We start from the raw sequence: 43,237 nt of genomic DNA, 5'->3' as shown, positions 1-43,237 counted from the left end.
CGGCGTTATGTTGTTGAAAAGGCGGCAGCCAAATGAACCTGCTGCCGCCCTGAATAAATTTTGCTCTATTCCCACCCTGAACGGAGTTTACACAGAATTTGGGATTGCCCCAAGCGGGTAAAGATGCTCCTTTTCCTGTGCCAGCATGGCGCCGACTTCCGCTTCCTTGCCGCGGATCTGGTGGGACAAATATTCCCTGCATTTTTCCTGCAACAGAGCATTTAGTTCTTCCATGGACTCCACTTTGGGAACCGGGACGCAGGTATTTCGTCTGCTGTAACCCACCAGGCCTTCCACCAGGCCCTTCTCATTTCCGGATGCGGGATTGCAGAAAATGGCTTCAAATCCATAGTGAGCCGCCAAAGCGGCATACCCGGCCTGTTTCCGAGCATGAGCGCCAAAGCCATCCTTAACGGCAACCTTGCCATTATCAAAGATAACTCGCTTTGGGACGCCACCAAAGTAAAAGTACTGGAATACCTGGACCAAGGCATCCAAAAAGCTTTCCTCATTCTGCCTGCGGTAAGCCAGAACCAACGGGGCACCGCTGTAACAAAGCCGGGCGCAGAATAAGTTCACTACTGTCTTTACACCAGACAGATATACCGTTGCTTCGCCCCAGTCAATCTGCATCGCATCCCCCGGAGGGAAGGACAGCGGAACAAATGCCTCTTGGTGTTTTTCCCGAAGTTGGCTCACCAGCCGGCGGACGGTAGTCTCCCCGCCGGTGAATCCCAGTTCACACACCAGCCGGTCATAGATACGTTTTGCAGTATGGTGCTGTTTCCTGGGGCTGTGGGTATCTTCTTCCAGGCAGTGCCGGATGAAAGCCACCACATCCTCAGTCAGAACGGAGGCTGCCCGGCTGTAGTTTTTTCGCTCCCATGGAACGCTGTCACCGTTCCAGTACTTCTTGACGGTATTCCGGGAGATCTGCAGAGATGCAGCGATCTGCCGCTGACTCATGCCCTGCAGCCGCATCTTGCGAATTTGTTTGTAAATTTCCACTGTGATAACCACCTTTATGCGCCCCCTATATAGTCTGCGACCATTATAGAGGACATCCTTGGGTGGCTCAATTTTTCATGAGCGAAAACCAGCCAAGTGGCTCACTTTCATATTAGCGTTTACAAAGGGAACGGTCACCACAATGGTTCCCACCAGAAAAGAGAGCACATACAGAATGCTTGCTTTGCCGGATGGAAGCGAACACAGATTTTTTGACAAGACGACCAGAACGATACAGCCAATCAGGGCGGATAGATTGGACAGGCTGCCTAGGGCATCCCCAATTTGGAGCAGCGTCATTCGCACGCTCATTCGTGTTTCCAGCATGGGCCTTGAGGACTCTATGAGCTGAAATTGTCCGTCCACCATTGGAAGCAGTCGATTCATACCAAGCAGTATGCACGAACGGAGGAATATCAGCAGCAGCGGCAGAATCATTGTCAGGATGGCTGCCCGATGGAACCTGCGCAGTTCTTTCTGCTTTGCACTATTCCCGTATAGAATTTCAAGGATGTCTGTGTGATATAGTTGGGCAAGTTGTTCGATCATGGCGATATCAGGCTGTCGTCTGCCTGATTCATAGCCGGAGATTGCCTGTCTGGTCAGACCGATCTTATCTGCGACTTCCTCCTGGGTCAGACCTGCGATCTGGCGCAGTCTTTTGAGGTTGTGGTTGATTGACATGGAATCGCCTCCCGTATCCAGCGTTGTTTCTGACTGCAATATACAACAAACCGCCAATGAAAGTAAAGACGCGTTTTGTTGCGGCGGGAGTTTCTAACGTTTTCCGCTGTTTGGGTGTGTGCCGTACCATACACAGAAGTCCCCGCGGAAGGCAATGCTTCCCGCGGGGACTTCTGTGTGTGATGAATGCGGCGGCGTCATTCAAGGTGTGGCCGTGTCCATCGTTTGGATGGGAAAGGTAACACTCCAATTCCCTTGGATGCACCCGGAAGAAGTCACAAATTCCCCATACAATTCATAACTGCCCAGCTGTTCTACGGGAATGTCGGAAAAGACGAAATCCGTATAAGAACCCGTATGCGCTTCGTCAAAGAACGACAGGGAGCCGCAGGACTCCACCCGTTCCCCGGTACGCTTGTTCACCAGACTGATAAATCCGTGACGATCGGTTTTGAGAATATCCTCAAAATAAATCTGCACATGGAGAGCTCTGTCAAGATACCCGACGCCCGTCAGCGTAACGCCGTCGGCAGGGGAGGCCAGGGGGTTACCGGGTTGTAGCGCCGGGAGACGCTGCGGCATACCATCCGCTTCCCAGTCCGTAGCAAGGCCACCGTCCAATCCGCGCAGCTCCACCAGTTGTGCGGTGCTGTTGAGAGCAACGGTACCCAAATCCAAAATGGTTCCCGCATGGTCTTCTTTGCGGCCCAAAAACTGCCGGACAGAAAAGGTGAGCTTTTCCCCCGTGATTTTGCGCTGATTCCACTGTTCCACCGTAATAAGAAAGGTTGCGGTTTTCGTATCCGCGTCATAGCCAGCCAATACACAGTGGGAAGAACAGTCAAATGGCGTGTGGATGGAATAGCTGTCAAACAGGTCCGCCGACGCACTCAACCGGTCGCCCTCCAAATCCTGCATGGCGATATAAATCTCAGCGGTGTCCGTATGGAGGTAGGACGCCACCACCTCCATACGAATTCCATGGTCCTCACAGGACATTTGAACCGGTTTGAAAAACTGTGCTGTAGACGGGGAAATCTCATAAAGCACATTGTAAAAAGTGGGAATTGTGGCGGCCATGGCCGGTATGACCAGAAAGAACGTCAGGCACAGGCACGCGGCCAACGCGCCCCACTTCATCCGGTGGCGGGACTTGGAACCGGTATGGGATTTTGCGTCGAGGATGGCTGCATCACTGACCGCTCCAATGGCATTGAAAATCTGATGGCTGGTGATCAAAGGGTTCCCTCCTGTTCTAAATAAGTTCGCAGCGCTTTGCGGGTCCGATGCAGCATCACTTTCACGCTGCTTTGAGATAGTCCAAACTGTTTGGAAATGGCAGCAATGGAATCGAGATACCAATACCGGCAGAGAAATACCCGCCGCCGGGTCAAGGGCAAAGACAGAACAAAACGGTTGATTGCGGCTTCCAGTTCTGCATCTGTCACCTCCTGCTCCACGGTCTTACCGGATGGGATACAATCGGCCAATTCCGACAACGCCAGGGGCAGTTCGCCGCCGCCGCGTTTTTCCGCGCTGCGGGCCCGCCATTTGTCAATGGAAATCCGACGTGTGATTTTTCCCAGAAACGTGGCCAGAATGGCCGGACGGTGCGGCGGCATACTGTTCCAGGCATCCAGGTAGGTATCGTTGACGCTTTCTTCCGCGTCCTCGGCGTTGGTGAGAATGGCATGGGCAATGGAATAACAATAGGTTCCATACTTTTTAGCGGTTTCCGCGACGGCTGTTTCGGATCTGGCCCAATAGAGATCGACAATACAGGCGTCCTCCATCCAATTCCTCCTCTCTCCGTTTGTCAGGGGTCCTCGTCTATCTACTCGCAATCCATGGAAAAAGGTTACATCACAATCCCATAAAAAGAGAAAAAACACCGGGGGACGATTGGAATATCGTCCCCCGGCGCATTCAAACGGAATCAAACAAAAACTGCGTTACCCCGATGTACACACGGCCAACAGCTGGTGATACAGGTTCAAAAAATCCTGTTCCACCTGGGTAAAGGGCCGCGTATTGAGGTCCGGGTCGGCGGCCAAGGGCGTCGGAACGATATCGGACCGGCCCAGCAGCCGGGGCAGTTCCGTATACAGCAGATCATCATCAATGGTCTTGATCTGGGCCCGGTCCGTCTCCGACAGGGGAGCGGGCAGCAGTACCCGTTCGATACAGCCTTGGAGCCGGGCTTCGTCCTGTCGGTAGGATTCCATGGCGGCCTTCAGGGGCCGGGGAATATCGCACAGATAGGCTTCGCTGGCATCGTGCAGCAGACACCCCAGCTGTACCAATGGCGTATACGCCCGGGCCGCCGCCTCCCTGGCACAGTTGAGGCTGTGCTGCCCCACGGAATAGAAGTGCGTGACATGGCCGTTGCCCCGACACAGCAGCGACAAGGCGTGGGCGATGTCCAGCAGGGACACACCCATGGGGTCCGGGTCCCGGGGCGCAAATTCTACGCCGGTATAGGTGGTGATGGTCTCCATTTGCATCCGCTCCTTTACGTTTCAGGCAGTACCGCGCAATGTTGACAAGTAGACCGGCCGGAGCCATAGGCACAATTGTGTGGTACTGCTGTTATCGTACCATTCTTTTCCCTTGCTGTAAAACACTATTTTTATTTAATTTGATATTGATGTAATGCAAGAAATATGTGGTAATTCCGACTTTTTTCTGCCAAAAATCTAAAATTGCTTGACGGCAGCCTGTTGCATGGGGTAGAATGGTCTCCCACTGATGTACATATGTTCTTTAACTAATTGCTGTAGCATATCAGTGGGGAAGAAAATAACAGAAGGGAACGACTGAATTTGGACAACAAACCGTTTAAGCCCTACGTTCCCGCCGAGAAGATCATGCCGGAATTTACCGTGGTGTCCATTGTCCTGGGCGCTCTGCTGGCTATTATTTTCGGCGGTGCCAACGCCTATCTGGGCTTGCGCGTGGGTATGACCGTCTCTGCCTCCATCCCGGCGGCTGTCATCTCCATGGGCATCATCCGCGGCATTTTGCGCCGCAACTCCATTCTGGAAAACAACATGGTCCAGACCATCGGCTCTGCCGGTGAATCCGTGGCCGCCGGCGCCATTTTCACTTTGCCGGCCCTCTTCATGTGGGCCAAGGACGGTCTCTGTGACGCGCCCTCCCTGGTGACCATCGGCCTCATCGCCCTCTGCGGCGGTGCATTGGGCGTCTTTATGATGATTCCGCTGCGTTCGGCTCTCATTGTCAAGGAGCACGGCGTCCTGGCATACCCCGAGGGACAGGCCTGCGCCGAGGTCCTTATGGCCGGTGAGGAGGGCGGCGCCAAAGCCTCCACCGTGTTCAGCGGTTTGGGCATTGCAGCTTTCTACAAGTTTGTAGCCGATGGACTCAAGGTGTTCCCCAGTGAGATCACCTACGATATCCCCGGCTTCAAAGGCTCCGGCATCGGCATCGATGTGCTGCCCGCCCTGGCCGGTGTGGGCTATATCTGCGGTGCACAGGTGTCCAGCTATCTGTTTGCCGGCGGCGTCCTGGGCTGGTTTGTTCTCATGCCCCTGATGGTTCTCTTTGGCGGCGACGCCATTCTATACCCCGCCACCAAGACCGTCAATGAGCTGATCGCGGCCCCCGGCGGCGTGTCCAACCTGTGGGGCAGCTTCCTCCGGTACATCGGTGCGGGCGCCGTGGCCTGCGGCGGCGTCTTGAGCCTGATCAAGTCTCTGCCTCTGATCGTCCGGACCTTCAAGGAAGCCTTGGGTGACTACGGTAAGGGCCGGACCAAGAGCGCGCTGCGGACCGAGCAGGACCTGCCCATGACGGTGGTGCTGATTGCCGTGGTGGTCATTGCCTTGATTCTGTGGCTGGTGCCCGCCATCCCCCTGAACTTCGGCTCCGCCCTCATTGTCATCCTCTTCGGTTTCTTCTTTGCCACTGTGTCCTCCCGGATGGTGGGCCTGATCGGCTCTTCCAACAATCCCGTATCCGGAATGGCCATCGCGACACTGCTGATCTCCACGCTGCTGCTGAAAGCCACGGGAACGGCGGGAATGGACGGCATGATTGCCGCCATTGTTATCGGCGGTATCATCTGTGTTATTGCTGCCATCGCCGGCGATACCTCCCAGGACCTGAAAACCGGCTTCCTGGTGGGTTCCACCCCCCGCAACCAGCAGATTGGCGAGCTCATCGGCGTACTGGTGTCCGCCCTGGCCATCGGCGCGATTCTGTATCTGCTGAGCAAGGCCTGGGGCGGCTACGGTACCGAAGCATTGCCCGCACCCCAGGCGGTCCTCATGAAGATGATCGTCGAGGGCGTCATGGGCGGCGATTTGCCCTGGAATCTGGTTTTCACCGGCGTGTTCATTGCCATTGTGGTGGAGGTCCTCCACATTCCGGTGCTGCCCTTCGCCATCGGCCTGTATCTGCCCATCTACCTGTCCGTGCCCATGATGCTGGGCGGCCTGCTCCGCTGGTATCTGGAGAAGCGCAAGTACGCTTCCGAAAAGGAGAAGAACGACTGCGTTCAGTCCGGCGTCCTCTATTCCTCCGGTCTCATTGCTGGTGAGGGCATTGTGGGTATCCTGCTGGCCGTCCTGGCCGTCATCCCCATGGGTGCCGGCACCGTCGGCGACGCTCTGGACATCAGCGGCATACTGGACATTGGCAACATCGGCGGCCTGATTGTTTTTGCCCTGCTGCTGTTCACGCTGTACCGCTTCGCCCTGCGCGGCAGAAAAAAGTAAATTTTAACGATTGCAACTGACCGGGCCGGGCTGTATACTAAAGGTATATGGTCCGGCCTTTGGCCTGGAAGGAGGTCTTCATGGCAAAAAAAACGAAGAATTATCTTGATTTTGTGCCGGTTTATAACCCGGAGTTTGAATGGACTGCCGACAGAGACGGTCTGGTGACGGTCCACATGGTCCATAAGGGCTTTTATGCCGCCATCGCCCAGAAATTCTTCCACACGCCCCGGATCAGCCACATCCATCTGGACCGCTACGGCAGCTATCTGTGGCAGCAGATCGACGGAAAAAAGGACGTGGGCCAGCTGGCCGACGCCATGCGGGACCACTTCGGCGACGAGGCCGAGCCGCTCTATGACCGGCTGGTCCAGTATATGCAGACGCTGCGCAATAACCGCTTCATCCTTTTTCCGGGAAAGGACCGGGTGAAGTGATGGGTAAGGGGGAAATCCTCCTGGGCATTGCCGCCTTTGCGGTGGTGACGGCCATCCTCTATGGATGGGGACTGCGCCGGTCCATGACCCAGGCCGACGATTTGCGGCGGATTTTGCTGAGCCGCGGCGCGGGCCGGGTGCGGCGGTATCTGAAACAGCATGACACGGTGGCGTTGCAGGACATGACCCGTCTGGTGACGGGTCTGCGGGGCGGTCAGCCCTGGTCCCGCCACCGGATCACCGTCAGCGACCCGGCGGCGTTTGCCCGGGAGTTGGCGGACTATATGACGGAGCAGCGGCTGCTGGACAAGACGCCCGACGGCCGTTACCGCCTGCGGCATTGAGCCGCGGAAAGGAGATACAAAACCATGAGAGTATTGGAACATCTGGAGCCGAAGCGGGTTTTTGCGCTGTTTGAGGATATGTGCGCCATTCCCCACGGTTCTTTTCATACGAAGGCCATCAGCGACTGGTGTGTGGCCTTTGCCAAGGAGCGGGGACTGGAATATCACCAGGACAGCGCCAATAATGTGATTATTATCAAGCCGGCAACCCCCGGCTATGAGAATGCTCCGGCCATGATTATCCAGGGCCACCTGGATATGGTTTGTGAGAAGGATGCCGACTGCCGGAAGGATCTGGTCACCGAGGGTCTGGACTTGGCGGTGGACGGCGATTGGGTCTACGCCAAGGGTACTACCCTGGGCGGCGACGACGGCATCGCCGTGGCCATGGCCATGGCCATTCTTGACGACAACACCTTGCAGCACCCCCGTATCGAGGCGGTGTTTACCACCGACGAGGAGGTGGGGATGCTGGGGGCCATGGAGCTGGACGTTTCGCCTCTCCAGGGCCGGATGCTGCTGAATATCGACTCTGAGGTGGAGGGCGTGTTTACCGTCAGCTGTGCCGGCGGCTGCCGCGCCCATTGCACTCTGCCGGTGACCCGGGAAGGGTTCCACGGTGCAGGACTCCATGTAAGTGTCGAAGGGCTCCAGGGTGGTCACTCCGGTGTGGAAATCCACAAGGGCCGGGCCAATGCCAATGTCATTCTGGGCCGGGTCCTGCGGGCTGCGGCCGCAGTATCGGACCTGCGCATTGTGTCGGTGCGGGGCGGCGTCAAGGATAACGTCATTCCCGCCAATGCCGTGGCCCATGTCATCGTCTCCGATGAGGCAGCGGTCCGGACTGCCTGGACGGAGCTGGAGCGGGACCTGCAAAATGAGTTCCGGGTCACGGATGGGAAACTGCGTCTGACAGTGACATCCGCCGATACGGCCCCGGCTATGGACAAGGCTTCCACGACCCGTGTGATGACGCTGCTGACCTGCACGCCCAACGGTGTCCAGGTCATGAGCGCCGATATTGACGGACTGGTGCAGACGTCGCTGAATCTGGGCGTTTTGTCCACCGAGGGCGACAGCGTCCTGGCCTCCTACAGCATCCGCAGCAGCGTGGAATCCCAGAAGCGTATGATGCAGGACAAGATTCTCTGCCTGGTGGAGCAGTTGGGCGGTACGGTGGAGTTCAGCGGTGACTATCCCGGCTGGGCCTACTTGGAGCATTCCCCCCTGCGGGAGAAGATGGTGGAACTGTTCCGGGAGCAGTATGGACGGGAACCGGAGATCGAAGCCATTCACGCCGGTTTGGAGTGCGGTCTGTTCTCCGGCAAGATGCCGGGCCTGGACTGCGTCTCCATCGGTCCGGACCTGAAGGACATCCACTCTTCCCGGGAGCGCATGAGCATCGCATCGGTCCAGCGGGTGTACGCCTTTGTGACCGAACTGCTGCGGCGCAGCAAGTGAGGGCCGGTCATGGGTGAAATCGTAGCCTTTCCCGGCGGCGAGCCGGAGGAGCTGGACTTCGCAGACATGGACGAGGACCAGCTGCGGGCGTGTCTCGAGGAATTGCGGGACCGTTTGGCGGACTTGGACCGGCAGGAACCGGCGGACATGAACAGCGAAGCCTATGAGACCTGGGCCGAGGAGCATGAGGACCTGGAAGATATGATGGATGAGGTCCTGGAGCTATTGGATTGAATTAAAATGGGGGATGCTGCAAATACAGCATCCCCTGGTCAAAACGCCCAACTCCCCATGGGGAGTTGGGCGTTTTGTATCGCTCGCGGGCCGGTAATGGAATGTGAACGAGGCGCAAGGCCGCCTCTTTTACACGGTTTCCTGCTGCGTGATCAGGCCATTGCAGGCTTTTCCATGGGTTTTAAAACCTTGCGGTTGACGCGCTGGAGGAACAGAAGACAGCAAAGGACCGTGGCGATTTCTGCAATGGGGAAAGCCCACCATACCAGATTGACATTGCCGCTAAGGGACAGCAGATACGCAGCCGGCAGCAGGACAATGATCTGCCGGATAAAGGACACCAACAGACTGTAGATACCAAAGCCCAGGGCCTGGAATACCGACGAAATCACAATACAGAAGCCGGCGAAAATAAAGCTCAGACTGAGGGTTTTCAGAGCCGGCACGCCGATAAACAGCATATTCTCCTCGGCTTCAAAGAGCAGCAGCATTTGGGAAGGGAAGAGCTGCATGACAGCCAGGCCGATGAGCATCATGACTACGGCGGTGAGGACGGCCAGCTTCATGGTGCGAACCATGCGGTCCCTGTGCCGGGCGCCGTAGTTGTAGGCGATGATGGGCACCATGCCGTTGTTCAGGCCGAACACCGGCATAAAGACGATGCTTTGCAGCTTGAAATACACACCGAAGACCGCTGCCGCCGTGGAGACGAAGGACATGAGGATACGGTTCATACCAAAGATCATCGCGGAGCCGATGGCCTGCATAATGACCGACGGCACGCCGATGGCCAGAATCAGCTTGAGAATGGACCAGCGGGGGCGGAAGCCTCGGAAGGAGAAGGTCAGCTCCTTGTTGCGCCGCAGGTTGAAAATCAGGGCTAGGACACAGGCGATAAACTGGCCGAAGACTGTGGCGGCGGCGGCGCCGGCGATGCCCATTTTCGGGAAGCCCAGGTAGCCGAAAATCAGGATGGGGTCAAAGATGATATTGATGACGGCGCCGACACCCTGGGAGATCATTGTATCCAGGGTACGGCCTGTGGCTTGCAGCAGCCGTTCAAAGGTGATCTCAAAGAACTGGAAGCAGCATAGAATCAGACAGATGGATACATAGGTAGTACCGCCTTCAAAAATCTCGGGAATGTTCGTCTGGCTGGCCATAAAGGCCCGGGAACCGAAAATGCCTACCAAAGTAAAGACGATGACCACCAGCGTAATCAGGAAAATGCCGTTGAGCGCCACATATCCCGCTTTCTTGCGGTCGCCCTCGCCCAGACTGCGGGAGACCACCGAGTTGATGCCCACGCCCAGGCCGGTGCTGAAGGCGATCATCAATGTCTGCATGGGGTAGGCCAGGGAGACGGCCGTCAGGGCGTTCTCACTGATTTTGGCTACATAGATGCTGTCCACGACATTATACAATGCCTGGATAATCATGGCGATAATCATGGGCAGGGCCATGTTGAACAGCAGCTTGCCCACAGGCATGGTGCCCAGCTTTTCACTGTTGGAGCTGGGTGATTGGTTGCTACGTTGTTGTTCCAATGTTCTTCTCAAACCTCGATTCTCTTTCATGTTGGGAGTGCCATGGTCATTGTATCGGAAAATGTCGAGACGGTCAAGGGTAAAAGAACCAGGACGGCAAAAGCCAATCATACAATTATAATATAATGAAGAGCAACTGACTTCCGGAAGCGGAATCGCAGCCGGAGGCCATAAAAAAGGTGTGCCGCTTGGGGCGGCACACCGGGAGTAGTTTGGAAAGGCTTATTCGGAGAACAACAGCTGGGCATAGGTGGGGAAGGGCCAACGCTGGGCCGGGATCAGCGTCTCCAGCAGATCGGCGTCCCGCCGCAGAGCATCCATGTGGGAAAGAACCGTGTCGTGATAGTACGCTGCCTGTTCGGTAATGTCTTCCGGCAGCTGGCCCAGACTGGTCTCCAGCAGGGCGGTTCCACTGTACAGACCTTCGGCCAGAGCCGTCAGCCGCCGGATGGTTTCCGCCTCCACGGCGCAGCTGAGACCGGGGACCGCTGCTTCCTTGGACACCACCGCGTCCGTCAGCTCGTGGATGTAGGAAAGGGCTGTGGGCAGGATTTGCCGCCGGACCATATCCAACGCCGTCTGAGCTTCGATGTGGATTTTCTTGCAGTAGGCTTCAAAGTGGATTTCGTTGCGGGCGCGGATTTCCGTTTCCGTAAAGACACCGTGGCCGGTGAACAGGGCAATGTTCTCAGGCTTCAGATATACACCGAAGGCTTCCGGCGCGCTGCGCAGGTTGGACAGGCCCCGGCGTTCCGCTTCCACAATCCAGGCGTCCTCGTAGCCGTTGCCGTTAAAGAGGATGCGGCTGTGCTCTTTCAGGGTCCGCACCACCAGGGCGTGGAGGGCGGCGGTGAAGTCCGCGGCCTGCTCCAGCTCGTCGGCAAACTTCCGCAGCTCCTCGGCCATGATGGTGTTCAGAGCGATGTTGGGACCGGCGATGGACTGGGAGGAACCGGGCATGCGGAACTCAAACTTGTTGCCGGTGAAGGCCACAGGGGAGGTGCGGTTCCGGTCGGTGGTATCCTGGGGAATATGGGGCAGCGTGTCTACGCCAATGGACAGGGTGCGCTTTTCGGCCTCGGTGTAGCTGGTGCCGTGGATCAGGGAATCCACAATGGCCATGAGCTCATCGCCCAGGAACACGGAGATGATGGCCGGAGGTGCTTCGTTGGCGCCCAGACGGTGATCGTTGCCTGCGGAGGCTACGGAGCACCGCAGCATCTCCTGGTACTCATCGACACCCTGAATGAAAGCGGCCAGGAACAGCAGGAACTGGGCGTTCTGGCTGGGGGTTGCGCCGGGGACAAACAGGTTCTTGCCCGTGTCGGTGGCCAGGGACCAGTTGTCGTGCTTGCCGGAACCGTTGACACCGGCGAAGGGCTTCTCATGGAGCAGGCACACAAAGCCGTGGCGGTCGGCCACCCGGCGCATGGTCTCCATGGTCAGCTGGTTGTGGTCGGAGGCTGTGTTGGCGTCGGAGAAGATGGGGGCCATCTCATGCTGGGAGGGGGCTACCTCGTTGTGCTTTGTCTTGGACAGCACGCCCAGCTTCCAAAGCTCTTCGTCCAGGTCCTGCATGTAGGCGGCAACCCGGGGCGTGATGGCGCCGAAGTAGTGATCCTCCAGCTCCTGGCCCTTGGGGGGCTTGGCGCCGAACAGGGTGCGACCGCAGAACCGCAGGTCGGGACGCTGGGCAAAGAGGGATTTGTCGATGAGGAAATACTCCTGTTCAGGGCCGACGCTGGCGGTGACCCGCTTGGACTCCGTATCACCGAACAGCCGCAGAATGCGGATGGCCTGCTTGCTGACGGCATCCATGGACCGCAGCAGGGGCGTCTTTTTATCCAACGCCTCGCCGGAGTAGGAGCAGAATACCGTGGGGATGTACAGGGAACCTTCCTTGATAAAGGCAAAGGAGCTGGGGTCCCAGGCCGTGTAGCCCCGGGCCTCGAAGGTAGCCCGCAGGCCGCCGGAGGGGAAGGAGGAGGCGTCGGGCTCGCCGCGGACCAGTTCCTTGCCGGAGAAATCCATAATGACGCGGCCGCCTTCAATGGGGCTGATGAAGCTGTCGTGCTTCTCGGCGGTGACGCCAGTCATGGGTTGGAACCAGTGGGTGAAGTGGGTGGCGCCCCGGTCCGTGGCCCATTCCTTCATGGCCTCAGCGATTTCATTGGCCACAGTCAGGGGCAGGGTCGTACCGTCCTGCAGGCACTGTTTCCAGGCTTGGAAAGTGCTTTTGGACATGTACTGCTGCATGGCGGCCTCGTTGAAGACCATGGAGCCGAACAGTTCGGGGACCTTTGCTGCGCTTGTTTTCATAACACACACTTCTTTCTCAATATGAATATGGATTCCAGCCCGGCGGGAACCGCTCCCGCCGGTGCCGGTGGATAAACGGATGGAAATGGATATCTTAGAAACCGCTGGCGCCGTAGTTGGCCAGAACCCGGGCCGAGGGGTCGGAGACGTTGCAGCCCTTCCAGCTCTTGTTGGGCATCCAGAAGTCGGCAATCATATGGGCCTGACCGGGGTAGTACTTTTCAAAAATTTCCCGGTACAGCAGACTTTCTTTCGTAAAGGGAGTGGCGAAGGAGTAGCGGCGGCGCTTGCGCTCGTATTCCTCGGCAGTGTATTTGGTTTCGGCGTAGTCCTTGAGGTCCTCCACCATGGAATGGCCCACGGCGTCGGAGAAGGCGGCCTTTTCCCGGTAGAGAATATCGTGGGGCAGCCAGTCGCCCTCAAAGGCGTGGCGCAGCAGATATTTGCCTTTTCCGTAGGTGTTGAGTTTTTTGGCCGGGTCAATGGCCATGACGTATTTGACAAAATCCAGATCACCGAAGGGAACCCGGGCTTCCATGGAGTTGACGCTGATGCACCGGTCGGCCCGGAGCACGTCGTACATGTGCAGCTCAGAAATCCGCTTTTGGGATTCCTTTTGGAATGCTTCTGCCGACGGGGCGAAATCCGTGTACTTGTAGCCGAACAGCTCGTCGGAGATCTCGCCGGTCAGCAGCACCCGCACGTCGGTGCGTTCGTGGATGGCCTTGCAGCAGAGGTACATGCCCAGGCTGGCCCGGATGGTGGTGATGTCGTAGGTACCCAGCAATGCGATGACCGTTTCCAGGGCGTCCAGCACCTCCTGCCGGGTCATGTATACTTCCATGTGATCGCTGCCGATGTAGTCGGCCACCTGACGGGCGTATTTTAAGTCGATGGCGTCGGTGTCCATGCCAATGGCAAAGGTTCGCAGGGGCTTGTCGGTGAGTTTGGCGGCGATGGCACAGACGAGACTGGAATCCAGACCGCCGGACAGGAGACAGCCCAGCGGGGCATCGGCGTCCATGCGCTTCTCTACGGCGGCTACCAGCTTCCGGTGAATCTGTCCGCAGACGGTTTCCAGATCGTCGGTGCAGTACTGATCTACCCGTGTGATATCGCAGTACCGGACGAAGCGGCCATTGGCATAGTAGTGACCGGGCGGGAAGGGGAAAATCTCCTTGCAGATACCCACCAGGTTTTTGGGTTCACTGGCGAAGACCAGGGAGCCATCATCCAACGCGCCGTAGTAGAGGGGCCGGATGCCGATGGGGTCCCGGGCGGCGATGAGGGAGTCGGACTTGTGATCGTAGAGCACCAAAGCGAATTCGGCGTCCAGCATGGAGAACATGTCAAGACCGAATTCCCGGTACATGGGCAGCAGAATCTCACAGTCGGAATCGCTGCGGAAGGTGTACTTGTCGGAGAGGGCTGCTTTCATGCGGCGGAAGCCGTACAGCTCGCCGTTGCACACCACATAGTCGCCATCCAGTTCAAAGGGCTGCATACCCTCGTCGGTGAGACCCATGATGGCCAGTCGGTGGAAGCATAGGTAGCCGCTGCCGGTGTCGATGATGCGGGTGCAGTCGGGACCGCGGGAGATGGTCTGGGCGAATTGCTGGCGGACAGTTTCCACCGGAATAGATTTGGAACTAAAACCCATAATTGCACACATTTGGAAATCCCTCCAAAAAAATAAAATTGCAGCCAGTAAGTCCTAAACCGATTAGGACGAATTAGCTGCAAATCCGCGGTGCCACCTAACTTACTGCATAGCGCAGTCACCTTTCTCGGGCTCTAACAAGCCCATGCGGCGTAACGTGCCGTACACGGCGCCCCTACTGACCCACGGCGGGCGTTCAGTTTGCTGCTCCGGAGTGTTATTCCCGACGGCGTCCAATACGGGGTTTCCACTATTTCCCGCTCACTGTGACCGACCTTCCGAGGTACTTGTCTCCCTCAACGCATTTGGTTTTATGAACTTGATGGACGCATTCTAGCACCAGAAAAAACCATTGTCAAGAGGTTTTGTAGAAATTTCTTTGTGAGATTGGCTAAAAAATTTTGGCCTTATTTGTGCATTGTCCCATGTAAGATTTTAAAAAACAGGAAAAACAGGATAAAAAACTGGGATATTTATATGGGAAAAATTACAGTATAAAGCATTGCTGTAATAAAGAAAAAATGAGGGAAGAAGAGATGCGAACCATCTGAAACAGCGCTTGCAGGGCGGGGGCTTGCCCCCGCTGTGTACGATATGGGGATGGGATGAGCAAAAAAAGAAGGCCGCCGTTCTCCACCCGCTGACGGGGTGAGAAAGGCGGCCTTACGGCTGCGTCGTGGGGATTGCGCCATCTGCGGATGGCGCTTTGGGACGATGGGGGAGTTTGCGCCGTGCGCGGCGCAGATGTTTCGCCTGCTGCGGCAAGCATTTCGCACCTAGATTTTTGAAACAATCGAATAAAACCTTTAAATTTTGGGAGACATGGTGCGCAGCATATTGGCAGCGTAATCGTCCAACCGCGTCGCCATTTCCGGGTCCGCCAGAGCGGAACCGGGGTCGTTGGCCGTCTGGGCCAGCAGAAACCGGGGCGGCAAAATCAACCCCTTATTGAGACACAGCCCGCCCAAAACCTGCTGGGCCACCAGGTCGCCGCCGCTGTACCCCGACACCACCACCGCCCAGAGGTAGGTATGGTGCAGCGGGTGAAACAGCTGCAAGCTGGTGAGCCGGTTGATAAAGGCCATGATATTGGCACTGACCGCGTCGTTGTAGTTGGGACACAGCAGCAGCAGAGCGTTGCATTCCGTCACTGCCGGATACACCTGATCCACCATGCTGCCGCCGTAAAAGCAGGAATTTTGCTGGGCATAGTGGGCGCACACCGTGTAGGAACAGCCCCGGCAGTCATGGACCGTACCGTTGCGCAGGGAAAGTTCCGTACAGTCGCACCGGCCTGCCAGCCGCGCTTCAATCTCTCCACCCAACGCCAACGTGTTGGAGGTTTTTCGGTCCGAAGCGTGAAGCGTCAGCACCTTGGGCCGGTCATAGACCGGCGGTACAAAGGACGACAGCCGTTCTACCAGCTCTCGGGCCATGGCCCGGTAGGCGTGGAGCCGGTCCGTGCCCCGGCGGCGGCATTGGATATCAAAATTTCGCAGAGAACCCGTGGCTTCCACCAATGGCTTGCCGGGGAAAAGGCATCCGGCTCTGTTGGCTGCCAGCACCAGCATTTGGGCGGCCTGTTTGGTATAAAATTCGCCCTCTCCGTCCATCAGTATCGCCCCCATGGAACCGTCCAGGGGCAGTCCCCCCGACCGCAGCAGCCGGAGCAGACGGCAAAAGTCCACGTCCAATCCGTCGGGGCCAAGGGACACGGCGAAGAGCACCCGCCGCCCCGTCAGGGGCGGCAGCGTGTCCAGGGTACAGATCGTGTGGGGGACCGTACTCAGGGCATATTCCAGCACACCGGCCAGCCGCCGGTGACAACCTGCGGAGACGGCCACCACCTCATCCATCGTAGTCAAACTCCCGCAGCTCCCGGTGGACCGCTTCGATGCGTCCGTAGAGGGTGGGGTGGAGAGGACGGCGCAGCAGCTGGGGCCCCTTCCTGGTCAGGCGGCTGTAACAGCCCAGGTAGGCCCCGTCCAGGGGCAATGCGCCGGGATGCCACTGGCCCGTGACGGTCCGCAGAATGCTGATGGCCGCCGACGAAAGGCCGGGGGCAATATAGGGCTTGAAGCCCAGGTCCCGTACTGCCAGATTGGCCGTCACAGTGTCCTTGGTCAGCGCACAGGATAGGTCGTGATCATAGCCGTCGCCCGCGTCGTTGGCCACAATCAGCGATTGTCCGTGGGGGCCGAAAACGGCCACCCGGTCCTCATCCAATCCCCGTTTCCGGGCGTAAAATTTTGCACGGGCTTCCATGACACCCAGGCCGTAGCCCTGAATCTGCTCGGGGAGCAGACCACGGAAATCCAGAACACCATCCGAATTCCGGTTGCTGTTTAAGAACACAGACCGGGCCAAATGGTCCACTGGGTCGGAAATCTGGCAGAAAAAGCCACAAAATTCCGTCTCTCTTGCCTGTCGGGCATAGTTGCGCAGCAGGTCCCGGTTGGCGCCGTATTGGACCATGCGCACGTCCTTGACATCGCTGCCCACCGGCGGTACGGCCTTGGAGGCCGTGAAGAGAAACACGTCGCAGTCGAACAAATCGTCGGCGGAACGGGCCACGATACGGGGCATTTTTCGTCCGTCATGGGTGGACAGAACCTGGTTCAATTCCAGACAGTAGCGGTGGATCAGCGGTTCATAAAAATCGAACACGCCGATCTCCTCGATGCAGTCGCCCAGCAGGGTCAGGCCCGTCAAGACCGTGCCGCCCACGTCGCCCAGGCCCGCCACCGTCAGCCGCAGACCGGTGGTTTTCGGATAGAGAAACTGCTCCAGAAGATCGAAACACCGGTCAAACGAAGTGTTGAGCACCGTGGCCCCATGGGCCAGAATGACCGGATCCAGGTCCGGGTCGAGACAGCCCGTAGGAGGCGGCAGCAGCAAACCCGGCCCCTCCGGTTCCATCACCTCTGCCGGTGTGGTGACGGCGTAAATGCCCCGGCTGTGGAGTGGGTCCCGATGGACCAGCAGCACCAGGGGGTCAAAGGGCGTGTTGACTGGGACCGCGCCCTCCGGCAGACGGCCTCCCAGGTCGGCGCAGCAGATACCGCGCCAGATGTAACAGGGTATCACTGGAAATCAGCCTCCTTGCAGATGCGCCGCAGCGTGGCAATGTCGTCCTCCACATAGGACGAGGCGGGCATCCCCAGATTGTATTGCAAATGCCGCCCCTTGTCGGGCAGACGGGGCCGGTGCAGCGCTTCGGCCAGCCGCGTCAGCGTCAGGGACGTGGAGAACACGGCCTGATGGCGTTCCTCCAGGGCCAGCAGGATGTCCCGGGCGTTTTCCAGCGCCGTCATGGACAGGACCCGCAGCCCCCGTTCCGACGCGCCCTGAATGTATTCGGGGAACTCGTAGGGGAGAATCAGATTGATGGAGGACAGCATGCCCTCGGTCTGCCGCTGGCCCGCGGCGCTGTCACCGCCCAGGAAGGGATACAGTAGGCTTTCTGTAAACCAATAGGACAGATTGGGAATGAAGTACTCACATTCCACCTGCCGGTGCTGTAACTGCATCAAATCCTTGCCGCGGCCCGACATAAGACCCACGATAATGCGGTCGATGGCCACGTCCTCCTCCTTGAAAATGGGGTCCAGCTTTTCCATGCGGTAGCCCTTGTGGAGCAGGTCATCTACCAGCAGGACAGGACGGCGGAAAGATTTGATGGTCCGGGCCTGGTTGTGGAGATTGGAGTAGCCCGGATACTGAACGATATCAAAATGACGCAGGGACGGGCTGTAAACCTTGTCCACATGGAGGGTTTTGGTAACCGTATTGGGAACGATTTCCCCCGACAGGATTTTGCCGTATGGCACGCACATATAGGGACCCAGACGCCGCTGCCCGGTGGGAACGTCCAGGACGCCGTTGCAGGCCTGTACCTTCATCAAAACCGCCTGATTCAGCAGTTCCGCGTCAAAGGTCAGTACCAGCCGTCCGGGGAACAGACCCGCCAATGCCAGACGCATTCGGGGCCGGGTCGCCAGAACGGCGGCGCGGACTGCCGGATCGTCATGATGGGGTTCCTTAATCCAGAGGAAGACATCCTGAATCAGCGCCAGGGGCATACGCATGTCCACAACCAGGGTGTGGCTGCTGCCGGGTACCGGCTGGAAGCCCAGCTCCGGCAGGAGATCGTACAGGGGGTCCGACGGATTGGCGCTGCGGAATAAAGCATACGTGTGGTCGTCCAGAAGGCTCCGGACCAGCAGTTCGTTGATCATGGCCCGGCAGACCTCCCGGTTTTGGGAAACGTCCTGGACGGCATCCACCATCAGGACCCGGCCCGACGTGTGCTGACGGACATAGTCGGCATCCTCCAGGGTTCCCAGAGCGTCGTAGAGGGCCGACGCCCGGACCGTATGGCCCGTGGCCCAGCCCCGCAGCCGTCCAGTGGTCCGGGAGAGCATCTCGACTGTGAATCGTTCCTCGTCTTCGGACAGGGCGGGACAACGGTCCTTCAGTTCCTCGGGAATGCCCCGCTGCCATCGGAAGTACAGTTCCTGGGGAGCCAGTACGTTTTTAAACTGGGGGGCACGGAGGTACAGGCCGTTTTCATAGATATAATTCTGCACCATGGGGTCCACCAGCATGGAAATATCCATGTTTTTGTCCACATATTCGCGGATGCGGGTGGAACTGACCGTCTCATAGTAGGCAGGCAGAGACAGCAGCGTTAAGTGGCCCCGGATGATATCGGAAATGGGTTTGCCATCCCGTGGGGCCGTCTCGTCCTCGTCCCGGCAGAAGATAATGTGGTTGTATTCGGCGGCGGAGCCCGGTTCTGTGGACCGGTAAGCCGAGGCGTTGCGGATGACGTCGCTGCCCGCCACCAGATAAAGTTCCTGCTGGGGGAACAGGGACCGCAGATGGGCCAGGTCCTCGGCCATGGCGATGTTCACCGGCACATCGTCGGGAAACACGTACACGTCCAGCTGGTCTGCCGTGGACATGGAGGCGATCTGCCGCCGTTGGAGCTTGGGCAGCGTCCGTTTGCTCCAGGAGAACTCGTCGATGGCCAGATAGACATCGAAACCCAACGCGTGGATTTCCTCCACAATGCGCTTGTGGCCTGCGGAGAAGGGGTCGAAGGTGCCGGGGAAGAAGGCCACGGGCCGCAGGGGCGGATAGGGGAAGTCGCCCAAATCCACCTGACACAGCACCAGGAACCGGTACAGATGGTTTAACGTGGCGGCATGGGTGAAGAAGGTCAGCTGATCATCCCGGGGCTCGCACAGCAGCGTCAGCAGCTTCTTGCCGATTTGCAGGAAGTAGAACTGACGCACCGGCAGAGGCAGACTGTCCTCGCCCAGCACATCCTTACAGAGAACCGACAGGGCCGTTTGATGGATGGTGTTGTCGTAGTGGGCCACGCCCGTCAGCAGCAGGCCGATGACCCGCGTCACCAGAGGGTCGCCGTCCCGGCCGGAGCGGGCCAGTTCACAGAGGATGACGCCCAGCGTCAGCAGCGCCGCCCGGGCGGGAGAGACGCTGGAGGCGTGGACGAAGTCTTCCAGAAACGTCAGACTTTCCTCCACTTCCTTCATGGGCAGGCGGCACAGCAGCGTGCCGAGGTATTTGGGGATGTACCGGGAAATTTCCTCCTGGCCCGTTTCCAGCTCCCGCAGCAGGTCCACGACGATTTCATTCCGCTGATCCGTGGTCAGCAGATCGGAAATCGCCACCAGACCCTGACCGGCTTTCATGCGGACGGGCAGATGCTCGCTGACCGACAGCAGGTTGGACAGGTGGGTGGCCGTGTGGAAGGCAGAAGACGGGTCCAGCCGGGCATCGTCACACAGCAGGTCGATGTGGGTGATCTTGACGCTCCAGTGGACGGCGTTTTTGAGGTTGGCCAGATACAGCTGGGACACAGGCACCGTCAGGGACAGGGACCGGGGATAGCCCATGGCCGTCCACAGGCGGCTCACCAGATAGCGCACGGCGCTGTCGTCGCTGTCGCCCACAGCGTGGAGGGTCTGTTGAATGTGGAGAGGCGCGGCAGTCACGCCGGAGGCCAGCAGATGTTCCATGGCCAGCAGACCTGCAATGGCCAGATGCTGTTCGCTGCCGTCCAGCATCCGGCCCACAGCGTCAATGGAGCGGAGCACCTGGTCTTCCGTCAGCAGGGAGATGGGAATGTGGCACAGGGTATCCATGAGAATGAACCGGTCGTCGCCCTGGGCGTTCCAAAGCCGGTCCAGCACCGGCTGAAGATAGTGGGGCGCTTCCTCAGCGGTGCAGTAGGCAAACAGATTTTCCGCGATGATCTTTACGGAGTTGGAAATCCGGATGGCGTGCTTGGCCGAGATTTTGTGGTCTGGATGGAGACAGTCCTCCAGATAGGATTCCCACAGCTCCACCGATTCCGTCAAAAAGGCCAGCAGGGTGGGGGCCATGGCTTCATGGGGGGCGTTGGCCGGCAGTTCTTTGCGGTACCGGGGGCCGCTGTTGGCCAGAATCCGGCCCATGAGCTTGGCGGCCCGGCGGCGCACGTCGCCCTGCTGGTGCATCAGCAGCTCATAGAGAAAACTCAGGACCCGGCGCTTGTTGGCGCCAGTCATATAGGTGTGATACTCGGTAAACAGGTGCAGATACGTCCGGATGCGATTGAGACTTTTTTCGCTGCGAGCCGATTCCAGCAGCTGCTCAAAGGATGCGTCCACGGTGATGGTGTGCATCAGTGTCACGTTGTTGGTAAAGGTCAGGTCTCGCAATGCCTCTACGGTCTCCGGCAAGCTCCGCAGGGCTGCATCCTTCTGGGGCGGCGCCGGCTGCAATGCCGGGGCGTCGGGGTCGATGCCGCGGGTGTGGAGGAAAGCCTCAAAATCCCGCAGCTTGCAGTAAACCGTCCGATAGCGCCGCTGCTTGGCTTCGGTCATATCGGCCAGCTTGGAGAAAATCATGTCGTAGGAGTCTGCCAGGGAGTAGATGCGGACCACTTCCTTGCCGTTTTCCCGCGTGCCCCGGACCCGGAAGTCGGCGTAAATCAGAATCAGCGATTCCAGGGGCAGATTTTCAAATTCCAGGTCCCAGGTGGAGTGGTTGGCCGCCGTGTGGGCGATGTTGGGGCAGTTGTGCTCCGTCAGCCACTGGTAGGTGAAGTAGTAGTGAAGATAGGGAATCCGCCGGGCATCGGCGCCCCGGCAGCCAAATTTTCCGATGTCGTGGCTCAACGCCGCAGCGCTGACGAGGGCCACGTCCACGGGAAGTCCGGCTGCGGCGGCCTGTCGGGCTGTAGTCAATGCCACATGGTGGACGCCGATGGTATGGGATGCCGGATCGAAAGGCATGACCTCCCGGCCGATCCGCATAAGCAGGGGAAAACAGGAGGACCGGACCGCGTCGAAAAACCGGCCGTATTCCTCCCGGACCCGGCTGGCGCGCAGCTCTTCTTGGGTCAGCAGGGGAATGTCGGTCAACGGGTCATAGGGGCAGCGGGTTCGCTCCTGGAGCAACAGCCGGTCCAAAACGGCGCAGTAGAACCAGGCTGCCTGCTGCTGGGCTCGGGTGTCGGCGGGGCGGTTGGGGTCGGGGAAAAGCTGATGGCACAGATAGCCGTATAACCATAGAAGCCAGCCACCCTCCGGTTCCGGCGTCAATCCGTCCAGAATGGGGCGGCACAATCGCAGCACATCGGCGCAGGACACACGGCCCTCGGGGTGGTACTCCTCCAGTACCTCGGGAAAGACGGTGGTCCGGGCCAGCGCCCGGAGGGTCTTCTGGGGCAGGGGTGCTTTGGGGGCGTTGGGGTCGTAAAGCAATTCCAGCAGGGTCTTCCATTGGGTGAGGACCGGTGCGGCCATGGATAGGACCTCCTCTTTTGTATGGAATGGGATGTTATGGAATGATTATAGCACATGGAGCGGGAAAAGGGAAACGGAACCGCTGAGGGCATACAGAATGCCTCCTACAGGGAGTTGGCTTGACAAATGTACACGCTCTTTAGGGGTTGATTATTCCATCGACCAGCACGTTGTACCATCGTACAACGGTACAAAAAGGCCGCCGTCCGCCACCCGCGTTGGGGTGGGGACGGCGGCCTTACGGCTTCGCCGTGGGGATTGCGCCATCCGCCGATGGCGCTTTGGGACTACCAGGGGCGCTGCCCCCTGGACCCCTGCAATTTTTTGAAAAACCGGGTAAAACTTTAATTTTGGGCCTATACGTCGTTTCTTGTCAGATCGTCCAGAGATTCCCGACGGATGACCAATCGGTGCTGACCGCCCGACAGGGCGACCATGGCCGGACGGGGAATCCGGTTATAATTGGACGCCATGGAATAATTATACGCACCCGTGGTAAACACCGCCAGCAGATCCCCACGGTAGGGCGTGGGAATGGTCACATTCTCTTGAATCAGATCGCCGCTTTCACAGCAGCGGCCCGCGATGGTACAGCAGAAATCGGCGGGGTCCTGTATCCGGTTGGCCAGAGCCACCGTATAGGCCGACTGGTACAGGGCATACCGTGGGTTGTCCGTCATGCCGCCGTCCACGGAGGCGTAGTTTTTGAAACCCGGAATGACTTTCGTGCCGCCCACCGTATAAAGGGTCGTGCAGGCGTCGGCCACCAGACTGCGGCCCGGCTCCATGAGAATGGCCGGGGCGGGGACCTTCAGCGTTTCGCAGGTGTCGGCTACCAGCTTGCCGATTTTTTCAATGTTGGCCTTGTAGTCGATGACCGGGTCGGCATCGGTGTAGGGTACGCCCATACCGCCGCCCAGGTTCAGCACCGGGGCACAGAAGCCATGACGGTCCCGCATTTCCGCTAGAAACCGCAGCATCAGAATGGCCGCGTCACAGAACGGCGTGTGGTCGAAAATCTGTGAACCGATGTGGCAGTGATAGCCCAACAATTCCACGTTTTGCTTGCCCAGGGCCTTGACGACCAATTCCTCGGCTTGTCCCGTCTCAATGGCAGCGCCGAACTTGGAGTCGATGCGGCCCGTATTGATCTTCTCATGGGTGTGGGGATCGATGCCCGGCGTCAGCCGCAGCAGCAGTTTTTGCCGGATGCCGCGGCGGCCCGCCTCGGCGTCAATGGCGTCCAGCTCGTCCAGGTTGTCGCAGACAAACTGGCCCACGCCGTGGTCCATGGCAAAGGCAATGTCCTCGTCGGTCTTGTTATTGCCGTGGAAATAGGCCCGCTCCAGGGGGAAGCCCGCCTGATGGGCCGTGTGGATTTCTCCGATGGACACCACATCAATGCCCATGCCCTCTTCGGCGGCCAGACGGTAAATGCCTTTGAAGCTCAGCGCTTTGGAGGCGTACAGGGGCAGGGACCCGGCGGGAAAGTGGTCCCGCAGGGCCTCCACATAGATGCGGCACCGGGCCCGGACCCAGTCTTCATCCAGCACCATCAGGGGGGTGCCGTATTCCCGGGCCAGCTCGGTGGTATCTTGACCGGCTATGGCCAGATGGCCACGGTCGTTGATGGTCAGATTGTCGTAGAGCATTTACGCCTCCCCGACAAAGGCGCCGTAGATGGCCTGAAGCGCAGCGGTGTAGTCGTCCTCGTCCACGCCGACAATGATGTTGTTCTCGCCGGAGCCCTGGTCGATCATCCGGACGTTGATGTTCTGATTGGCAATGGCCGTAAAGGCCCGGCCCGCCGTGCCCTTGTTGCTGACCATGCCGCGGCCCACAATGGCAATCAGCGCCATGTTGTCGTCAATGGTGACGGAGTCGGCGTTGGCGTCCCGGAAAATACGGCCGATGATGGCTTCCTTGCAGTCGGCAATGGAGCTGGTGGACACCACAACACTCATGGTATCAATACCCGTGGGCGTGTGCTCAAAGGACACACCAAAGTCCTCCAGAACGCCCAGGACCTTGCGGCCGAAGCCCACTTCCGTGTTCATGCGGTCCTTTTCGATGGTGATGGAGGAGAAACCTTTGCGGCCCGCCACACCGGTGATGACCGTGGGCACCGGACGGTCGGATTTGGGCACAATCATGGTGCCGGGATCGGCAGGGGCGTTGGTGTTGCGGATGTTGATGGGAATGCAGGCTTCCCGAACCGGGAAAATAGCCTCCTCGTGCATAACTGTCGCGCCCATGTAGGCCAGCTCCCGCAGCTCCCGATAGGTGATTTCCTCAATGACCCGGGGATTTTCCACCAGACGGGGGTCCGCCATGAGCATACCGGAAACGTCGGTCCAGTTTTCATAGATGGAAGCGTGGACGGCCCGGGCGACAATGGCACCGGTGACGTCGGAACCGCCCCGGGAGAAGGTCTTGATGGTGCCGTTGGGCATGGAGCCGTAGAAACCGGGAATGACGGCGTATTCCACGTCCTCCAGCAGGGCGGCCAGAGCCTTGTAGGTCTGCTTGTCGTCAAAGGTGCCGTCGCTGTGGAAGAAGATGCCGGATTCGGCATCCACGAAAGTGAAGCCTAGGAATTGAGCCAGAATCATGGAGTTCAGATACTCGCCCCGGCTGGCCACATAGTCCTGGCCCGCGTGATGTTCGATGGCCATGCGGATTTTGCGGAATTCCTTCTCCAGGGAAAAGTCCAGGCCCAGATCGGCAATGATGCCGTTGTAGCGGGCTTCGATTTTGGCAAAGGCCTCGTCAATGTTCTGCTTCTTGGCGGCCAGGCTGAAGCAATCGTAGAGCATATCGGTGACCTTGATATCATCGGAAAAACGCTTGCCGGGGGCGGAAGCCACCACATAGCGGCGCTCCGGCTCGGCCTTGATGATGGCCGCCACCTTGCGGAACTGGGCGGCGTCGGCCAGGGAACTGCCGCCGAATTTGACTACTTTCGTCTGCATGGGTATCTTCTCCTTGTGTATGTGGTTTTTTACAAAAGGGGGACGGCGCGAAATTTACAGCATATGGGCCAGCAGCTCGTCGCGGCCCAGGGGGCTCAGGTCTGCCGGGGCAATGTCGAAGATGGTATAGCAGCCGGTGCAGCCCCGGTCTTTCATCCGGGTCAGTGCACGGGCGCAGGCCACCAGAACGCTGGCGGTGAACTGGGGATTGGAGTCCAGGCTCAGCGTGTATTCGATGGTCTGGAGACACTCCTTATCCCAGCCGGTGACGCCGCTGCGGATGACGCTGCCGCCGTGGGGCAGGCCGGAGTGGTTCTGCTCCATCTCCTCGGCGGTGATGAACTCCACGGTGGTGTCATAGTCGGCAAAGTAGTTGGGCATGGTCTTGATGGCTTGCTCAATGGCGGCCTTGTCGGCGCCCTCTTCGGCCACCACGAAGCAGTAGCGGGTGTGCTTCTCCCGGGTGGTAAGCTCCGGGTTCTCACCCTTGCGGACCCGCTCCAATGCCTCGGGAACGGGAATGGTGTATTGGCGGGCGTCCAGCACGCCGGGAATCCGGCGGACGGCGTCGGAGTGGCCCTGGCTGACGCCCTTGCCCCAGAAGGTGTAGTCCTTGCCCTCGGGCAGAATGGCCGAGGCGTAGAGACGGTTGACGGAGAACAGGCCCGGGTCCCAGCCCATGGAGATCATGGCCATATGGCCGCTCTCTTTGGCCACGGCGTCCACTTCGGCAAAGTGGGCGGGGATGTTGGCGTGGGTGTCAAAGCTGTCGATGACGTGGAAGTCCTTGGACAGGGCCGGGGTCATGGTGGGCAGGTCCGTGGCGGAGCCGCCGCAGAGGATCAGTACATCCACCTTATCTTTCCAGCTGAGAATATCGTCCATGGACGCCACGGGGACGTTGGGGGTGTGGATGGTGAGGGAAGCCGGGTTCCGGCGGGTGAACACCACGGCCAGCTCCATATCAGGATTCTGGGTGATGGCGCACTCTACGCCCCGGGCCAGGTTACCGTAGCCTACAATGCCAATTCTTGTCATATGTACAAACCTTCCTTTACTGCGTTACAATGTCGTTCATGTTGTAGAGCCCCGGCTGCTTTCCGATGAGGAATGCGGCGGCGGACAACGCACCTTCCGCAAAGAGGGAACGGTCCTGGGCCTCGTGCTTCAAAGTGATGATCTGGGTACCGGTGTTGACAATGACCTCGTGGATGCCCACGGTGTTGCCCATGCGCAGGGAGTGGACACCGATCTCTTTTTTGGGCCGCTTGCCGTTTTCATGGCGGCCCACCAGCACGTCGTAGTCGGGATGGGCGTCCTTGACCGCTTCGGCCAGCATCAGGGCCGTGCCGCTGGGAACGTCCAGCTTCTGGTTGTGGTGAGCTTCCACGATCTCCACATCGGCGTCGGGGAACATTTTGGCCGTGGTGCGGGCCAGCTCCATGAGCAATGCCACGCCCAGGGACATGTTGCCGGAGCGGAAAATGGGAGCCGCCTTGGCGGCCTCATCAATGAGCTTCAACTCTTCCTCCGTCTGGCCCGTGGTGGCGATGACGGCGGGAATCTTTGTCTTTTGGATGTAGGCGCATAGCTCCGCCGTGGCGGCGTGGTTGGAAAAATCAATGATGCAGTCGGCCTGGCCGGTGAAGTCGTTCAAGCTCTTGAGAATGGTGTCGCCGCTGCCGTAGGAATCCACAGCCCCGGCCAGCTCCGAGCCCTGGATACCCTGGTCGATCATGGCCAGGACCGCCCGGCCCATGCGGCCGCAGGCGCCGTTGACAAGAAGTTTCATGGGACGGCCTCCTTATACGTTGATGCCCACATCCCGCATGGCCTGGAGCATGGTGGCCTTGTGGCCCTCCTCCATGGGGGTCAGGGGCAGACGCAGATAGTCCTTGCAGAAGCCCATGGCGGCCATGGCGGCCTTGACGGGAATGGGGTTGACCTCGGAGAACAAGGCCCGGATCAGGGGCAGATACTTGGCCTGCAAGGCCATGGCGCCGGCCACGTCGCCGGCAAAGAACTTGTCGCAGATCGCCACGGTCTCTCTGGGGGCTACGTTGGACAGTACCGAAATGACGCCGATACCGCCGCAGGCCATGATGGGCACGATCTCGTCGTCGTTGCCGGAGTAAATCGCCAGCTGACCGCCCACCAGGGCCGCAGTCTCCACGATCTTGGAGATGTTGCCGTTGGCCTCCTTGATACCGGCAATCATCGGATGCTTGGCCAGCTCCACATAGGTGGCAGGCTCAATGTTGACGCCGGTGCGGGAGGGAACGTTGTAGAGGATGATGGGCTTGGTGGAGGCGTCGCCGATGGCGTTGTACATGGCGACGAGCCCCTTCTGGGTGGCCTTGTTGTAGTAGGGGGTTACGCACAGCATACCGTCGCAGCCGATGGAGCAGGCGAACTTCGTCAGCTCAATGGCGTAGGAGGTGTCATTGGAGCCGGTACCGGCAATGATGGGCACCCGGCCCGCCGCCGTCTCCACGGCGCAGGAGAGGGCGTCCCGGTGCTCCTGATCGGAGAGGGTGGAGCCTTCACCGGTGGTGCCGCAGATGACCAGCGCGTTGATGCCCTCGTCGATCTGCCAGTTGATGAGCTTTTTGAAGGCGGCAAAATCGATGCCGGTTTCATCAGTGGGTGTGATGAGGGCCGTGGCTACGCCGCGAAAAATAGGTTCATGGTTCATGGATCGCAACTCCTTCACTATGATAATGGCCGAGAAAAACAAAATAGCCGATGCAAGCATCGACTATCGGAATCCCTGCAATCCGTCCGACGGGGGGGGGGTTGAGAGGGTCCCGTGGATAGACGCCGTGTTCTGATAGCACTCCGCATAGCACTCCGCAAATGCGACAGTCAGACGGCTGTTGACCGTCTGCCCAGGGTACCGTTCCGCCTCGGGCCCCTTCGGCGACGATCCCTTTCCCGATTCGCACAGCTCTGCGAAAGCCTGGGGCAAAACCGGTACTCTTGATGCGTCGCGCCTCTATCATTCGTTTTATTGCACTATTCAACTGCTAGAAGTTTAGCATACACGACAAATGGTGTCAATAGGAATTGAATACTTTATGAAAGTACGGTGGATTTTTCGTGAAAAATCACGGAAAAGAATCCCGGCTGCCATTCTGCTCCGTGGATTGCACTTGACTTTTTTAAAATGGTGCGCTACACTGAGACAGTAAGTTCATCGATGACAACGGCGATGAAGAGGAGAGTACGCCCTGCCGACGCGGCCCAGAGAGCTTCCACACGGTGAAAGGAAGCCCGATACGCAGGGGGGAACATGGCCTCGGAGCCTCGCACCGACCGGTCCTTTGCGGAACGTTAGGCTGCGATGGGTGCGCCCATTACAGCGCCGGGGTATCGGCAACGGCACCCGCAGAGTCTCCGTCCGTGAGGGCGGGGAGAACCAAGGTGGTATCACGCGGCAACAGCTCGCGTCCTTGCAGTCTATGCAGGGACGCGTTTTTTGTTGCCTGCTCATCTACTTCACAGACAGGAGGAAACCCAGTTATGAATCCCTACAAAATCGAAACCCGCTGCCTTCAGGGCGGCTACGTCCCCGGCAACGGCGACCCCAGAGCCGTACCCATCATCCAGTCCACCACCTTCCGCTATGACAGCAGTGAATCCCTGGGCCGCCTCTTTGACCTGGAGGATAGCGGCTACTTCTACTCCCGGGTCCAGAACCCCACCTGCGACAATGTGGCGGCCAAGATCTGCGCGTTGGAGGGCGGCACGGCGGCCATGCTGACGGCCTCCGGTCAGGCGGCCATCTTCTATGCCGTCTTCAATATCGCCACCTGTGGCGATCATGTGGTCTGCTCTTCCACCATCTACGGCGGCAGCTTCAACCTTTTCGCCGTCACTATGAAGAAGATGGGCGTGGAGTTCACCTTCATTCACCCCGACTGCACCGAGGAGGAGCTGAACGCCGCTTTCCGGCCCAATACCAAAGCCGTTTACGGCGAAACCATCGCAAACCCGGCCCTGACGGTGCTGGACATCGAAAAATTTGCCCGGGCGGCCCACAGCCACGGTGTGCCCCTGATCGTCGACAACACCTTTGCCACGCCGGTCAACTGCCAGCCCCTGTCCTGGGGCGCGGATATCGTGGTCCACTCCACCACCAAGTACATGGACGGCCACGCCTCCGCTCTGGGCGGCTGCATTGTGGACGGCGGCACCTTTGACTGGATGGCCCATGCCGACAAGTTCCCGGGCCTGTGTACTCCCGACGAAAGCTACCACGGTCTTGTCTACGCCGAGAAGTTCGGCCAGGCTGGGGCCTACATCACCAAGGCCACGGTCCAGCTCATGCGGGATTTGGGCGCCTGCCAGTCACCCCAGAGCGCCTATCTGCTGAATGTGGGCCTGGAGAGCCTCCACGTCCGCATGGAGCGCCATTGCGCCAACGCCCAGGCCATCGCCGAGTTCCTGCAGAACCATCCCCAGATCGAGTGGGTCAACTACAGCGGTCTGCCCGACAACAAATACTATGATCTGGCCAAGAAGTACCTGCCCAAGGGCGCCTGCGGCGTCATCAGCTTCGGCGTCAAGGGCGGACGTGCCGCCGCGGAGGGCTTTATGGACCGGCTGAAGCTCATCACCATCGCCACCCATGTGGCCGACGCCCGCAGCTGCTGCATCCACCCGGCCAGCACCACCCACCGGCAGATGAACGATGCGGAACTGGTGGCCGCCGGCGTCAGCCCCGAGCTGGTACGCCTGTCTGTGGGACTGGAGAACGTCCAGGACCTCATTGACGATATCACCCAGGCATTGGCCTGAGAAGGGAGCACACCATGCCCATTCGGATTCCCAATGATCTGCCCGCCACCAAAACTCTGCTGGATGAAAACATCTTCGTCATGACGGAGACCCGGGCCATGACTCAGGACATCCGGCCCCTGGACCTGCTGATTCTCAATCTGATGCCCACCAAAATCGATACGGAGACCCAGCTGGCACGGCTCCTGGGCAACACGCCCCTCCAGGTCAATATGGAGCTCATGCAGATGTCCACCCACGAGTCGAAAAACACCTCTTCGGAGCACATGCTGGCCTTTTACAAGACCTTCGACCAGGTCCAGCACCGGAAGTTCGACGGCATGATCATCACCGGCGCGCCGGTGGAGCAGATGCCCTTTGAGGAGGTGGACTATTGGCCGGAGCTGTGTGAGATTTTCGAGTGGACCACCACCAACGTCCACAGCACATTCCATATCTGCTGGGGCGCGCAGGCGGGGCTCTACTACCACTACGGCATCCAGAAGCATCAACTGCCGGAAAAGATGTTCGGCGTATTTCCCCATACGGTGGATTATAAGCGGTCCATTCTGTTCCGGGGCTTTGATGATACCTTTATGGTGCCCCACTCCCGCCACACCACCATTGACCGGGCCGATGTGGAGCGGGTCCCCAGTCTGCGGGTCCTGGCCTCGTCGCAGGAGGCGGGCGTTTACGCTGTCTCGTCCCGGCAGGGCCGGCGGGTATTCATCATGGGCCACTCCGAATACGACCCCGGCACCCTGGACAAGGAGTACCGCCGGGATAAGGCGGCGGGCTTGCCCATCGCCCCGCCTAAAAATTATTTCCCCAATGATGACGACACCCAGCCGCCCCTGGTGTCCTGGAGGGCCCACGCCAATCTGCTGTATTCCAACTGGCTCAATTATTTCGTCTACCAGACGACGCCCTACGACCTCAAGAACCTTTCTCAACAGCCGTCCAGCGGGGAGTTCCAGTAAGTGTAAAAAAATTAAAATAGAAGAAAAACCGGCAGCTTTCTCGTGAACAGCACCCCATTTGTTAGACAGTATGGTATACTACTAACGAATGGGGTGTTGTTATATGCCGAAAGGAGTGCCGAACAAGAGGTATACTGGGGAATTCAAACAGGAAGTCGTTGAAACGATGCAGCGAGAAAAGCTGAGTCATAAAGAAGTGGCGCGGCTATACGGAATAACTGCACATGACCGTGTGGCCTCATGGGAACGGATCTACCTGGAAGAAGGCCCGGAAGGACTGTACATTGAGCGCCGTGGCCGTGGCAGCAAGGGTCGCCCACCAAAGAAACTAAAACCTGAAGTAGAAGAAGATCTACTGGCAGAAGTGCAGCGGCTAAGAGCTGAGAATGCATACCTAAAAAAATTGAATGCCTTGGTTGCCGAGAGGGTACGGCAAGAGAGAAAGCGAAAGTAATATGGGAACTGAGGCATGAATACAAGCTGTCGCTGTTGCTGGACGTTGCCGGCCTCCCTCGCAGCACATATTATTACTACACCAAGAAGCAGAAAGAACCAGATAAACACGCAGAACTGAAAGAAGAAATCTGCGCCATTGTCGCTGAAAACAAGGGCCGATACGGCTACAGGAGAGTAACACAGGAGCTACGGAACCGAGGCCTTCACCACAACCATAAGCTCGTCATGAAGCTCATGCGGCAGATGGGGTTGAGCAGTAAAGTACGAATGAAGAAGTATCGTTCTTACAAGGGTGAGGTCGGAAAAATCGCTCCAAATCTGCTGGAAAGAGACTTCTATGCAGAGAAGCCAAACCAGAAATGGGTCACCGACGTAACGGAGTTCTCCCTGTTCGGTGAGAAGATGTATCTGTCACCCATCCTTGATCTGTGCAGCGAGAACTTGGTCAGTTATACTATTTCGGATCGGCCTGTACTCAGCATGGTCACTTCCATGCTGGATGCTGCGTTTGCGACGATTCCAGATGATACAGGGCTGATTCTTCACTCTGACCAGGGCTGGCAATACCAGCACAAAAAATATCAAGAGATGCTGGATGGAAAAGGTATCCGGCAAAGCATGAGCCGTAAAGGCAACTGTCTGGACAATGCTGTGATGGAGAATTTCTTCGGTCTGCTCAAATCGGAGCTTCTATATCTCCAAGACTTTGACTCCTTGGAACACTTCAAGGCCGAACTGGTCGAATACCTCGACTACTACAATAACCGCAGGATCAAGCTTAAACTGAAGGGCCTGACACCTGCTCAACACAGATATCAGACCCTTCAGGCCGCTTAATTCAAAAAATGTCTAACTTTTGGGGTTCACTTCATCGGAAAGCTGCCGGTTTTTTGATGGGAAATGTAGAACTTTGTCAAAAGTTATCCACAAAACTGTGGATAAAGTATGAACGAGCAGGGAGAGAAGTGGAACCAGGGAGCGGCGCAGAAGCGGGGAATCCGTGGGGCCGCTTCATGGGTCAACGGGACAAGAGCCGGTACAGCATGGCGATGGTCTCCAATCGGGTGACCGTGCGCCCGGCGGAGAAATTGCCGCCGCTGTCGCCGGTGACCATGCCCAAGCCCTGGGCAATGGCCGCATAGCCGAAGAGTGCATCGGGGATGGAAGCGGCGTCTGTGTAATCACACCGGAAGATGTCCGGCAGTCGGGCTGCCTCACCAAAGCCGTTGGCGTCCAGCAGATACTGCACCAGTTCGCCGCGGGTCAGAATGGCGCTGTCTCTCCGGTCCGACGCGGTCAGAAGACCGATGGCATAGGCGTAATCGTAGACCGCGTCGGCGCTGTCCGCATCCTCCAGATCCAACAGAATGCCCCGGGTGCTCAGCAGCAGGGCCATCAGGTCCAGCTGGGTCAGGGGCTTGTCGGGCTCCAGTTTGCCGCCCAGCCAGCCCACACCGTAGTCGGCCAGGGCCTGGGCCATGTCCTGCCCCCAGCTTCCTTCCATATCGCTGTAGGTGATGCGGCGGCTATTCTCTGTGACCGGAGGCGCCACAGCGTCGCCGCTCTTGGCGTCGATGCCCAGGTAGTAGTCCTTCTGCGACAGGGTATAGCCCAGTTTCAATTCATGTACATAGGTGTAGCCCTGGTCCAGCAGGGGGCGGTATTGCTCGCCGTAGTCGCTGAGGGCCACGGGGACCCGGGTGTATCCGGGAACCACGTCAAAGGTGGCAAACCAGGCGTCCAGGGCTGCTTCTTCGGTGAGAATGCCGTCGGCGCTGTCAAAGGTTGGGGCTGCCTCGAAATCCCGGTACAGGTTGATAACGTCGCCGGTCTGGCCGTCGATGGCGATGGTCAGGGTGTTCTGCGGGAAGAAGTAGCCGTTCACCTGTTGGGCATAGGTGAAGGTGTGGACCCGCAGGCCCGCTTCCATACCGGCTTCCCGGGTGTCATACAGGGCCGATTTGGCGAAGTCGTCGCCCCACAGCTTTTGGAGGAACGCTTCGGCCTTGGCCTGGGCCGCGGCAGGGGAGACGGTGGGTTGGAAGTCCTCGTCAGCCCAGGATGTGCCGCTGGAAGACAGAATTTCCCCAGTTTTGGCATCCACGGTGACGGAACGGTTGAACGCATAGGAGGTGCTGACTGCATCGGGGCCATCGGAATTGCCGCTGCGGCTGTAGCGGAGGGTGGCCGTGACCTGCTGGGTCTCCCGATTCAGGGCATAGGAGCAGTTGTTGAGGGTGTAGCCGCTGAGACCCAACTCGCTGTAGGCGCGCACCGCCTGATCCAGCGTGTCCTTGTCCTTTACGTCTTTCATCTGGGCGATGCCCTCCAGCTCGGAATCGGTGAGACCGCTGTTGGCGCTGTCCTCAGCGGTAGCACCGGTGGAACTGTCCGTGCCTTCGCCCTTGCTGAGATCGCCATAGAGGGCGGTCAGGTCCACCAGCTGGCCGGTAGCGGCATCCACATAATAGCTGTTGGAATCTTCTGGCAGATAGCGGAGTACCGCTGTTTCGCTGTCGTTGTCCAGAACGTATTCCAGCCGCAGCGCCAGAGTACCTTTGAGCAGATTGGAAGCGTTGGCGGTCTGGGGTTCGGTCAGAGCTGCCGAGGCGGCAGGGTAGGGGAGATAGACGTCATAGCGGTCATCCCGCCGGTAACTGAGAACCTGTCCCGTGTGGCTGTCCACAGATACGGACAATCCCACGGGGGTGGGGTAGCCGTGGAGCGTCAGATTCCCATAGAAGTAATAGCGATCACTGTCCATGGAGCCTGTGGTCTCTGTGTCCTCCAGTTGGACGCCCAGGGGAGCGGTAACCACTGTATCCAGGAATTCCTGTGCAATGGTCTGGGCCTCTGTGGGACTGTATTCCGGGAACGAGGGGGTTTGACTGGTGGAGCCGGTGGAGTCGCTGTAGTTGTAGCGATAAACGGTGCCGTCCTCCGACGCCGACACCCGCAGGGAGCGGCCCTCGCCCTCCCAGTTGAGGCTCCAGAAGGACTGGAACGTGGTCTCCTCCAGTTCCCCATAGAAGGTGTCGTAGCCGTCGTCAATGGACAGCGTTTCCTTGACGGCTTGGGTTACTTGGGTGAGCCGCTGGTCGGTGGCCGCCGCCACAGGCAGAACTGCCGTGGCCAGTACCGCCAGACTCAGCAGCAGGCTGGTCAGCTTTTTCATGGTGGATTCCTCCTTCTTTTTAACCGATGAGTTGCTTCTCACCTTCATAAACGGAAACGACAAGCTGTGGTGGCAGGGAAATTCTGCTAAAAAACAGATGGAAAAACTGTGCAGAGAATACAAAACCGCCGGAGGCAGACGGCTCCGGCGGTGGGGGTCAGATATGAAAACACTTTTGAATGTTTCGGTGGGTGCCCAAAACCAGAATGGTGCTGTTGGCGGGCAGCAGCGTGTCGGGGGTGATGACCGTCATGGCAAAGCGGCCCCCTTGCTTGATGGCCAGCAGATTGACATTGTACCGCTTCCGGATATCCAGCTGGCCGATGGACTTACCCACCCAGCCCTCCGGGACCGTCACCTCGAAAATGGCGTGGTCGTCGCCCAGGGAGACGTAGTCGGCAATGTGATCGGAGCTGAACCGGATGGCGGTCCAAATGGCCATCTGCTTTTCCGGGTACACCACCTCGTCGGCGCCGTTGCGCAGCAAAAACTTGGCCTGCACGTCCCGGGCCGCCCGGGCCACCACCTTGGGTGCGCCCAGCTCCTTCAAAAGGGACGTGGTTTCCAAAGAGCTCTGGAAGTTGTCGCCGATGGCTACAATGCAGACGTCGAAGTTGCGGACGCCCAGGGAGGAGAGAAACTCCTCGCTGGTGCTGTTGCCGATCTGGGCGTTGGTGACATAGGGCAGTACGGCGTTGACCCGATCCTCGTTCTGGTCCACGGCCATGACCTGGTGGTTCAATTCGTTGAGTTTCCGGGCAATATGGCGGCCGAAGCGGCCCAGTCCGATGAGCAGAATGGTTTTCATCATAGTATGTAATTCCTCCAAATTTTTCAGGCAGCACCGTACAATGGTGCGGTATTGCCCGCAATACAACACGTCAGCCCACGGTAATGCGTTCCTGGGGCAGCTTGGCCCGGGGCTTTTGCATGCCAGCCATGGCGGCAAAAATCAGCGTTAGTCCGCCCACTCGGCCGAAGAACATCAGCAGAATCAGAATCAGCTGGGAGACCCAGGACAGCAGGGGCGTGATGCCCAGCGTCAGGCCAACAGTGCCGATGGCCGACGCCGTCTCAAAGAGACAGTCCACCATGGGCAGCCCCTCCATGCGACTGATGGCCAGGGAACCCAGCAGAAACAGCACCAGATACATCATTAAAATGGTGGCGGCGTTGCGGACGGCTTCATCGGCCACCCGGCGGCCATAGAAGTGGGCGCTTTCCCGGCGGCGGAACACGGCGATGGACGCCGCCAGCAGCACCGCCACCGTGGTAGTCTTCATGCCGCCGGCAGTGGAACCGGGGGAACCGCCGATGAGCATGAGAATGGTCATAATGCTCTGACCTGTCTCGCTCATGGCGTTGAGGTCTGCGGTGTTGAACCCGGCGGTCCGGGGCGTCACCGATTGGAACAGGGACAACAGAATCCGCCGCCCCAGGGGTTCCCGTCCAAACTCAAAAAAGAAGAAATAGACGGCGGGCAGGACAATGAGCAGCGCCGTGACGGTGAGAATGACCTTGCTCTGCATCCGGTATTTCCGCAGATGGTGGCGGTTGGTGCGGATATCGTCCCAGGTGAGGAAGCCGATACCGCCCACAACGATCAGGGCCATAATGGTGCAATTCACCATCGGGGAACCGGCATAGGACATGAGGGAAGAAAAAGGAGCTTTGACGCCCATGAGGTCGAAACCGGCATTGCAGAAAGCGGAAATGGAGTGGAATACGGCGTACCACAATCCGCGCAGAAAGCCGAATTCCTTCCAGAAGCCGGGAAACAGCAGCAGCGCGCCGATGAGTTCAATGGCAAAGACCGACTTCAGAATAAAATTGGTGAGCCGGACGATGCCGCCAACGCTGGGGGCGGCAATGGCCTCCTGCATGGTGCTGCGCTGCATAAGGCCGATGCGGCGGCCCGACAGAACGGCGAAAGCGCCCGCCACGGTAACCACGCCGAGACCGCCGATTTGAATCAGCAGAATGATGATAAACTGGCCGAACTCCGTCCAGTAGGTGGCGGTGTCGTGGAGGATCAGGCCAGTGACACAGACGGCGGAGGTGGCGGTAAAGAGCCCGTCAAAAAATGGGGCGCCCTGGCCGTCCCGGGTGGCGAAGGGCAGCATCAGCAGCAGACTGCCCAGGAGGATGACCAGGGCAAAGCCCAGACTGATGACCTGGGCCGAGGACAGTTTTTTCAGTTGTTTGCGTAACCACATGGGATGATTCTCCTTGCCGGTTCGTTGCCGGAAGTATTGGTAACAGTCATTATACTATAAAAGATGTAAAAGGGGTATATAGATTTTCGCTTTTTGGAAAGAAAAAACGATGCAGGCAGAAAGCCGCCGTCCGCCACCCGTGAGGGGGTGGGGACGGCGGCCTTGGGGCTAGGACGGCTGGGGTGTGCGCCAGAAGGTATGGCATCCGGCCTTTTCTTTTAAATTGTATCGAATCAGCGCTTCCAGCAGATGATAGTCCAGGGGCATATCCCACCGCATACAGATTTGCTCATTGGAGCAGCTGTACCCCCTGGACTCGATGGTGTCCCGGAAATGGGCGATGCCCTGTGGCTCCGGTACCACCGATAAGTAGTGGCGGGCCCGGGCAAACCCAATGATAAACGTCCCGTGGCTGGTGTACACCGGCTGGTTCCACGACAGCCGCGGCGTCAATTTCGGGAACTGGTCCTCCATCCATTGCAGCAGCCCCGCCATGCAGTCCCGCTGCTGTGGGTTTTGGATGCGGGCGAGATAGTTGGTAAAGACGTCCATACGGTTCACTCCTGTCGTTTTTATAACAGTTTGCAACAAAACTGTGAATTTTATACGGCGGCAGGGAATAGGACTGGATTTTTTGACCGTTTTGTGATATCGTGTTTTTAATTACGGTTTCAAGGAGATTTACGATGATTACAGTATCCGATCTGAGCTTACAGTACGGCGGCCAGCCGCTGTTTTCCCATGTGGATTTGCAGTTTACCCAAGGCAACTGCTACGGCATCATCGGCGCCAACGGCGCCGGCAAGTCCACGTTCCTCCGCATCCTCTCCGGCGAGTTGGAATCCACCTCCGGCGAGGTCCACATCCTGCCCAACGTCCGTATGTCTGTTCTGAAGCAGGACCAGAACAAGTACGACGACTACACCGTCATGGACACGGTGGTTATGGGCAATTTGCACCTCTATGAGATCGGCAAGGAGATGAACGCCCTCTACGAAAAGGAGGACTTTTCCGATGAAGACGGCCTGCGGGCCGCCGATCTCCAGGCCGAATACGCTGAACTGGGCGGCTATGAAGCAGAATCCGACGCCAGCCGGATTTTGCAGGGTCTGGGCGTGGGCACCGAGTTCCACGAAACCCTCATGGCCCACATGGACGCCCGCCTCAAGGTGAAGGTCCTGCTGGCCCAGGCGCTCTTTGGCAACCCGGACATTCTGATGATGGACGAGCCCACCAACAACCTGGACATCGACGCCATCAACTGGCTGGAGGATTTTCTGCTGGACTTCCCCGGCACCGTCATTGTGGTCAGCCACGACCGCCACTTCCTCAACACGGTTTGCACCCATATCGTCGATATCGACTACAACCAGATTAAAATGTATGTGGGCAACTACGACTTCTGGTATGAATCCTCCCAGCTGGTGCAGCAACTGATCCGCAACCAGAACAAGCGCAATGAGGAGAAAATCAAGGAATTGCAGGAATTTGTGGCCCGGTTCTCGGCCAACAAGTCCAAGAGCCGCCAGGCTACGGCCAGACGGAAACTGCTGGACAAGCTGACCGTAGAGGAGATTCCCTGTTCTTCCCGCCGCTACCCCTGGGTGGGCTTTACTCCCGACCGGGAGGTGGGCAAGGATATCCTCTTTGTCACCGACGTCAGCAAGACCATCGACGGGGTCAAGGTCCTGGACAAGGTGTCCTTTGCCGTCCAGCACGGCGACAAGATTGCCTTTGTGGGCGAGAATGAGAACGCACAGACGGCCCTGTTCCAGATTCTTACCGGGGAGATGGAGCCCGACGAGGGAACCGTCAAGTGGGGCCAGACGGCTACCTACTCCTATTTTCCCAAGGATAACACGACCTATTTCCAGGACAACGACGACAATCTGGTGGAGTGGCTGCGGCAGTTCTCTCCCGACCCCCACGAGAGCTACCTGCGGACCTTCCTGGGCCGGATGCTGTTCTCCGGCGACGACGTGTACAAGCAGGTCAAGGTGCTCTCCGGCGGTGAAAAGGTCCGCTGCATGCTGTCCAAGATGATGCTGTCCGGCGCCAACGTCCTGCTGCTGGACCAGCCCACCAACCACCTGGACCTGGAGTCTATTGCCGCCCTGAATAACGGCCTGGAGGCTGTCAAGTGCAATGTGCTGGTGGCGTCCCACGATCATCAGCTGGTACAGACTGTGGCAAACCGGATATTTGATTTTGGCACCGACGGTACCTTGGCAGACTTCCGCGGCACCTACGATGAGTATTTGGAGAAGACCGGCCATCTGGCGGAAGGCTGAATAAAAAACCCGTGCGTCGCAAGTTGCGGTGCACGGGTTTTTGTCACCACACCAACGTGGCGAAATAGTCGTCGGGAGTTTCGGCCCGGCGGATGAGACGAACGGTGCCGTCCTCCTGCAACAGCAGCTCCGCCGAGCGCAGCTTGCCGTTATACTGATATCCCATGGCAAAGCCGTGGGCGCCGGTATCGTGGATCACCAGATAGTCGCCCACATCAATTTCGGGCAGCTGCCGGTCTATGGCAAATTTGTCGTTGTTCTCACAGAGAGAGCCGGTCACATCATAGGTGTAGTCACAGGAGGCATTCTCCTTGCCCAGCACCGTTATATGATGGTACGCGCCGTACATGGCCGGACGCATGAGGTTGGCGGCGCAGGCGTCCACACCGATGTATTCCTTATAGGTGTGCTTCTCATGGACGGCCTTCGTCACCAGGCAGCCATAAGGCCCCAGCAGGAACCGCCCCAGCTCTGTAAAAATGGACACGTCGCCCATGCCCGCCGGGACCAGAATTTCCTCGTAGGCCTTGCGGACGCCCTCGCCGATGACGGCAATGTCGTTTTCCGGCTGCTCGGGACGGTAGGGAATGCCGATGCCGCCGGACAGGTTGATAAAGGCGATGGGGCAGCCCGTCTCCTGCTGTAATTCCACGGCGGTCTGGAACAAAATCCGGGCCAGCGCCGGGTAATACTCGTTGGAAATGGTGTTGGAGGCCAGGAACGCATGGATGCCGAACCGCTTGGCCCCCATGGCTTTCAGCTTCGTAAAAGCTTCGGTCAGCTGGGCACGGGTCATACCGTACTTGGCTTCTCCTGGGTTGTCCATGACCTGGAAGCCCTCTTTGCTCTCACCCAGCTGGAACACGCCGCCGGGATTATAGCGGCAGGAGATGGTTTCCGGAATATAGCCCAGAGTTTTCTGCAAAAAGTCCACATGGGTCAGGTCGTCCAGGTTGATGGTGGCCCCCAGCTTGGCCGCCAGCTGAAATTCCTCGGCGGGGGTGTCGTTGGAGGAGAACATAATGTCGCTGCCGGAGAAGCCGCACCGGTCGGACATCATCAGTTCCGTCAGGGAGGAGCAGTCGGTGCCGCAGCCCTCCTCCTGCAAAATCTTCAAAATCTGGGGATTGGGCGTGGCCTTGACGGCGAAATACTCCCGGAAACCGGGATTCCAGGCAAAGGCGGCCTTGAGACGGCGGGCACAATTGCGGATACCGGCCTCATCGTAGAGGTAAAAGGGGGTAGGGTATGTTTTTACGATCTCCTGCACCTGCTGCAGGGTGACAAAGGGCGTCTTCATGGCCAAAAACTCCTGTCTATATTTTAAACTAATACTGTAAATAGTTATAGTGCAAAGGTCGAAAAAAGTCAATGGGAGGCACGGACAAAATCCGTACCTCCCAGTATGACTGTATTTGTCCATTTTATACGTTGAACAGGAAGTTGACAATATCGCCGTCCTTCATGACATACTCCTTGCCCTCGGAACGGACCAAGCCCTTGGTGCGGGCATTGGCCATGGAGCCGCAGGCCTGCATGTCCTCGAAGGAGATGACCTCGGCCCGGATGAAGCCGCGTTCGAAATCCGTGTGAATCTTACCGGCGGCCTGGGGGGCCTTGGTGCCTTTTTTGATGGTCCAGGCGCGGCACTCGTCGCTGCCCGCCGTCAGGAAGGAAATCAGGCCCAGCAGACTGTAGCTGCACTGAATCAGCTTATCCAGGCCCGATTCTTCCAGGCCCAGGTCCGCCATGAACAGGGCTTTTTCTTCCGGATCGTCCAGCTCGGCAATGTCGGCTTCCAGCTTGGCGCAGATGGGCAGCACCTGGGAGCCCTCCTCCTCGGCCAGTTTGCACACGGCGTTGTAGTGCTCGCTGGAGGTGGGGTCGGCCACGGTGTTCTCGTCCAGGTTAGCGGCGTAGATGGTCTTTTTCAGCGTCAGCAGGTCGGAGGTGGCAATCAGGGCCGCGTCATCCTTCTCACAGGGGAAGGTCCGGGCCAACTTGCCCTCGTTGAGATGCTCCAGCAGGGCCTTGAACAACTCCACCTCGTGGGCCATCTTTTTATCGCCGCCCTTCATGGCTTTCTGGCCCCGCTCGATGCGGCGCTCCACCATCTCAATGTCGGCCATGACCAGCTCCAGATTGATGATCTCAATGTCCCGCAGGGGATTGGTGGAACCCTCCACATGGGTGATGTTGGGGTCGTCGAAGCAGCGGACCACATGGACGATGGCGTCGGTGGAACGGATGTTGGACAGGAACTTGTTGCCGAGACCCTCGCCCTTGGATGCGCCTTTGACCAGACCGGCGATATCCACGAATTCGATGACGGCGGGGGTGAACTTCTTGGGCTGGAACTGGTCTCGCAGCCACTCCAGACGCTTGTCCGGTACGGTGACCATGCCCACGTTGGGGTCGATGGTGCAGAAGGGGTAGTTGGCGGCTTCCGCGCCGGCGTTGGTGATGGCGTTAAACAGGGTGGACTTGCCCACGTTGGGCAGTCCAACGATACCTAATTTCATTTTTTCTACAACTCCTTGATAATAGGGCGTTTGCGGGGTATGGAAAGTGATTAGTCCACCATAACTCCACCAATTTACGCCCATTGGTTTTCTGTCTCAAACTGCCGAACGGCATCGGTCATGGATGCATTTGTTACATGAACGTACCGATCCATGGTTGTTTTGATGCTGGAGTGACCCAGAAGCATCTGCAGAACCTTGGGCTGCATACCACTTTCTATGGCACGAGTTGCATAAGTGTGGCGCAGAGCATGCATACAGAAATGCGGAATGTCTGCTTTTTCGCACAGCTTATAGAGATGTGTGTCATAGGAACTGTTTTTGGCCGGCTCCCCGGTTCGATAGTTGATAAAAACCAAATCGGACATCTGCATAGAAACCATTGTGCCGGTGCGACGATCCATGTATTCCAGCTGCTGGGACAAAAGCTCCGATTGCTTGCGGAACTCTCGCATGGCTTCTTCATCCCGCAATAATTCATAGGCGCGCTGGGTAAGAGGAATCGTACGATAGCTCTGCTTGGACTTGGGAGGACCTGCCCGCCAGCTACGTTGCTGGTATCGATATTCCAGGGTCTTGCTGACAGTCAAGGTACGCTTTTCCCAGTCAATATTGTCCCAGGTCAACCCAATCAGCTCACCAGTACGAAGGCCGGTTTCCAGGATCAGTGCATATTGTCGGTAATTATGAGAACGCCAGGCTACAGCTAAAAACTGCGCCTGCTGCTCACGGGTGAGATACCGGATATTGTCCACAGCACGAACAGGTTTGGAAAAGCGCACACCATTCATGGGATGCTTATCCAATAAGTCGTTCATCACAGCAGCCTTGAGAAGCGTACCCATAGTGATGTAAGCTTGTCGAATGGTCGATCCGGCATACGTTTGTTCCATGGCATTGAGAACCGTCTTGCAGTGCATGGGTTTGACGTCGGTCAGCAGCATGCTGCCGATAATGGGTTGAACGTTACGAAAATACCGCTCCCGGTAGTTTCGCAACGTATTGGGAGACAAGTCAGATACCAGATTGCTGATCCAGTAGTCGAACCAAGCATCAACTGTCATGGATGTTGGCAGGGGTTGCTGCTGAATCTCCATCTGCTGCTTCTGCATATCTGCCAGCCAGTTGCGAGCCGCAGCAAGTGTAGAGAAATTTTTCTCTATACGCTTGCCGCATCGGTCTACATAGCGGACACAGTATAATCCGTTCTTGCGTTGGCAAATACCTTTGCCGATCTCCCGGCCTTTGAGATTTTTTCCCATGGTGATCTCCTTTCCTGATGTTAGGAAAAGAGTCCCGTGCAACTTTACCCATTGTATCACGGGATCCCTTTTTTCTCAATAGAAAAAAGATGCTCAAATAGCCAGTTTGCTGCTGATATATTCCTCAAATTCACGGCGCTTTACCAACTTTCTGGTACCCACATACAGGACAAAGGGACAACCGGGCATTCGCAGCAGCTGGTCGATTTTGTTGATGCCGATGTTGCTGTAGGCGGCGGCTTCCCGTATGGTCAATGTCATTTTTTGATGAATCGGGATGGTTTCAATTTCATGAGACATGATATTCCGTCCTTTCTGAATAAACAATAGA

General features: G+C 58.1%; 34 protein-coding genes and 1 riboswitch. Of the genes, 10 read left to right on the top strand and 24 right to left on the bottom strand.

Annotation, left to right across the window (positions count from 1 at the left end; translation table 11 throughout):
* Positions 1-87: 87 nt before the first annotated feature.
* From istA to ACTQ33_RS09310, 5 genes are all read right to left on the bottom strand, one after another.
* Entirely contained in the window at positions 88-1,008 is a 921-nt protein-coding gene (gene istA, locus ACTQ33_RS09330; RefSeq protein WP_441464157.1) for an IS21 family transposase, read from the bottom strand.
* 75 nt (positions 1,009-1,083) lie between these two features.
* Positions 1,084-1,692 carry a helix-turn-helix transcriptional regulator gene (locus ACTQ33_RS09325; RefSeq protein WP_441464155.1) on the bottom strand — a complete coding sequence of 203 codons (609 nt, stop codon included), beginning with the start codon at positions 1,690-1,692 and terminating at the stop codon, positions 1,084-1,086.
* 201 nt (positions 1,693-1,893) lie between these two features.
* On the bottom strand, positions 1,894-2,931 hold the full coding sequence (locus tag ACTQ33_RS09320; protein WP_441464153.1) for a hypothetical protein: 1,038 nt from the start codon (positions 2,929-2,931) through the stop codon (positions 1,894-1,896).
* Complete coding sequence (locus ACTQ33_RS09315; protein WP_441464151.1) at positions 2,928-3,485, bottom strand: RNA polymerase sigma factor; 558 nt, start codon at positions 3,483-3,485, stop codon at positions 2,928-2,930. Before ACTQ33_RS09315 ends, ACTQ33_RS09320 begins: the two co-directional genes overlap by 4 nt.
* 159 nt (positions 3,486-3,644) lie before the next feature.
* Positions 3,645-4,190 (bottom strand): phosphohydrolase, encoded by a 546-nt coding sequence (locus tag ACTQ33_RS09310; protein ID WP_441464149.1) that lies wholly within the window; start codon positions 4,188-4,190, stop codon positions 3,645-3,647.
* Positions 4,191-4,559: 369 nt separating this feature from the next.
* Between ACTQ33_RS09310 and ACTQ33_RS09305 the strand changes: the two genes are divergently transcribed.
* From ACTQ33_RS09305 to ACTQ33_RS09285, 5 genes are all read left to right on the top strand, one after another.
* On the top strand, positions 4,560-6,431 hold the full coding sequence (locus ACTQ33_RS09305) for an OPT family oligopeptide transporter (RefSeq protein ID WP_441464169.1): 1,872 nt from the start codon (positions 4,560-4,562) through the stop codon (positions 6,429-6,431).
* A gap of 80 nt (positions 6,432-6,511) precedes the next feature.
* A complete protein-coding gene (locus tag ACTQ33_RS09300; protein WP_441464147.1) occupies positions 6,512-6,868 on the top strand; it encodes a PqqD family protein in 357 nt (118 codons plus the stop codon).
* The gene (locus ACTQ33_RS09295; protein ID WP_441464145.1) at positions 6,868-7,212 is read left to right on the top strand and encodes a hypothetical protein; all 345 of its coding nucleotides are present in this window, start codon (positions 6,868-6,870) and stop codon (positions 7,210-7,212) included. Before ACTQ33_RS09300 ends, ACTQ33_RS09295 begins: the two co-directional genes overlap by 1 nt.
* A 24-nt stretch (positions 7,213-7,236) precedes the next feature.
* Positions 7,237-8,673, top strand: a complete 1,437-nt coding sequence (locus ACTQ33_RS09290) for an aminoacyl-histidine dipeptidase (RefSeq protein WP_441464143.1) — start codon at positions 7,237-7,239, stop codon at positions 8,671-8,673.
* Positions 8,674-8,682: 9 nt separating this feature from the next.
* Positions 8,683-8,907: a hypothetical protein gene (locus tag ACTQ33_RS09285; RefSeq protein WP_441464142.1), complete on the top strand. Its 225-nt coding sequence runs from the start codon at positions 8,683-8,685 to the stop codon at positions 8,905-8,907.
* Positions 8,908-9,059: 152 nt separating this feature from the next.
* On the opposite strand, the gene ACTQ33_RS09280 is transcribed toward ACTQ33_RS09285, so the two are convergent.
* From ACTQ33_RS09280 to dapA, 11 genes are all read right to left on the bottom strand, one after another.
* On the bottom strand, positions 9,060-10,466 hold the full coding sequence (locus ACTQ33_RS09280; RefSeq protein WP_441464140.1) for an MATE family efflux transporter: 1,407 nt from the start codon (positions 10,464-10,466) through the stop codon (positions 9,060-9,062).
* Positions 10,467-10,676: 210 nt separating this feature from the next.
* A complete protein-coding gene (locus ACTQ33_RS09275; RefSeq protein ID WP_441464138.1) occupies positions 10,677-12,773 on the bottom strand; it encodes a glutamine synthetase III family protein in 2,097 nt (698 codons plus the stop codon).
* Positions 12,774-12,867: 94 nt separating this feature from the next.
* Positions 12,868-14,445 carry an asparagine synthase B gene (gene asnB / locus ACTQ33_RS09270; protein ID WP_441464136.1) on the bottom strand — a complete coding sequence of 526 codons (1,578 nt, stop codon included), beginning with the start codon at positions 14,443-14,445 and terminating at the stop codon, positions 12,868-12,870.
* Between the two features lie 794 nt (positions 14,446-15,239).
* Positions 15,240-16,289, bottom strand: a complete 1,050-nt coding sequence (locus ACTQ33_RS09265; protein WP_441464167.1) for a flavodoxin family protein — start codon at positions 16,287-16,289, stop codon at positions 15,240-15,242.
* Complete coding sequence (locus ACTQ33_RS09260) at positions 16,282-17,520, bottom strand: lactate dehydrogenase (protein ID WP_441464134.1); 1,239 nt, start codon at positions 17,518-17,520, stop codon at positions 16,282-16,284. The genes ACTQ33_RS09265 and ACTQ33_RS09260 overlap by 8 nt, the downstream gene beginning before the upstream one ends.
* Positions 17,517-22,253, bottom strand: a complete 4,737-nt coding sequence (locus ACTQ33_RS09255) for an HD domain-containing protein (protein WP_441464133.1) — start codon at positions 22,251-22,253, stop codon at positions 17,517-17,519. Before ACTQ33_RS09255 ends, ACTQ33_RS09260 begins: the two co-directional genes overlap by 4 nt.
* Before the next feature lie 356 nt (positions 22,254-22,609).
* Positions 22,610-23,905 (bottom strand): diaminopimelate decarboxylase, encoded by a 1,296-nt coding sequence (gene lysA, locus ACTQ33_RS09250; RefSeq protein WP_441464132.1) that lies wholly within the window; start codon positions 23,903-23,905, stop codon positions 22,610-22,612.
* Entirely contained in the window at positions 23,906-25,225 is a 1,320-nt protein-coding gene (locus ACTQ33_RS09245) for an aspartate kinase (protein WP_441464130.1), read from the bottom strand.
* Between the two features lie 54 nt (positions 25,226-25,279).
* On the bottom strand, positions 25,280-26,263 hold the full coding sequence (locus tag ACTQ33_RS09240) for a diaminopimelate dehydrogenase (protein WP_441464129.1): 984 nt from the start codon (positions 26,261-26,263) through the stop codon (positions 25,280-25,282).
* 16 nt (positions 26,264-26,279) lie between these two features.
* Positions 26,280-27,017, bottom strand: coding sequence for a 4-hydroxy-tetrahydrodipicolinate reductase (gene dapB, locus ACTQ33_RS09235; RefSeq protein ID WP_441464127.1), 738 nt, complete (start codon positions 27,015-27,017; stop codon positions 26,280-26,282).
* Between the two features lie 12 nt (positions 27,018-27,029).
* Complete coding sequence (gene dapA, locus ACTQ33_RS09230; protein ID WP_441464125.1) at positions 27,030-27,920, bottom strand: 4-hydroxy-tetrahydrodipicolinate synthase; 891 nt, start codon at positions 27,918-27,920, stop codon at positions 27,030-27,032.
* Positions 27,921-28,048: 128 nt separating this feature from the next.
* Positions 28,049-28,231: riboswitch (Lysine riboswitch) on the bottom strand.
* A 516-nt stretch (positions 28,232-28,747) separates the two neighbouring features.
* On the opposite strand from dapA, the gene ACTQ33_RS09225 reads away from it, so the two are divergent.
* The 4 genes from ACTQ33_RS09225 (at position 28,748) to ACTQ33_RS09210 (ending at position 32,277) form a co-directional block, all read left to right on the top strand.
* Entirely contained in the window at positions 28,748-30,025 is a 1,278-nt protein-coding gene (locus tag ACTQ33_RS09225) for an O-acetylhomoserine aminocarboxypropyltransferase/cysteine synthase family protein (protein ID WP_441464124.1), read from the top strand.
* Between the two features lie 14 nt (positions 30,026-30,039).
* Entirely contained in the window at positions 30,040-30,984 is a 945-nt protein-coding gene (gene metA / locus ACTQ33_RS09220) for a homoserine O-acetyltransferase MetA (RefSeq protein ID WP_441464123.1), read from the top strand.
* A 103-nt stretch (positions 30,985-31,087) separates the two neighbouring features.
* Positions 31,088-31,438, top strand: coding sequence for a helix-turn-helix domain-containing protein (locus ACTQ33_RS09215; protein WP_441464121.1), 351 nt, complete (start codon positions 31,088-31,090; stop codon positions 31,436-31,438).
* Entirely contained in the window at positions 31,375-32,277 is a 903-nt protein-coding gene (locus tag ACTQ33_RS09210; RefSeq protein WP_441464165.1) for an IS3 family transposase, read from the top strand. The genes ACTQ33_RS09215 and ACTQ33_RS09210 overlap by 64 nt, the downstream gene beginning before the upstream one ends.
* A 181-nt stretch (positions 32,278-32,458) precedes the next feature.
* Here ACTQ33_RS09210 and ACTQ33_RS09205 read toward each other — a convergent pair whose 3' ends face one another.
* From ACTQ33_RS09205 to ACTQ33_RS09190, 4 genes are all read right to left on the bottom strand, one after another.
* A complete protein-coding gene (locus tag ACTQ33_RS09205; protein WP_441464119.1) occupies positions 32,459-34,615 on the bottom strand; it encodes a YcdB/YcdC domain-containing protein in 2,157 nt (718 codons plus the stop codon).
* Between the two features lie 157 nt (positions 34,616-34,772).
* Complete coding sequence (locus tag ACTQ33_RS09200) at positions 34,773-35,423, bottom strand: potassium channel family protein (RefSeq protein WP_441464163.1); 651 nt, start codon at positions 35,421-35,423, stop codon at positions 34,773-34,775.
* Positions 35,424-35,496: 73 nt separating this feature from the next.
* On the bottom strand, positions 35,497-36,831 hold the full coding sequence (locus tag ACTQ33_RS09195; RefSeq protein WP_441464117.1) for a TrkH family potassium uptake protein: 1,335 nt from the start codon (positions 36,829-36,831) through the stop codon (positions 35,497-35,499).
* A 168-nt stretch (positions 36,832-36,999) separates the two neighbouring features.
* Entirely contained in the window at positions 37,000-37,383 is a 384-nt protein-coding gene (locus ACTQ33_RS09190; RefSeq protein WP_441464115.1) for an iron chaperone, read from the bottom strand.
* A gap of 134 nt (positions 37,384-37,517) precedes the next feature.
* Between ACTQ33_RS09190 and ACTQ33_RS09185 the strand changes: the two genes are divergently transcribed.
* A complete protein-coding gene (locus ACTQ33_RS09185) occupies positions 37,518-39,122 on the top strand; it encodes an ABC-F family ATP-binding cassette domain-containing protein (RefSeq protein WP_441464113.1) in 1,605 nt (534 codons plus the stop codon).
* A 43-nt stretch (positions 39,123-39,165) separates the two neighbouring features.
* Here ACTQ33_RS09185 and ACTQ33_RS09180 read toward each other — a convergent pair whose 3' ends face one another.
* The 4 genes from ACTQ33_RS09180 to ACTQ33_RS09165 form a co-directional block, all read right to left on the bottom strand.
* Positions 39,166-40,422, bottom strand: coding sequence for a diaminopimelate decarboxylase (locus tag ACTQ33_RS09180; RefSeq protein ID WP_441464111.1), 1,257 nt, complete (start codon positions 40,420-40,422; stop codon positions 39,166-39,168).
* Between the two features lie 124 nt (positions 40,423-40,546).
* The gene (gene ychF / locus ACTQ33_RS09175) at positions 40,547-41,644 is read right to left on the bottom strand and encodes a redox-regulated ATPase YchF (RefSeq protein ID WP_441464109.1); all 1,098 of its coding nucleotides are present in this window, start codon (positions 41,642-41,644) and stop codon (positions 40,547-40,549) included.
* Between the two features lie 74 nt (positions 41,645-41,718).
* Positions 41,719-42,906 carry a tyrosine-type recombinase/integrase gene (locus ACTQ33_RS09170; protein ID WP_441464107.1) on the bottom strand — a complete coding sequence of 396 codons (1,188 nt, stop codon included), beginning with the start codon at positions 42,904-42,906 and terminating at the stop codon, positions 41,719-41,721.
* Between the two features lie 93 nt (positions 42,907-42,999).
* Positions 43,000-43,206: an excisionase gene (locus ACTQ33_RS09165; protein WP_441464105.1), complete on the bottom strand. Its 207-nt coding sequence runs from the start codon at positions 43,204-43,206 to the stop codon at positions 43,000-43,002.
* Positions 43,207-43,237 lie beyond the last annotated feature (31 nt).

This window comes from Candidatus Avoscillospira sp. LCP25S3_F1 (assembly GCF_052117125.1).
Lineage (GTDB): Bacteria > Bacillota > Clostridia > Oscillospirales > Oscillospiraceae > Avoscillospira_A.
Note: the sequence above shows the minus strand (reverse complement) of the source record. Positions and strands in the feature narration are given on the sequence as shown.

Coding starts and splice junctions, on each gene's coding strand:
- lysA (WP_441464132.1), bottom strand. CDS start 23,905: ATGCTCTACGACAATCTGACCATCAACGACCGTGGCCATCTGGCCATA.
- ychF (WP_441464109.1), bottom strand. CDS start 41,644: ATGAAATTAGGTATCGTTGGACTGCCCAACGTGGGCAAGTCCACCCTG.
- ACTQ33_RS09300 (WP_441464147.1), top strand. CDS start 6,512: ATGGCAAAAAAAACGAAGAATTATCTTGATTTTGTGCCGGTTTATAAC.
- ACTQ33_RS09295 (WP_441464145.1), top strand. CDS start 6,868: ATGGGTAAGGGGGAAATCCTCCTGGGCATTGCCGCCTTTGCGGTGGTG.
- ACTQ33_RS09315 (WP_441464151.1), bottom strand. CDS start 3,485: ATGGAGGACGCCTGTATTGTCGATCTCTATTGGGCCAGATCCGAAACA.
- ACTQ33_RS09200 (WP_441464163.1), bottom strand. CDS start 35,423: ATGAAAACCATTCTGCTCATCGGACTGGGCCGCTTCGGCCGCCATATT.
- ACTQ33_RS09275 (WP_441464138.1), bottom strand. CDS start 12,773: ATGAAAACAAGCGCAGCAAAGGTCCCCGAACTGTTCGGCTCCATGGTC.
- ACTQ33_RS09205 (WP_441464119.1), bottom strand. CDS start 34,615: ATGAAAAAGCTGACCAGCCTGCTGCTGAGTCTGGCGGTACTGGCCACG.
- ACTQ33_RS09325 (WP_441464155.1), bottom strand. CDS start 1,692: ATGTCAATCAACCACAACCTCAAAAGACTGCGCCAGATCGCAGGTCTG.
- ACTQ33_RS09225 (WP_441464124.1), top strand. CDS start 28,748: ATGAATCCCTACAAAATCGAAACCCGCTGCCTTCAGGGCGGCTACGTC.
- dapA (WP_441464125.1), bottom strand. CDS start 27,920: ATGAACCATGAACCTATTTTTCGCGGCGTAGCCACGGCCCTCATCACA.
- dapB (WP_441464127.1), bottom strand. CDS start 27,017: ATGAAACTTCTTGTCAACGGCGCCTGCGGCCGCATGGGCCGGGCGGTC.
- ACTQ33_RS09255 (WP_441464133.1), bottom strand. CDS start 22,253: ATGGCCGCACCGGTCCTCACCCAATGGAAGACCCTGCTGGAATTGCTT.
- asnB (WP_441464136.1), bottom strand. CDS start 14,445: ATGTGTGCAATTATGGGTTTTAGTTCCAAATCTATTCCGGTGGAAACT.
- ACTQ33_RS09240 (WP_441464129.1), bottom strand. CDS start 26,263: ATGACAAGAATTGGCATTGTAGGCTACGGTAACCTGGCCCGGGGCGTA.
- ACTQ33_RS09215 (WP_441464121.1), top strand. CDS start 31,088: ATGCCGAAAGGAGTGCCGAACAAGAGGTATACTGGGGAATTCAAACAG.
- ACTQ33_RS09265 (WP_441464167.1), bottom strand. CDS start 16,289: ATGGATGAGGTGGTGGCCGTCTCCGCAGGTTGTCACCGGCGGCTGGCC.
- ACTQ33_RS09195 (WP_441464117.1), bottom strand. CDS start 36,831: ATGTGGTTACGCAAACAACTGAAAAAACTGTCCTCGGCCCAGGTCATC.
- ACTQ33_RS09165 (WP_441464105.1), bottom strand. CDS start 43,206: ATGTCTCATGAAATTGAAACCATCCCGATTCATCAAAAAATGACATTG.
- ACTQ33_RS09305 (WP_441464169.1), top strand. CDS start 4,560: ATGCCGGAATTTACCGTGGTGTCCATTGTCCTGGGCGCTCTGCTGGCT.
- ACTQ33_RS09190 (WP_441464115.1), bottom strand. CDS start 37,383: ATGGACGTCTTTACCAACTATCTCGCCCGCATCCAAAACCCACAGCAG.
- ACTQ33_RS09185 (WP_441464113.1), top strand. CDS start 37,518: ATGATTACAGTATCCGATCTGAGCTTACAGTACGGCGGCCAGCCGCTG.
- ACTQ33_RS09170 (WP_441464107.1), bottom strand. CDS start 42,906: ATGGGAAAAAATCTCAAAGGCCGGGAGATCGGCAAAGGTATTTGCCAA.
- ACTQ33_RS09285 (WP_441464142.1), top strand. CDS start 8,683: ATGGGTGAAATCGTAGCCTTTCCCGGCGGCGAGCCGGAGGAGCTGGAC.
- ACTQ33_RS09310 (WP_441464149.1), bottom strand. CDS start 4,190: ATGGAGACCATCACCACCTATACCGGCGTAGAATTTGCGCCCCGGGAC.
- ACTQ33_RS09290 (WP_441464143.1), top strand. CDS start 7,237: ATGAGAGTATTGGAACATCTGGAGCCGAAGCGGGTTTTTGCGCTGTTT.
- ACTQ33_RS09245 (WP_441464130.1), bottom strand. CDS start 25,225: ATGCAGACGAAAGTAGTCAAATTCGGCGGCAGTTCCCTGGCCGACGCC.
- ACTQ33_RS09180 (WP_441464111.1), bottom strand. CDS start 40,422: ATGAAGACGCCCTTTGTCACCCTGCAGCAGGTGCAGGAGATCGTAAAA.
- metA (WP_441464123.1), top strand. CDS start 30,040: ATGCCCATTCGGATTCCCAATGATCTGCCCGCCACCAAAACTCTGCTG.